The following is a 57,671-nucleotide window of genomic DNA, read 5'->3' as shown; positions in this document are numbered from 1 at the left end:
ATCCGCCGCTGTCCGAGCGACTGATCGGCGGCATCGCCGGGTTCGGCACGCTGTGGCTGGTGGCATTCGGCTATCGACGTTTGCGTGGACGCGACGGGATGGGCGGCGGTGATCCGAAGCTGTTCGGCGCGATCGGGCTCTGGCTCGGGTGGCAGATGTTGCCCGCGATCCTGCTGATCGCGAGCATGATCGGGCTCGGCGTTGTCCTCTCCGCGTATCTCAAGGGACGCAGCATGGCGGCGGACACCGCGCTTCCATTCGGCGCGTTGCTGGCGATCGCGGGTTATCCCGCGTGGCTGTTCATGATAGGCCTGACGTCATGATATCGCTCGCTCTTATGCTCGCGTTGCAAGCCGCGACGCCTGCGCCAGCTGCAAATCCGGGTCCGGGCCCGCTCGGCGCGATCGGCAAGCAGAAGCTTCCCGCCAAGGGGTGCGCCGCGTATCTCTGGAGCATGGACGCCGGCCGCCAACTCGTTGCGATGGCCACCGCCGACCCCGCGCAGATCCGTCTGACGGTCGACGGCAAGACGACCGACTATGCGATGGCGACGCAGTCGGCCGCGATCGGTTTCGGCTTTGGCGGGGTCACCGTGTACCGTGGTGGCGACGTCACCGCGACGCTGGACATGGCGGTCGCCGTCCGCGCCGACATCTCGGCCGGCGCGACCGTGACGTCGGCGACGCTACGGATCGACCGCCCCGGCCGTGATACCGTCGTCATGCCGGTCGGTGGCCTAATCGGCTGTGTCTGAGGTAAATTTGTTGGAAACCAAGCCGTCTTACGTGCGTTACGTGGACGAAGATGGGGGTGAATCGTACACGATTGCCGTCCGTAAAGGGGATCGTGTGACAGCTTCGAACAGCCGGCATCATTGGCTCGCTCTGGCGTTGGTAGCGTCGACAACGGGGTTTGCGGGTATCGGTTCCGCACAACTTGCCAAGCCGGGCACTGCCCCGGCCAAGGGTCCCGACGCGCCCAAGCGGAGCGATCAGCCGCAGTCCACCGAGCCGCGCTCCGACGCGCCGATCGTTCCCGATTCCGAATTCGACAGCGCGCTGCCGCCGCTCAGCGGTGACCTGAATGCGCCGTTGGAAGCGATGGCGCCGCTGCCTGCTCCGTCGACCCAGGCACCTGCGAACCAGACACCTGCAACCCAGGCACCCGCAACGCCCGCAACCGCGACGTCTCCCGCGACCACGCTTGCGGGCGACGTCCTGCCGCCGACCGGTCCCAGCGATCCGCAACTCGCGCAACCGCTGACGCCGCTGTCGAGCTTCGACACGACCCCGCTCCAGACCGCCGCGGATATCAAGGACAAGGACGCGCCGGAAATCCGCTACGAGACCGCGACCAAGGGTCTCGACAAGGCCGGCGACGGGCTCGAAGGCGAATATAAGGCGCTGTCCGCGCTCGCCGAAGGCAAGGGCAAGGCGGCGAACGCCACGCAGGTCGCGGCGCGTGCCCGCGAGGACGAGGCGCTCGCGGTGGGACTGCTGAAGTCGCTCGGCTATTACGACGCTACCGCGATCTCGACGATCGAGACGATCCCCGATGCCGACACGACCAAGCCCGCGCGGCTGAAGGCGACCGTCAGCGCGCAGCCCGGCCGGCTGTATTCGTTGTCGTCGATCACCGTGAAGGCGGATCCGACGACGCCCCCGGATCTGGTCCGCACGCAATTGCCACTCAAGGTCAACGACCCGATCGAAGCGGCGCGCATCCAGGGCGCAGAGGCGAACGTCAGCCTGACGCTGCCGCAGCAGGGGTATCCGTTCGTCAAGGTCGGCGAGCGCGACATCCTGCTCGACGACCAGACCCCGACCGGCGCGTACACCTTGCCCGTCGACACGGGTCCTCGCTCGTCGTTCGGACAGCTGCGGACCGAAGGCGATCCGGTCTTCAATCTGGAGCATCTGAGCCTGTTCCCGCGGTTCAAGTCGGGCGAACTCTACGACAACCGGATGACCGACGACCTGCGCGATGCGCTGGTCGCGACGTCGCAGTTCTCGACCGTATCGGTGGAGCCGGTTCGCACCGGCACGATCGCTCCCGACGGCACCGAACAGGTCGACCTGCTGGTCCGCCAGAGCGCAGGCAAGCCGCGTTCGCTCGGCGGCAATGTCGGTTTCTCGACCGGGCAGGGCTTCCGCGCGGAAGGCACTTGGCAGCACCGCAACCTGTTCCCGTACGAGGGCGCACTGATCGCCTCGGTGATCGCGGGTACGCAGGAGCAGGGCGTATCGGGCACGTTCCGCCGCGCGAACGCCGGCAAGCGCGACAAGACGTTCAGCCTGACCGCGGGCGCTAACCATTCGAATTACGACGCCTATGACGCGTTCACGACCAGCGTCGGCGTTCGCTGGAGCTACGATTCGACGCCGATCTGGCAGAAGCCGCTGACCTATTATTACGGCGGCGAACTCGTCGGCACGAACGAAAGCGTCTACGATTTCGCGCAAGGCCGGGACGTGCGCCGCACCTACGGCATCGTCGCGCTGCCGGGGCAGGTGCGGTTCGATCGCTCGGACAATCTGCTCAACCCGACCAAGGGCTATCGCCTGACGCTGAACCTCAGCCCCGAGACATCGGTGCAGGGTTCGGTGAAGCCGTATATCCGGACGATGATCGAGGGGACGTTCTACTACCCCGTCTCCAGCAGCATCGTGATCGCCGGACGTGCCAAGGCCGGCTCGATCCAGGGCGTCGACCGCGATGATTTGGCACCATCGCGGCGTTACTATGGCGGCGGCGGCGGATCGGTGCGCGGCTATGGCTATCAGCGGCTCGGGCCGTTCGATCCCAACGGCAACCCGGTCGGCGGTCGCTCGCTCAATGAATTCGCGCTCGAGGCCCGCTACCGGTTCGGCGATTTCGGCATCGTGCCGTTCATCGACGCCGGCAACAGCTATGAGAGCAGCACGCCGAACCTGTCGTCCCTGCGCTACGGCGCGGGCATTGGCGGGCGCTTCTACACCAGCTTCGGCCCGATGCGTATCGATGTCGCGACGCCGCTGAACCCACGCGAGGGCGACGGCAAGATCGCCCTCTACATCTCGATCGGGCAGGCATTCTGATGGCCGAAAACGGCACTCCCCCTGTTGAACAGGGCCCTGCTGAGCGGGACCAGTTCGAGCAGTCCGAAACGGTGATCGTCGAGCGTCGCCCGTTGTGGCAGCGCATCCTGAAATGGCTTGCGATCCTGGTCGTCGGGCTGATTGCGCTCGTGCTGATCGTGCTGTTCGGGATCAACACCGATCCGGGCCGCCGCCTCGTCGCGGATCAGATCGGTGGCTACACCACCGCATCCGGGCTCAACATCAAGGTCGGTCGGATCGACGGCTCGATCTACGGCGCGATGACACTCAGCGACGTCCGCGTGTCCGATCCCAAGGGCGTCTTCCTGACCAGCCCAAAGCTCGCCGTCGACTGGCGCCCGTTCGCGTTCGCCAACAACCATGTCGACGTGCGCTCGCTAACGACACCGCTCGTCACGTTGCAGCGCCGCCCGGTGCTGAACGCGACACCGACCGATCCGAACGCGCCGCTGCTCCCCGATCTCGACATCGACGTGAACCGGTTGGCGATCGACCGTTTCGTCATCGCCAAGCCGGTGACTGGCCAGACGCATATCGTGAAGATCGACGGCGCGGTGCACATCGCCGACAAGCGCGCGCAGCTGACGACCAACGCGACCGCGTTGACCGGCCGCGGTATCGCTGGCGGCGACCGCCTCGTGCTCACGCTCGACGCGGTGCCCGAGCAGAACAAGCTCGACGTCAACGTGAAGCTGACTGCACCGGTCGGCGGCGTCGTTTCGACTATGGGCTCGTTCAAGGCGCCGCTGACTGCGAGCGTCGACGGTCGTGGCAGCTGGGCGTCTTGGCAGGGTCGCGCTGTCGCGACGCTCGGCGGCGGGCAGCTAGCGAACCTCGGGCTGACCGCGAAGAACGGCCACATCGAAGTACGCGGCTCGACGCGTCCTGGCCTGTATCTCGAAGGCCCAGTCGAGCGCCTGACCGCGCCACAGCTCGATGTCGCGATCGATACCACGCTGAACGACCGCAAGGCCGACACGCGGATGACGTTAAAGTCGGACGCGCTCGCGGTCGACGCCGGCGGCCTGATCGATCTCGCCAACAGCCGGTTCGGCAATTTCGCAGTGAACGCGAAGCTGCTCACCCCGGGCGCGATCCTGCCGAACCTGCGCGGTCGCGACGTCACGGCGCGCGTCGTGCTCGACGGTGCGTTCGCAACGCCGACAGTCGACTATAAGGTCCGCGCGGCGACGATCGCGTTCGGCGACATGGGGGTGGAGAACATCTACGCCGAAGGTCTCGCGCGCGTGAACTCGGACCGCATCCTCGTGCCCGTGAAGGCACGTGCGCGTCGCGTGACGGGCCTAAATGCAGCGGTCGGCGGGCTCGCCACGAACGTCGCGATCGACGGCGATTTCGCGATCTCTGGCGTCAACGTCCTCTCCGACAACCTCAAGATCCGCTCCGACAAGATCGACGCGACCGCGGTGGTCGTCGCGAACATGTCCACCGGCCGCTACACCGGCGCGCTGAAGGGGCGGGTCAACAACTACCGCGTCGACGGCATCGGTATCGTCAACCTGACGACCGACGCGAAGCTGGTGCCCGGCCCGAATGGTGGCTTCGGCATCACCGGCCGTGTCGTCGCGCAGACCGCGCAGATCTTCAACGAAGGCGCGCGTAGCTTCCTCGGCGGCAACGCGATCGTCCGCTCGGACATCGGCTACAGCCCCGAAGGCATCGTGACCTTCCGCAATCTCCGGATGAACGCGCCACAATTCCGCGTCACGCGTGGCGAAGGCCGCTTCGATCCCGCCACCGGCGCGGTGCTGGTGAATGCGGATGCCTATTCCACTGTCTACGGCCCCTTGTCCGCCCGCGTGACGGGTAGCGCGACGGCACCGGTCGTTGTCCTCCGTGCGCCACGTCCGGGCGTCGGCGTCGGCCTCGTCAACCTGAACGCGCGGATCGTGGGCCGTGGCGGCGCCTATGCCGTCACCGCGAGCGGCGGCACCAACTACGGCCCATTCACCGCCGATGTGCTGGTTACGGCGGGCACGCAGCTGGCGGTCGATGTGCGCCGCGTGGTGTTCGCCGGGATCACTGGTCGTGGCCGGATCGTCCAGACTGCGGCAGGTCCGTTCGCGGGTGCGCTCCAGTTCGCCGGGCAGGGTCTGACGGGCAATGTCCGCCTTGCCAACCAAGGCGGCTACCAGCGCGCCGACGTCGCCGCGCGCGCAAACGGTGCCAAGATCCCGGGGATGGTGGACTTCACCATCGGCCGCGCGATCGTCAACGCCACCGCGGTCATGACGCCGACGCCACAGATCGTCGCCGACGCGCAGATCGCCGACATGCGCTACGGCGCGATCGTCCTCTCGGCGGCGCGCGCGAAGGTGAACTACGTCGGCGGCAACGGCACCGCGCAGGCGTTGCTGACGGGCTCGAACGGTGTCCCGTTCCGCCTCGCCGTCAACGCCAAGCTCAGCCCGAACAACTACCTCGTCGCCGCACAGGGCCAGGCGAACGGGATCGACTTCCGCACCGTCAACCCGGCGCGCATCCAGGCGGTGAAGGGTGAATATCGCCTGTCGCCGACCCGGATCGACTTCGGTGGTGCAGGCGGCGGTTCGGCGCGTCTGGCGGGCAGCTATGGCCGTGGTACGAACGCGCAGGTCCGGCTCGATCGCCTCGACCTCTCGACGTTGTCCGCATTGGTCCCGAACCTCGGCATCGGCGGCAAGGCGACCGGCAGCCTCGACTTCTCGCAGGCAAACTCGGCCGCATTGCCGACCGCCGACGCACGCGTGACCGTCACCAACTTCACCCGCTCGGGTCTTGCTGCCGTCTCCGAGCCGGTCGACATCGTGTTCGCCGGAACACTCGGCGGCGATGGCGCTACCGGTCGTGCATTGGTCCGTCGGGGCACGTCGGTTATCGGCCGCATGGTCGCGAACCTGCGACCGCTGCCGGCTGGCAACGGCTCGTGGAGCACGCGCCTGATGGCCGCGCCGCTGTCGGGTGGCATTCGCTATAACGGCCCGTCCGCGGTGCTGTTCAGCTTTGCCGCTATCCCGAACCAGCAGCTGTCAGGGCCGATCGCGGTAGCCGCCGACTTCTCCGGGCGTTTGCAGGCACCGCAGCTCAACGGCGTCGTCCGCGCCGATAACCTGACCTATGACAACGAAACCTACGGCACGCGCCTGTCGCAGATGCGGATCGCGGGCCGCTTCTCGAACACCGACCTGCAGCTGACTCAGCTTAACGCGAAGGCCGGCGACGGCACCGTACAGGCGCAGGGCAAGATCGGCTTTGCGGCGGACAGCGGCTTCCCGATCGACATCCGTGCGACGCTGAACAATGCGCAGCTCGCCAAGAGCGACGCGATCAGCGCCACCACGACCGGCACGGTCCGCCTCACGCACGATCGCAACGGCGGGCTGATCCAGGGCGATCTCCAGATCCCCGAGGCGCGCTATCAGATCATCCGCCAGGGCCAGGCCGAAGTCCCCGAACTGACCGGGGTACGGCGCAAGGGCGATGTGCGTACGCCGCTGTCGACCGATCGGTCCGAGGTGCCCAACGCCGGCTCGTTCAAGCTCGATCTCCGCGTCCGCGCGCCGAACCAGCTGTTCGTCTCGGGCATGGGCCTCGAATCCGAATGGGAGATGGACATGCGGATCGGCGGCACCTCCTCCGCGCCGATCGTCACCGGCGGTCTGGATATCGTCCGCGGGACCTATTCGTTCTCGGGCAAGCGGTTCGAGGTCACCAAGGGGCAGATCCGCTTCCGTGGCGGCGCGCTGACCGATCCGGACATCAACATCGAAGCAAGCACCACGACCAGCGACATCACCGTGACGATCAACGTGACGGGCACCGGCCAGCGCCCGCAGATCGCGTTCACCTCGACGCCGACCCTGCCGCAGGACGAGGTGCTCAGCCGCCTGCTGTTTGGGTCGAGCCCGGCCAATCTGTCGGCGACCGAGGCGATCCAGCTGGCGTCGGCGCTGAACTCGCTACGCGGATCGGGCGGCGGCGGTCTCAACCCGCTCGGCAAACTGCGCTCGGCGACCGGGTTCGACCGGTTGCGCGTGCTCGGCGCCGACGAGGCGACCGGTCGCGGCACCAGCCTGGCTGCTGGCAAGTACATCACGAAGAACATTTATGTGGAGATCGTGACCGACGCGAAGGGCTTCACCTCGACCCAGCTCGAGATCGCACTGACAAGGGCGCTCAGCCTGTTGTCGGCAGCGGGATCGAGTGGCGGGCAAAGCGCGAGCGTCAAATACACGAAGGACTATTGAGTAAATATCACAACAGGATAGGTTCGGTTATGAAACCTACGGCGTAACGCCGGGGCGAGGGGATGCAGCATGACCGAGCATGTCGACGTGATCGTGGTGGGCGCCGGCATTTCCGGGATCGGCACCGGCTACCACCTCCAGACGCGCTGCCCCGACCGGACATACATGATCCTCGAGGGGCGGCAGTCGATGGGCGGGACGTGGGACCTGTTCCGCTATCCCGGCATCCGTTCCGATTCGGACATGCACACGCTGGGGTTCGTCTTCCACCCCTGGACGGCGGCTAAGTCGATCGCCGACGGCCCCTCGATCCGCGCCTATGTCGAGGAAACGGCGCAAGCGTACGGAATCGACCGAAAGATCCGCTACGGGCACCACGTCAAGTCGGCTGCGTGGTCGACCGAGGACGCGCGCTGGACGGTCGAAGCGACCGGCCCCGACGGTCCGGTAACGCTGACCTGCAACTTCCTCTCGATGTGCGTTGGCTATTACAATTACGCCAAGGCCTATTCCCCCGAGTTCGAGGGCGCGGAAAGTTTTGCCGGACAGATCGTCCACCCGCAATTCTGGCCCGAGGACCTCGACTATAGCGGCAAGCGGGTGGTCGTGATCGGCAGCGGCGCAACCGCGGTGACGCTCGTGCCGACGATGGCGACGACTGCCGCGCACGTGACGATGCTCCAGCGCTCGCCGACCTACATCGTCGCGCGCCCGGGCGAGGATGGCGTAGCGAACTGGCTGCGCGGCAAGCTGCCGGCCAAGGCCGCCTACGGCATCACACGGTGGAAGAACGTGCTGATGGGCATGGTCTTCTATCGTCTGGCGCGGAAGAAGCCGGCCAAGGTGAAGGAGCGGATGATCGGCATGGTCCGCGATCAACTCGGCCCCGACTATGACGTCGCGACGCACTTTACCCCGCGCTACAACCCGTGGGACCAGCGCGTCTGCCTGGTGCCGGACGGCGACCTGTTCACCGCGATCAACGCCGGCACCGCCTCGATCGTCACCGACACGATCGCACGGATCACGCCTGACGGCATCCACCTCGATTCGGGGAAGGACCTGCCCGCGGACGTGATCGTCACCGCCACCGGCCTCGAACTGCAATTGATGAGCGGAGTCGCGTTCAGCCTCGACGGCCAGCCGATCGAACTCGCCGGGCGGCTCCAGTACAAGGGCATGATGTTCGACGGCGTGCCGAACCTGTCCTCGACCTTCGGCTACACCAACGCGTCGTGGACACTGAAGGCCGACCTGACCGCGGTGTATGTCTGCCGCTTGCTCAACACGATGAAGAAGCGCGGCCTGCGCCAGGCGACGCCGCGCAACGACGACCCGACGATGAAGAGCGAGGCGTTCCTCGACTTCACCTCCGGCTACGTCCAGCGCGCCGCCGCCGCCCTGCCAACCCAGGGAGAGCGCAAACCGTGGAAACTAAACCAGAACTACGCACTGGACCTGATGGCGCTGAAGTTTGGCTCGATCGACGACGCGATGGTGTTCTCGAACACGGTGCGGGTTCGGGCAATTCAGACAGAGCTAACCGAAGCGCACTGATCGGCTCCTATGCTAAGCGGTCCTTCGTGAAGTGTAGGTACCAGCGGCATATCAAGCGGGGCAACGAGAGGTGACTCGCGTAGCCAAACCGACCCGTCGTGCGCATGCGGCGCAACGGTATCAGTGGTTGTCGAAGATCGAACTTCAGGCTGATCACGGTTAACGTAGCGCACCAGAATAAAAGCCCTTGGCAGTCTCGGAACCGCCTATGTCGACCATGCTTCAATTGCGAAAACCCGCAACTTATCAAGCACCGATAATGGCATGGGATGTTGCGCGACAATCATCGGCGATCTGCCGAATCGAGCCAAGTTTCGGCCCGACTATCAATAGGCATCTTTATTCAATGCACCAACGATACCCGGGCCGACGAAGTCATTCACCAGGGGCGAATGTTGTCATAAACGAGCGAGATGAGGAAATTCAGCATTTTTATGCTCCCTTGTAAACACCCGCTAGGGTGTGGAGCCGGTATAGTGGATAACAAAACGTTAAACAATTATTTTTAGAGTTCGTTAACCACGAATGATGGTTAGCACTCCCTGGGCTTAAGGGTATCTTTATGCGTCCGCGGATATTCCGGGTCGCATGAAGGAATTTCCGCAGTCGCAATTCGAGCGTATGGCGCGGCCGGGCAGCAGCCAGGCTGGTTCCGAGGTTCGATCAGAACTGACGCGAGACGTACTTTCTTCAGTTCTTCAAGGGGGTTGGCGGTTTGTAGTCCTGGCGGAGATCGCGAACTTCGCGGTCTTGCGACGACATGTCGGTAAACCGCGTGCGGACACGCTGATTGTCGACGTCGCGGCGCGGATTGCCAGTGCGCTTCCTGAGGCGCGAACCGTTATTGCGGGTCGTGACATTGCCGAGATCGCCTTTGAAAGCGATGCGAGGCTCGCGCTCGACCTTGCGTTGACCGCGATCGAAGTCGCATTCGAGTTGCCGTTCGATCTTGACGGCGAATCGTATATGGTTTGCCTCCAACTCGGCGCGGCCGCCGCCGACGGCCATCGCGACGAAGTGCATCTTCTCGAGGAGGCTGAGAAAGCACTTCGTGACGCACGCACCGAGCACGTTGCAGTGGCGCGCGACGTCGCTGGTGATTCCGCGGCGATCGATCGAGCCGAGTTGGGGCGTGACCTTACCCGAGCGATCGAAAATGAGGAACTCTTCCTCCAGTATCAGCCGAAGGTGCATCTCCGTCGGCAGGAAATCACGAGTGTGGAAGCACTTGTCCGATGGACGCATCCAACTCGAGGGTTGGTGCTGCCAAGCGATTTTATTCCCATTGCCGAGGAGTCGCGGGATATCGTTGCGCTGACACTCTGGACGATCCGGCGATCGATTCAGGATCAGAAGATATTGGCCGAGCAAGGCCATGATCTCCGAATTTTCATCAATATCGCAGGTGTGCTTTTGGCGGACGAGCGGTTCGTTCGACGCGCATGTGCGCTGGTTGAGAATAGTGGCGCGCAACTTGGCTTCGAAATCACCGAGACGTCGGTGATACGTGATCCCGAAAGCGCGATCGCCAATTTGAAAGTGTTTGCTGCGATCGGTATCGTTATCGCAATCGATGACTACGGTGCAGGACTTTCTTCACTCGCCTATCTGAAGCAACTGCCCGCACGCGAACTCAAAATCGATAAACTCTTCGTTACGCAACTGACCAGTTCCAACCGCGATCCGCTGATCGTTCGATCGACGATCGATCTTGCGCACGCGCTCGAGATGGAAGTCGTTGCCGAGGGCGTAGAGACGCAAGCCGCTATGGCGCTGTTATCGGTCATGGGTTGCGATATGATCCAAGGTTTTCTCATCAGTCGACCGATCAATATCGATGCGCTGATTCACTTCCTCGACGAGGGCAAGCATTTGGCAATCGCGGCAAATGCGCGCGCTCCGCTTAATCGACTTGCGACCGTGTGGAAGCGCGCCTGAGATCCATGATGTCCCCCCGCGGTTTAGCCTTTGCGCTTTTGATGATTGCCGGAATATCCATTTCGGGGGCGGCCGCCGCGCAGTCGGGGGAATCCAATAGCAAAGCCAACAATTACGAGGTCACCATAGCGGATGCGAAAGCTGCTATGTTGATCGATCCCGATCTGGCAGGTGCCAAGGCGCGTGCTGCCGAAGTGCAAGCAAAGAAAATTCTAGATCCGAAATCGCAGGGAATGGCGGTCGCGACGTCAAAATGGCTTCAGGCCGAGTCCTTTCTAAGGGCTAACAAATCTTCACAGGCAGACGCGCCGATTAATGAGGCGTTGAAACTGGTCGTAAAGCTCGTTCCGTACGGCAAGCTTCACGCGGACATCCTTGTTTCGAGGGGCGGCGTCGATAGTGATCAGGGACGCGCCGGCAATGCTTTGCAGGACTATCAGGGGGCGTACCGGATATATTCCCGCCTGCGCGATGCTCGCGGTCAAGCAATGGCGTTACTTTTGATTTCCATGATCTACAACGACGCGTTAGATCAAGTGGCGGCTCTCAGATACTCAAAACAAGCATTGGAGATATACGCGGCGGATCCCAATCTGTCGATATCGATATACAATAACCGCGGCGTCGTGCTTAGCGAGCTGGGGCAGTATGACGCCGCTGCCGAACAATACATAAAGTCTCTGGATTTCGCGAGGAAGGTCGGAGGTAAATCTCTTCAGGCGCGAATATTCAATAATATCGCCCGGTCGCGTTTGTCTGCTGGAAAATTGGATGCGGCGGATGCAGCGATCGATGCCGGGCTCAAGCTTGCGACAGACAAAGACATAGGAGGACAGCGTGCGAAGCTGATCGCATCCGCTGCGCAGTCGGCTTTGTTACGTGGCCAGCCGAAACGAGCACTGGACCTCATAACCGAAGCGCTGGTCGGAGTTGATGCGAGCAAGACAGGTCTGGTCTACAAGGACTTTCACCAGACGGCGTACGACGTGTTTCGGACGGTAGACGACTACAAAGCCGCACTGGTGCATCTCCAAGCGCTCAAGCGGCTCGACGACAACGCGACCAAGCTCGCGACCAGTACCAAGACTGCGCTGATGGCGGCGCGGTTCGATTTTGCGAACCAGGAACTGAAGATCAGCCAGCTCAAGGCCAGCGAATTGCAACGCAGCATCGCGTTCGAGCGGGCGCGGGCGCAGACGCAGCGCTACGTATTCCTGGGCGCCTCGGCCGCAGTCGCGATCGTCATCGCGTTGCTCGCATTCGGCATCGTCACGCTCCGTCGCAGCCGTGATCAGGTCCGCGCGGCCAATGACGATCTCGCCGTGACCAACGACGCGCTGGGCAAGGCGCTGGCGGCCAAGACCGAGTTCCTGGCCACGACCAGCCACGAGATCCGGACGCCGTTGAACGGCATCCTGGGCATGAGCGAGGTCATGCTTGCCGATGAGCGGATCGAGCCCGCGCTGCGCGAACGGATCGGCGTGGTGCATGATGCCGGCGTCAGGATGCGCGCGCTGGTCGACGATATCCTCGACGTCGCCAAGATGGAGACGGGAAACCTGGCGATCGAATCGGCACCGTTCGACGTCTGCGGGACGATCACGGATGCCGCCCGCATGTGGGAGGATCAGGCTCGGGCAAAGGGATTGTCGTTCGCGATCGAGCTCGGCGGATGTCCGGCGATGATCATGGGCGACGCCGCGCGGGTGCGACAGATCGTCTTCAATCTCCTCTCCAACGCGCTGAAGTTCACCAAGTCCGGCCGCGTGACGTTGCGCATCGAAGTCGACAAGAGCGACCGCCTCCATGTCGCCGTAACCGATTCCGGCATCGGCATCCCCGCCGACAAACTGGAGGATATCTTCGAGTCGTTCCGTCAGGCGGATGCCGGGACGACGCGGCAGTTCGGTGGAACCGGGCTTGGCCTCGCGATCTGCCGCAACTTGGCGCGCGCGATGGGCGGCGACGTCTCGGTGAGCAGCATCGTGGGGCAGGGGGCGACCTTCACCCTCGTCCTGCCGGTGGTTCGCGCGCCGAACGCCGCGCCCGAGCCGGTCATGCCGGCCGAGCAGGTCGCGCCGGACGTCGACGCTGTGACGCTGGTCGTTGACCGCAATCCGATCACGCGCAGCATGTTCAAGACGCTGCTTGCGCCCGATTTCGGGGCGACCGCCTTCGCGGCGTCCGTCGAGGACGCGGTCGCACGTCTGGAGGGCGGTGACGTGGTACGCGTGTTGATCGATGACATGACGATTCGAGCCTGTGCGGATCCGCACGCGGCGCTGTCGCGGATCGCCGCGGCCGCGCTCCAGTCGGGGGCGGAAACGTCGTTGTTGTGGCCAGTTTCGGCTGACGCGGAGCGGCAGGAATTGCTCGCGACCGGCATCACCCAGGTGATCTCCAGACCGGTCAGCGGCGGGGAACTCGTCACACGTTTATTACATGGATCAGTTTCAAATAAAAATGCAAATCCGAACCTTGTATCGCACGCTGCTTGACGCGTAGATGCTGCGATATGATGCCGATTTTACCTCCGCTGCGTGACCCTCCGAGGGGGCGGAAGTGAACGTTCTGTTCATCGAAGACGACCGGATGAATCGGCGTGTTGTCAAGGACATGCTCGATGTCGCGGGCGTGACGATGGTCGAGGCCGAGAGCGCCGAACGTGGCCTGGAGATCCTCGACGAGCAGGATTTCGTGATGGTCCTGGTGGACCTGCGGATGCCCGGCATGGACGGCATCACCGCGATCGAACATATCCGCGCCCGACCCGACGCGAAGGCGAAGGTTCCGATCATCGTAGTGACCGCCGACATCGCCCCGGACCTACGCGAACGGTGCATGGTCGCGGGCGCCGACGACGTGATATTCAAGCCCGTCGCGATGGATGCATTGTTCGACGCGATGGGTGCCATCCTCGCCCGCGATGCCGCCGGCGACGGGATGATCGACTAGCCTCTCAGGTGCGGGGCTTCAGCGCGTCGCCCAGCGACGCGGTCGCGCTGCCACGCCGCGCTGGCTTTGGCTGCGAAGGATCGGGCGACCAGCCGGTCAGGAAGACGATCCGGAACGTCTCGTGCGTGCGGCCGCCCGCATCCGCTGCCTCGGCAAAGGCGGCGAACGTCCGTCCGACCACCGCCGACGTCAGCGGCTGGCGCTGCGCCAGGATATTGCCGGCCGCCATGCCACGAAGGTCGCCGAACAGCCGGCCGAGATCGCGGTAGCCGACATCGAGCGTCTCGACGTCGGCGACCGGCAACGCGAACCCGGCGCGCATGAGCAGGTCACCGGCGGATCGCACGTCGATCTGCGGATGGAGCCGTGCGGCCGGGCGATCGCCCTCCGCGGTCCGAAGCGCAGTGCGCAGCGCCGGCAGGCTCCCCGCGCCGACGAACGCGCCGAGGAACAGGCCATCGGGACGCAGCACGCGGCGGATCAGCGCCAGCGCACCCGGCAGGTCGGCGACCTGATCGAGTACGCCCGCGCTCACCACCAGATCGAACGAGGAATCGGCGAAGGGCAGCCGATCCTCGTCCGCCTGCACGCCGCCCGACCGCGCGGCAAAGGCATATCCCGGATCGCAGCGCGCGACGCGGGAACCCGGTGGGGCGACGAAACGTCCGTCGAAACAGCCGAGATCGAGAACGTCCGCGAAATCCCGCGTCACCGCGTCGAGGCGTTCGGCGATGCCGTCGAGCATCGTCGCACGCAGGAAATCATGCTCGGCATAACCGGGCGCAGCCCTGTCGCGGCGCAGGCGGCGGGCGGCCCGGTCGAAGATTTCGGGGGCCGTATTTTCTGAAACGATATCGGACACGTCTGCGCTTGTGCCGTGGTCGCGCCGCGCCGACAAGCTCTGAGGTAGAACGCGGGTCGCGTGGCGGGAGGTCTGCATGAGGATACGCGACCCTTTCCGTCACATCGTCGGGTTCGCCCTGCCACCGCGCTGCCCCGGTTGCGGCGTGCCCGTCGCGGAGGATCACCGGTTCTGCGCGATCTGCTGGACCGCGCTGCGGTTTCTCGGTCCGCCATGGTGTGCGAGCTGCAACCGACCCTTCGCGTTCGATCGCGGCGAGGGCGCGTGCTGCGCGGCCTGCCTCGCCGCACCGCCGCGTCACGCCGGCGTCCGCGCTGCCGTCGCTTACGGGCCGATCGCGCGCACGCTGGCGCTGCGGTTGAAATATGGCGGCCGGATCGCCTTTGCCGAGACGATGGCACGACAGATGCGGCGATTGCTGCCCCCCGACACCGACCTGCTCGTCGCCGTGCCGCTGCACCGCTGGCGGATCTGGTCGCGCGGTTTCAACCAGGCCGCGTTGATCGCCGACGCCGTCGCGCTGTTGTCGGGCGTGCGCCACGATCGCAACGTCCTGATCCGCACGCGCCGCACCATCCTGCTCCGCGGCCTGGGCGGTCGGCAGCGTGCAAAGGCCGTGGCCGGCGCGTTCGGCGTGACCGCGCCCGATCGCGTGCGGGGCAGGGCGATCGCGCTGGTCGACGACGTCTACACCAGCGGCGCGACCGCCGACGCGTGCACGCGCGCGCTGTTGAAGGCAGGAGCGCGATCGGTGACGATTCTATGCTGGGCCCGCGTCCTCTCGTCGCCGGACGATTGACAAGCGCAGGGCGAAACCACACCTCCGCCTGCATGGCTAAAGTCGAAATCTACACCAAAGCGTTCTGCCCGTACTGCACGCGCGCGCTGAAACTCCTCGCATCGAAGGGTGTCGAACCCGAGCAGTTCGATGTCACCATGGGTGGCCCGAAAAAGGCCGAGATGGTCGAGCGGTCGGGCGGTCGCAACACGATGCCGCAGGTCTTTATCGACGGCAAGCATATCGGTGGGTCCGACGATCTCGCCGCGCTCGACGCCAAGGGTGGTCTCGACCCTCTCCTCGCCTGATGACCAGGATCGGCGTTCTCCAGATGACGAGCGGGATCGATCCCGCCGTCAACGCCGAAACATTGGTCGATGCGATCGGTGAAGCTGGAGCGGCCAGCGCAGCGATGCTGTTCACCCCCGAGATGTCGGGGCTGATCGACCGCGATCGTACGCGGGGTGCGGCGTCGATCGTCACCGAAGACGCCGATCCCGTGCTGGCGGCGGTGCGTGTCGCCGCCGCGAACGCCGGCGTCTGGGTGCACCTCGGCTCGCTCGCGGTCCGCCGCCCGGATGGCAAGTTCGCCAATCGTGGGTTCGTCATCGATCCTGCCGGTGCGATCCGTGCCCGCTACGATAAGCTGCACCTGTTCGACGTCGACCTTCCGACGGGGGAAAGCTGGCGGGAGTCCGCGGCTTATGTCGGCGGCGAGACGGCGGTCGTCGTCGATACGCCCGCCGGCCGGTTGGGTGCGTCGATCTGCTACGACCTCCGCTTCGCCGATCTCTACCGGGCGCTGAGCAATGCCGGCGCGACGATGCTCTCCGTTCCCGCCGCCTTCACCCGACCGACCGGCGCCGCACACTGGCATGTCCTGCTGCGCGCACGCGCGATCGAGGCAGGCGCGTTTGTCATCGCGGCGGCACAGACCGGCGTGCATCAGGACGGGCGCGAGACATACGGCCATTCGCTCGTCGTCGATCCATGGGGCGAGGTGATCCTCGACATGGGCGAGTCAGCTGGACTGGGGTTCGCGGAGATCGATCTGGAACGGGTCGAGCAGGTCCGCGCGCGCATTCCGGCCATCGCGCATCGTCGGGATATTCCTCCCGTTACGACCGTGGCATGATCGTCTTCGACCTCAAATGCGGCGGCGAGCACGTGTTCGAGGCATGGTTCGCCTCGAGCGACGCCTATGAATCGCAACGCGCCGCCGGGCATGTCCGCTGCCCGCTCTGCGACGACGGCGACGTCATCAAGGCACCGATGGCGCCCTCGATCCCGTCCAAGGGCAACGCCAGACCGTCGCCGCCCAGTCCGGCAATGGTGAAGGCCGCGATGACACTGATCGCCAAGCAACAGGCGAAGGCGCTGGAGTCCTCGGAATGGGTCGGCACCGCCTTTGCCGATCGCGCCCGCGCCATGCATCTCGGCGAAGAGAAACATGCCACCATCCACGGCCAGGCAAGCCTCGCCGAAGCCAAGGCCCTTGTCGAGGAAGGCGTACCCGTCGCGCCGCTACCGATGCCCGTGATCCCGCCGAACAAGGCGAACTGACTCGTCATCGACGGGTGCTGGCGGAAGAGGTGGGATTCGAACCCACGGATGAGTTACCCCATCGCTGGTTTTCAAGACCAGTTCCTTAAACCACTCGGACACTCTTCCGTACCGGCGCTCGGACGAGCCGGACGACGGCGTCTAAGCGGAGAGCGGCGGGATCGCAACCGTTGCGATACGCCGCCGCGTCGCCGCACCCGATTGCGCGGGGGGCGGGCGGTCCGCTAGGCTGATCGCATGGACCTAGACGCGATTTCGCACCACTTCTTCGGCACGACCGACATCGACACGCTCAGCCCCGAGGCGCTGGAAGCGGGACGCGAGCGTGTGTCGCTGGCGTTCGGCACCGAGCGTGAGCCCGGCCGGCGGTTCGCGTTATGGGCGGTATTACGCGCGACCGGCGATGCGCCCGATCCGACGCGTGCCTTCAAGGATCCGCGGGAGCAGCGCGCGGCGCAGATGTATGCCTCCGCGATCGGCATGGCCGGCGCGGACGACTAGACGTTCAGGCCGCGCGGCGTTCCAGCAGCGCACGGTCGATCCGGCGGATCAAGTCCGCGATCGGTGGTACGTCATACCCGGTAGCGAGATCGCCATGCCGCGGCGACGCGCACATCCGCTTGCCGACCAGCGCGAAGATATCCTGTTTCTGTGCCATCGATCCGATCCCTTCCGATCGCGTGACTATGCCGGCCAAGCGTTAACCAAAGGTTTTGGGCGAATTTGGATCTGGTTAACCGTCGCCGTGGCCCAGACACGCAACGCTCGCGGCGTTCCGGCGTTCTACTGGCACAGCGGCCGTATCGCATGGTTCGCAGCGCGCGGGGATTGATCCACTGGCCATGACATCACCGGCACGATCGCCCGCACATCCACAAGGCTGGACGACGTTGGAGGCGGTCCGCGCGCTGGCCGCCGACTGGGATCGCACCAACGGAGACGAGGTGTTTCCCGCCGAGCGCGTCGCCGCGCTGCACGAGGTGGGCGCGCTTGCCGGTTTCGTCGACGTCTCGTCACCCGAACGGACCGACGCGCTGGTCGACGTATTGCGCGCCATCGGTGGCGCCGATCTCAGCCTCGGTCGCGTGTTCGAGGGGCATGTGAACGCGGCGCAGCTGGTGTCGGCCTATGGCGACGATGCCCAGCGGCGGACTCTGGAGAGCGATCTCGAGGCCGGTCGCGTCTATGGGGTCTGGAACACCGAGCCGCAGCCCGGTCTGTCGATCCGGCAGGATGGCGACGGTCGCTGGCGGCTTCAAGGCCGCAAGAGTTTCGCGACCGGGGCGGGGCATCTCGACCGCATCCTGGTGACCGCGCGCGACGCGAGCGGCGGCAAGCAACTCGTGCTCGTCAGAATCGCCGGCGAAACCGCACGCGCGGACAATAGCGGGTGGCAGGTGCGTGGCATGCGTGGCACGTGCAGCGGCCTGTTCGATTTCTCCGACATGCCGATCGGTCCCGAGGGCATGATCGGTGCGCCCGACGTGTACGAGACCGAACCGCGGTTCAGTGCCGGTGCATGGCGGTTCACCGCGGTCCAACTCGGCGCGGTCGAGGCGCTGGTCCGGCATCTGCGCGATCACCTCGTCGCGACCGGCAAGGGCGATGACGCAATCCAGCGTGCGCGGTTTGCCGCCTGTCTCACCGAGACGCGCAGCGCTGGCCTCTGGGTACGCCGCGCCGCGCATCTGGCGGAGGCGCAGGCGACCGAGGCGATCCCGTTCGTGCTGATGACCCGCGGCATCGTCGAGGAGGCGGGGCTGAAGACGATGGAGGCGGCGGCGCGCTCGGTCGGTACCGCGTCGTTCTTCGCCGCCAGCCGGATCGACCGGATCACCCGTGATCTTGGGCTGTATTTGCGCCAGCCGGTTCCGGATCAGGCGCGCGACCGGGCGGCGGCAGCGTGGCTGGAGGAGGATTGCTGGGGCGACGATCGGTGGTGGTAGCGCCGGGCCATCGCGCCTGGAGCACGCTCTTCCGTCGCGCCCGACCGATGTCGGCCAAGGCTGCCGCAGCGCAAGGCCCGTGGTTGATCCTCGCGCCGCATCCCGATGACGAGACGCTCGGCTGTGGCGCGCTGATCGCGGCGATCGCTGCCAGCGGGGGACGCGCGCATACCGCATTCGTGACCGATGGCGCCGGATCGCACCCGGACGCACCGGGTTGGAGCCGCACGCGCATCGCCGGGTTACGCCGCACCGAAGCCGCCGCGGCGTTGCGCCTGCTGGACGGAGAGGCCCCGCTGCATCTCGACTGGCCCGATGCAGCCCCCCCAAAACCCGGCGACCCGCTCTTCGAACGCACCGCGGATCGCTTGGCAGCCTGGTGTCGCGCCCGCGATATCCGCCGGATCGCGATAACGTGGGATGGCGAGCCCCACTGCGATCACGAGGCCGCCGCAGCCCTCGCCGATGCCGTCGCGCGGCGCATAGCGGTTCGCCTGTATCACTATCTCGTCTGGGGCTGGACCGTCGCGGACGTAGCCGAGCGTGTCCGCAGTCGCCGCGTCGTGTCGATCGGCACGGCGGCGGGCAAGCCGCAACAACGCCGCGCGATGGCATGCCACCGCAGCCAGCGGGGCGGGCGTATCGTCGGTGCCGCCGAGAACTTCCGCCTCCCCGACAGGATGCTCCGTCTGCTCGATCGGCCCACAACCCTATTGCTGGAGATCCCCCGTGCGTCGTGAACACTCGATCGCCCCCGACTATTTCGAGGCGCTCTACAAGGACAAGGGCGATCCTTGGGACTTCGAGACCAGCGCGTACGAGGCGGCCAAATACGCCGAGACGCTCGCCGCCTTGCCCCAGCCGCGGTTCGCCAATGCGCTGGAAGTCGGGTGCGCGAATGGTGTGCTGACAGCTCAGCTTGGTTCGCGGTGCGACGCGTTGCTGTCGGTCGACGTCTCACCGACCGCACTGGCCTCGGCGCGTGCGCGGTGCGCGGATCAGCCGAACGTAACGATCGAGCAGCGTCGCCTGCCCGGCGACGCGCCGCAGGGGATTTTCGATCTCGTGATGCTGTCGGAGGTCGTCTATTACTGGGATAGCGTCGACATCGTCCGGCTCGCAGGCTATCTGCGCGGCGCAGTGGCGTCAGGCGGGTATGTGATGCTGGTCCACTGGATCGGCGAGACCGATTATCCCAAAAGCGGGGACGAGGCCGTTGCCGAACTGCACGCTGCGCTGGACGATCGCGTCACGGTCGTTCGCAGCGACCGGCACGAGGCGTACCGGCTTGATCTCTGGCGACTCGAAGGTGCGGGTTAGGCGGATCAGCGACTGCGCTTCCCGGATCGCCGCGGGCAAAGTTGCGAAGCTCAACTGGTCGTGCGGACTGGCGACGGCGGGGTTGAGCGCCGCCACCACCGCGTAGGTTTCGTGCAAGGGCGCGTCGATCGGCTGATCGATCCACCGCGCCACGGCATCGGCCATGCCGCCCGGCGCGCGACCCGAGACCCGGCAGGACGTGAACACGCGCACGTTCAGCGGGTGACGCACCTGGCCGCCATGCGCGCGGATGCGGTCGAACAGGGCACGATCCTCTGCCACCGACGGCGTCGGCGCCCCGCCGATCCGCCGATACATCGCGTGCGTGACGGCGATGCTCGCGCCGCCTTCGTAGAAATGGCGAGGCCAGGGATCGTGCGCCTCCGTCTCGGCGCGAGCGCGAAGATAATCGAGCGCGGTGTAATAGCGCCCGAGCTGGTCCAGCCGTCGCCGTGCCGTGGCACCCAGCGACGCGCGATCCGCCTTGAGCGTCAGCGCACGTCCGGCCACGGCATCGTTACCCGCATCGATATGCGCGACGATCCGTACGATCCAGTCGGCCGCGACGTTCGTGTCCGCGTCGGTCGACAGCAGCAAATCGGTATGATGGGTCAGCAGGTTCGCGCCTGCATCGAGCGCAAGGCGCCGGGCCCAGCCGGCATGTCGTGCCCCCGGCAAAAGCGAAACGGCCGACCATGCAAGCGTTGCATGGCTCGGCCGCCAGGTTTTCAAAATCTCGATCGTCCCATCGGTACAATCGTTCGCCATTGCGACGATGACAACCTTGCCTCCGTAGCGCCCCGCCGCACGATCCAGCGCGTCGAGGCATCCGCCCAGATACTGGTCTTCGTTCTTGACGGGAATGGCCACCGCCACCGAACGCTGAGCGTACGGTGGCGATGTCTTGGGCTTTATCGAAGCGATCAAGCCGCCTCGGGGTCTTCGAACGCGGGAGCGTCGAGGTCGACGTTCAGTTCGCGATCCCAGATGCGCAGCTTGCCGAGCGTCTTGAGGAACGTGTCCACATCGCCCTTGCCGCCCAGCGCGATCACGCCGTCGTCCATGTCCTCGTCCTCGATGCCGGCCTTTTCGAGGAACGGCTTCGCATCGGCGTTGAAGCCGATGAACTTGGCATGCCCGAACGCGTCGCTGACGAAGTCCTTGGCGGTCTTGTCCTTGCCGAGCTTCTTCGCCCCATCCGCCGACACGACGATCGCGACGGCATCGTAGAGTACCGACGGCGCGCCATCGATCTTCTGCTTGCCCTCCGCGAGCGTCCCGTCGTCGAGCGATGCGCCAGCGACCTTCGGGGCGATGATCTCGTACGTGGCCTTCGCCGCGACGATCCCATCGACCAGGGCCTGCACGATCGCCGCCGGTGCCCCGTCGGTGACGAGGATGCCGAGCTTGCGACCCTCGAAGCTGCCGCTGGTGTTCTTCAGGATGCTGAGCGCGTCCGAAGCGGGCAGGTCGGTCCGCGGCTCGACCGCAGCCTTGGCCTTTGGCGGCATTGCCTTGAAGCCGAGACCGGTCGCGACCGTCTTCGCGAGCTTCTCGTCGATGTTGAGCAGGTGCCCGACCATCAGTTCGCGGATATCGACCCGCTCGACCTTCGACAGCTCGAATGTCAGCGCATCGCCGATGTGCTTCTGCTCGATCTCGGTCTGGCTGATGAAGAACTGCCGCGCCTGGCTATAGTGATCGGCGAACGTTGCCGAGCGCACCTGCGCCTTGCGTCCCGTCTCCTGCGACGGAAAGTGCTTATAGCCCTTCGATGGGCTCTCGCGCGGCGTGCCGGCCCAGCTGTTCGGCTCATAGTTCGCACGACCCTTGCGGGCATGCATCGCCATGTGACCGTCCTGCTGGTAGTTGTTCACCGGGATCTTCGGCGCATTGATCGGGATATGCGTGAAGTTGGTGCTGCCGAGGCGCTTCAGCTGCGTATCGAGATACGAGAAGTTGCGCCCCTGCAGCAATGGATCGTTGGTGAAGCCGATCCCCGGCACGATGTTCTGCGTGCAGAACGCGACCTGCTCGGTTTCGGCGAAGAAATTATCCACCAGACGATCGAGCTTGAAACTGCCGATTATACGGACCGGGATCTGCTCCTCGGGAATGACCTTGGTCGCATCGAGCACGTCGAACTCGAAATTGTCGGCGAACTCGTCGTCGAACAACTGCACGCCCATGTCCCACTCGGGGAAGTTGCCCTGGTCGATCGCATCCCACAGGTCGCGACGATGGAAGTCGGGATCCGCACCGTTGATCTTGACCGCTTCGTTCCACGCGACCGACTGGAGCCCCAGCTTCGGCTTGAAGTGGAACTTGACGTAGGTGCCCTTGCCCTCGGCATTGACGAGGCGGAACGTATGCACGCCGAAGCCCTCGACGAAGCGGAAGCCGCGCGGGATGGTGCGGTCGGACATGATCCACATGACCATGTGCATCGATTCCGGGGTCAGGCTGATGAAGTCCCAGAAATTGTCATGCGCGGTCTGTGCCTGCGGGAAGCCGCGGTCGGGCTCCTGCTTGGCGGCATGGATGAGGTCGGGGAACTTTATCGCGTCCTGGATAAAGAACACCGGGATGTTATTGCCGACGACGTCCCAATTGCCTTCCTTGGTATAGAACTTCACCGCGAAGCCACGCACGTCGCGCGCCAGATCGGCCGAACCCTTGTTGCCCGCCACCGTCGAAAAACGGAGGAACATCGGCGTCTGCTCGCCGACTTCTGTCAGGATGCCGGCGCTGGTGAATTCTTCCAGGCTCTCGGTCAGCGTGAACGTGCCGTGCGCGCCATAACCGCGAGCATGAACGACGCGCTCCGGGATACGCTCATGGTCGAAATGGAAGATCTTCTCGCGGAAGTGGAAATCCTCGAGCAACGTCGGCCCGCGATCGCCGACTTTCAGCGAATTCTGGTCGTCGGCAATCGGGATGCCCTGCTGCGTCGTCAATACGGCGCCTTCGCCGCTGGCGATCTGGTGCAGTTCGCCGCCTTCGCCGATCTGCGTTTCGAACGTGGCACCTTTCGGTGGCGTTCCGGTATCCTTGGCGATGGTCTTGGTCATGTGCCGTCCTCGTAGCTTCTCAGGACCCACAGCGCGTGGCGGGCCGTAAGAGTTGCACCGAAATCGGACGCTTGATGCAGATCAGCGCGATTGCCGAACGGTTCGTGGAGCCTTGGAGAAACTGACCGTGAGGCGCGTTGAGCGGCGATGCCCCCAGTGAAACTCCCAAGCGAAGGAGCAGCCATGCACATCGACCTGACAGGCCAGGCCGCGATCGTCACCGGCGCGAGTTCAGGGCTCGGCCGCGCGTCCGCCATCGCCTTTGCCAAGGCCGGCGCGAAAGTCGCGGTCAACTACAACAGCAGCGCGGACAAGGCGCGCGAAGTGGTCGAGGCGATCGAGCAGGCGGGCGGCGAGGCCTTTGCGTGCGAGGCCGACACGTCCGACGAGGCGGCGGTCCTCAAGTTGTTCGACGAGACGGTCGAACGGTACGGCGGCGTCGACATCGTCTTCGCCAACGCAGGCATGCAGAAGGACGCGGCCTATGCCGACCTGACTCTGGAGGACTGGAAGCGCGTCATCGACGTCAACCTGACCGGCCAGTTCCTGGTCTCGCGCGAGGCGGTGCGCCGGTTCCGCAAGCAGGGCGACCGCGGCGTCAGCCGAGCGATCGGGAAGATCCTGTTCATGAGTTCGGTGCACGAGGTGATCCCCTGGGCAGGCCACGCCAATTACGCCGCGTCGAAGGGCGGCAGCGGGATGCTGATGCGCACGCTCGCGCAGGAAATCGCCGGCGACCGCATCCGCGTGAACGGCATCGCCCCCGGCGCGATCGCGACCGAGATCAACGAGGACGCGACCGCCGATCAGGACAAGCTGCTCGAACTCATCCCCTACGGCCGGATTGGCCACCCGGAAGATGTCGCCCGCGCGGCGCTGTTCCTCGTGTCGGATGCGGCGGACTATATCGTCGGCTCGACGCTGACGATCGACGGCGGCATGAGCCTGTATCCAGGTTTCCGCGATAATGGATAAGCACGGCATATCGATCGCGGACCACGGCGCGATTGGCAATCTGGAGACGATCGCGCTGGTCGATACGGCCGGCACGATCGACTATCTCTGCTGGCCGTGCCTCGACAGTGCCTCGGTCTTCGCACGACTGCTCGATGGCGACAAAGGCGGGCATTTCTCGGTCGAGCCGGACCTCCCCGGCGCGAACATCGTCCAGATGTACCTGCCCGAGACCAACATCCTGCTGACTCGCTGGATGGCGAACGCGGCGAGCGTCGATCTGGTCGACCTCATGCCCGTCGGCAACGATGCCGATGACGCGCCGTCGCGGCTGGTCCGTCGGATGACCTGCACGCGCGGGTCGGCGACGGTCCGCGTCCGGTGCGCCCCGCGGTTTGACTACGGCGTGATGGGCCGCACGGCCTCCGTCACGACGTCGGAGGCGGACGTATCGCGCGGGCGGTTCGACCACGAAAGCGGCCTCGCGCTCGCGGTTCACGGTGCCGCGAAGCTCGTCGCGGACGGTTGCGACCTGACTGCCAAGATCCACCTCAACGAAGGCGACACCGTCTCGCTGATCCTCAGCAACCCCGACGACGTCTCGCTCGACACCGATGCGCTCGACGCTATCGTCGAGAAGGACATGAACTATTGGCGGACCTGGAGCCGTAAGTCGCGCTACCGCGGCCGCTGGCGCGAGACCGTCGAGCGCTCGGCGATGGCACTGAAACTGCTCACCTCACGCAAGCACGGCTCGATCGCCGCCGCCGCGACGTTCGGCCTGCCCGAAGCGCATGGCGGCGTCCGCAACTGGGATTACCGCGCGACGTGGATCCGTGACTCCTCGTTCACCGTCTACGCCTTGCTGCGACTGGGTTATCAGGGCGAAGCGGTCGGTTTCCTCCATTGGGCGATGGACCGCGCGCAGGCGTGTTCGAAGGGCCATCTCGGCGTCATGTACGCGCTCGACGGCGGCGAGATCGCCGACGAACGCAAGCTCGACCTCGCCGGATTCGAGGGCGCGACGCCGATCGTCGTCGGCAACGAGGCGAAGGACCAGACGCAGCACGATATCTACGGCGCGCTGCTCGACGCGACCTATCTCGGCAGTAAGTATGGTGAGCCAATCGCACATGATTCCTGGGTGGCGATTTCGCGGATCGTCGATCAGGTCTGCGAGACGTGGGACACGCCCGACTCGGGAATATGGGAGGTCCGCGGGCCGAAGAAGCATTATCTCCATTCGCGGCTGATGAGCTGGGTCGCGGTCGACCGCGCGGTGCGGCTCGCGCAGAAGCGCTCGCTGCCCGCGCCGCTGGTCCGCTGGTCGGAGGCGCGGACGGCGATCCACGACGATATCTGGGCGAACTTCTGGAACGAGGATCTCGGCCGCTTCGTCCGCGCGATCGGCGATGCGCCGGAGGATCTGGCGGTCGACGGCGCGTTGCTGATGATGCCGCTGGTCCGCTTCGTCGGCGCGACCGATCCCAAATGGCTCGCGACGTTGGAGGCTATCGGCGAGGACCTGTCCGACGACGGGCAAGTCTATCGCTACCGGATCGACGACGGCCTGCCGGGGCAGGAGGGGACGTTCGTCGCCTGCTCGTTCTGGTATGTCGAATGCCTCGCGCGGGCCGGACGGCTCGACGAGGCGCGGCTGAACTTCGAGAAGCTGCTCGCGCACGGCAACCATCTCGGCCTGTTCGCCGAAGAGATCGCGCAGGACGGCAGCTTCCTCGGTAATTTCCCGCAAGGCTTCAGCCACTTGGCGCTGATCAGCGCGGCCTTCTACCTCGACCGTGCGCTCGACAGCGACGGTCCGCGGGAATGGGCATGACCTTTTTCACTGACCTAAGGACGACAGCATGAACCTCGATATCACAGGCAAGATCGCGCTCATCACCGGCGCGGACAGCGGCATGGGCAAGGAAACCGCCCGGATGCTGCTCCAGGAAGGCGTCCGCGTCGCGATCACCGACCAACCCGGCGGCGACCTCGACGCCAGTGTCGAAGATCTGAAGGCGCACGGCGAAGTGATCGCGGTCGAGGCGGACCTGACCAAGCTCGACGACGTGAAGGCGTTGTTCGCCAAGGTTCGCGAGCAGCTCGGCGAGCCGGACATTCTGGTCAATTGCGCGGGCGTGACCGGAGCGACCGGAGACTTCCTCGATGTTGACGATGCCGGCTGGCAGTCGACGATCGACATCAACCTGATGGGCGCTGTCCGCGTCTGCCGCGAGGCGATCCCGGCGATGCGCGCCGCCAAATGGGGCCGCATCGTGCTGATGAGCTCGGAGGATGCGGTACAGCCCTATGTCGACGAACTCGCCTATTGCGCGTCGAAGGCGGGCATCTCCAGCCTGTCGAAGGGGCTGTCGAAGGCTTACGGTTGCGACAATGTGCTGGTGAACACCGTGTCGCCGGCGTTCATCGCCACGCCGATGACCGACAAGATGATGCAGAAGCGCGCCGACGAGAAGGGCGTGAGCTTCGACGAGGCGATCGAGACGTTTTTCGAGGAAGAGCGGCCGGGCATGACGCTAAAGCGCCGCGGCACGGCGGAAGAGGTCGCCTCGGCGATCGTGTTCCTGTGCTCGGAGCGGGCGAGCTTCATCAACGGCGCGGATATCCGCGTGGACTCCGGATCGGTGATGACCGTCGCGGGGTAAGCCTCGCCCCTAACCGTCAGCCTCACGGAACCGAACGATCCTCCCCCGCTAGGGGAAGGTGGCAGGCGTAGCCTGACGGAGGGGGAGGAAGGTGAAACCTCTGGTCCGTGTCCTCCCCCCCGTCGCTCCGCGCCACCTCCCCCTGGCGGGGGAGGATCGCAAGAGCGCCTCTACCCTTCGAACAAATCCTTAAACTGCCGCGGCTGCGAGCGCAGATACTGGTTCGGCCCCTTCACCTTCCCCCCAAGGTGCGCCGCCGCGTGCCACGGCCAGCGCGGATCATACAAAATCGTCCGGGCCAGCGCGATCATGTCCGCATCGCCGGTCCCGACGATCGCCTCGGCCTGCTCGAACTCGGTGATCAGCCCCACCGCGACGACCGGGATCGACACCGCCTGCTTCACCGCCCGCGCAAGCGGCACCTGGTAACTCGGTCCGACCGGGATCTGCTGCGCCGGCGTCGTGCCCCCGCTCGAGACGTGGATCGCACTGCACCCACGCGCCTCGAGCGCCTTGGCGAACGCCACCGTCTGCTCTGAATCCCAGCCACCCTCGGCCCAGTCGGTCCCCGACACCCGCATCGTCACCGCGCGCTCGGCCGGAAACGCCGCCCGAACCGCATCGAATACCTCGAGCGGAAACCGCATCCGGTTTTCGAGACTGCCGCCATACTCATCCTCGCGCCGGTTCGACAGCGGCGACAGGAATTCGTGCAACAGATAGCCATGCGCCGCGTGCAACTGGATCGCATCGATCCCGAGCCGCGCCGCGCGCACCGTCGCCGCCACGAACGCATCGCGCACCCGCGCCAGTCCTTCGGCATCGAGCGCGACCGGTGCGTTCTCCTCTGGCAGGAACGGCACCGTCGACGGTCCCTCGGTCTGCCACCCGTTCGGCGCGCCCGGTGCGATCTGGAGTCCACCCTTCCAGGGAACCTCGCACGACGCCTTGCGTCCGGCATGCGACAACTGGATCGCGATCGGCATGTCGGACCAGTGCCGCACGCTCTCGATCACCCCCGCCATCGCCGCCTCGGTCGCATCGTCGTACAGCCCGACATCGCCATGCGTGATCCGCCCCTCGGGCAGCACCGCGCTCGCCTCGATCGTCAGCAGCGCCGCGCCCGACAGCGCGAGCTGACCGAGATGGATCTGGTGCCAGTCGTTCATGCAGCCGTTTTCCGCGGAATACTGGCACATCGGCGCGATCACGATCCGGTTCGCGAGCGTGAGGTTGCCGACCTTGAGCGGCTCGAACAGTTTCGGCCCGCTCATGCGAAGATCGATCGGATGGAATAAGGCATGGGCGTGTCCCTTGATACGTAGAGGAGTACGGCGAAAACTCGCTGCTCGATGCGGAACATAGGAACCGGCGGGCGGGTTTCACGCCAAGGAATGCTGCACCGCGATAAAGCCGCGGCAGCGACGACAGATGGGGGTCTTCACGTTGCATCTATTGCCCGACACGCTCGACGCTGGCTCTGCCTATCCGCTCGGCGCGACCTTCGACGGTCTCGGCGTCAATTTCGCGGTCTATTCCGCCAATGCCGAGAAGATCGAACTCTGCGTCTATGACGAGACCGGTCGCCGCGAGTTGAAGCGCTACGCGCTCCCCGAATGGACCGACGAAGTCTGGCACGGCTACCTCCCCGACGCGCAGCCGGGCCTCGTCTACGGCTACCGCGCGCATGGCCGTTATGCGCCGGAAGAGGGCCACCGCTTCAACCCGAACAAGCTGCTGCTCGATCCGTACGCCAAGCAGATGATCGGCGAACTCCGCTGGACCGACGCGATGTACGGTTATCAAGTGAAGTCGCCGCGCGCGGACCTGAGCTTCGACAAGCGCGACAGCGCGCTGACGATGCCCAAGGGCGTCGTGACCGACAGCCATTTCGACTGGTCGCGCGACGTGCGCCCGAACACGCCCTGGTCCGAGACGGTGATCTACGAAGCGCATACCAAGGGCCTCACCAAGCTGTTCGAGGAGGTCCAGCCCTCCGAACGCGGCACCTTCGCGGCGCTCGGCAACCCCAAGGTCATCGATCACCTCAAGCGCCTCGGCGTCACCGCGATCGAGCTGTTGCCGATCCACACCTATATCCAGGACCGCTTCCTCCAGGAGAAGGGCCTGCGCAATTACTGGGGCTACAACACCCTCAATTTCTTCACACCCGAGCGTTCGTTCTTCGCGACCGACAGCCACGACGAACTCCGCCGCTCGATCCGCCGGCTGCATGCGGCCGGGATCGAGGTGATCCTCGACGTCGTCTACAACCACACCTGCGAAGGCTCCGAACAGGGCCCGACGCTGTCCTGGCGCGGTCTCGACAACGCCAGCTACTACCGCCTCGTCAAGGACGACCCGCGCTTCTCGATCAACGACACCGGCACCGGTAACACGCTCAACCTCACCAAGGCGCGTGTGATCCAGATGGTCGCGGACTCATTGCGCTACTGGGCGACCAGCTTCGGCATCGACGGCTTCCGCTTCGATCTCGGGCTGACGCTCGGCCGCACGGATACCGGCTTCGACCCCGGCGCCGGCTTCTTCGACGTCCTCCGCCAGGACCCGGTGCTGGGCAGGCTGAAGCTGATCACCGAGCCCTGGGACATCGGCCCCGGCGGCTATCAGCTCGGCAACTTCCCCCCCGGTTTCGCCGAATGGAACGACAAATACCGCGACACCGTGCGAAAGTTCTGGCGCGGCGACCACGCGCAGCGCGCCGATCTCGCCGCGCGCCTGACCGGCTCGGCCGACCTGTTCGACCGCCGCGCACGCCGCCCCTGGGCGAGCGTCAACCTGCTCGGCGCGCATGACGGCTACACGCTCGCCGACACCGTCGCCTACGAGGAACGCCACAACGAAGCGAACGGTGAAGACAACAACGACGGCCATTCCAACAATTGCTCGCGCAACTGGGGCGTGGAGGGGCCGACGGATGACCCCGCGATCCTGGAGACCCGCCGGCGCGTGATGCGGTCGATGCTGACGACGCTGTTCGCCTCGCTCGGCACGCCGATGCTGGTCGCCGGCGACGAGTTCGGCCGCACGCAGAACGGCAATAACAACGCCTATTGCCAGGACAACGAGATCAGCTGGCTCGACTGGGACAAGGCCAAGTCGCCCGAGGGCGAGGCGCTGATCGACTTCACCGGGCGCCTGATCGCGTTGCGCCGAGAATATGGTATGCTGCGCGCCGGCAATTTCCTCTACGGCGACGACACGCCGGCCGAGGGTCTGAAGGACATCGAATGGTGGGACGAGCGCGGCCAACAACTCACGGCGGAAGATTGGGACAACACCAACGGCCGTGCCCTTGTGATGCGCCGCGCTTGCGAGATGGAATCGGGTGAGATCCAGGTGATCTCGCTCTTCCTCAACGCCTCGGAGGGCCCGCTGACCTTCCACATGCCGCCCCCCGAAGAGGTAGAGCGCACCGTGCTGATCGACAGCAGCAAGCCCGAGCAAGGTCCCCTCCCGATCAAGGACAGCTACGAGCTTCCCCCACAGGGTGCGGCGTTGCTCTCGTGGACGGTCGCAGCGGCATGAGCTGGGGACCGACGCTCGCCAACGACGGAACGACCTTCCGCCTCTGGGCGCCCGACCACGACGACGTGACGCTGGAGATCGCCGATAGCGGCGCGGTTCCAATGACGCGCAACGCCAACGGCTGGTTCAGCACCTCGGCTCGCGTAGCGCCAGGGACGCGATACCGGTTCCGGCTGGCGGGCGATCTGACGGTTCCGGATCCGGCCTCGCGAGCACAATCGGGGGGCGTCCATGGGTGGAGCGTCGTCGTCGATCACGCCGCCTACGACTGGCGCACAGCAGACTGGCGCGGCCGTGCGTGGGAAGAGATGGTCATCCAGGAGGTCCATGTTGGCGCGCTCGGCGGCTTTGCGGGCGTTGTCGATCACCTCCAGACTATCGCGGCGCTGGGTGTGACGGCCATCGAACTCATGCCCGTAAACGCCTATAGTGGCACGAGAAACTGGGGCTATGACGGCGTGCTACCCTATGCTCCCGCCGAAAGCTACGGCACGCCCGACGAACTGAAGTCGCTGGTCGATCGCGCCCACGAGCTTGGCCTGGCCGTGTTCCTCGACGTCGTCTACAATCACTTCGGCCCCGACGGTAACTACCTCGGCGCGTATGCGCAGGGCTTCTTCAACGCCGACGTCGATACCCCCTGGGGCGGCGCGGTCGCGGTCGATCAGGCGCCGGTACATCGGTACTTCGTCGACAACGCGCTGATGTGGCTGAACGAATACCGCTTCGACGGCCTCCGTTTCGACGCTGTCCACGCGATCGCGAACGACGAGTTTCTCGACGCGATGGCCGCCGAACTTCGCGAGAAGACGGCGGGCCGGCACGTCCATCTCGTCCTCGAAAACGAAGGGAACGACGCCGAGCATCTGCGCTCGGACGCGTTCGACGCGCAGTGGAACGACGACTTCCACAACGTCCTCCACGTCCTGCTGACCGGCGAAACCAGCGCCTATTATGCTGATTTTTCAGACCGTCCGGCCGAACGCCTCGCACGCTGCCTCAGCGAAGGCTTCATCTATCAGGGGGAGGGTTCGCCCAACCACAACGGCAAGCCGCGCGGCAAACCCAGCGCGCACCTCTCGCCGACCGCGTTCGTCGCCTTTCTCCAGAACCACGACCAGATCGGCAACCGTGCGATGGGCGAACGCCTGACGCTGCTCGCCGACCGCCAGAAGCTGCGCGCAGCGACCGCGTTGCTCCTGCTCGGCCCGCAGATTCCGCTGTTGTTCATGGGTGACGAACACGGTAGCGAGAGCCCGTTCCTGTTCTTCACCGACTTCCACGACGAGCTGGCGGACGCGGTGCGCGAAGGCCGGCGCAAGGAATTCGCCAAGTTCGCCGCCTTCGCCGACCCCGAAGCACGCAAAGCGATCCCCGATCCGAACGCGCACGAAACCTTCCATCGGTCGCGCGCAGAACCCGGTCCCGATGCGACCAGATGGCAAGACCTATACCGCAACCTGTTGAAAATCCGTCACGACGCGATCATTCCTCGCCTGCGCGGCACGACCGCGATCGGCGCAGAAGCGATCGGGGAGGGGGCCGTCGTCGCCCGCTGGAAGATGGCCGACGGCGCGGTGCTTACGATCGCGCTGAACCTTGGCGATGAGGCTGTGGCGTTCCCGGAGATCGAAGCCGCACCGATCTTCGCCGACGGCGAACTCGGCCAATCCGGCAGCGTCGCGGTCTGGCTGGAACGATGAGCGATCTAAAAGCGCTGGCGACCGCCGCCGGTCTGCAACTCGAATGGCAGGACGCGGCCGGTCGCCGTCAGACGGTTTCGGACGAGGCGTTGCGGGCGATCCTCAATCGTTTGGGCCGCCCATCCGCGAGCGCCACGCAGATCGCAGAAAGCCTCGCCGCTATCGCAGTCAGGACTGCCCGAGCACCCCGCTTCCTGTCCGTCGACGTCGGTGATCCGATCCAGCTTGCGACGCCGCTATCGGGCGAGGCCGAACTCACCCTGGAAAACGGGACGCGGACGTCGGTTGCGATCGACCGGGGCGCGTTGAAGCCAATCGAGCACACCGGCTATCATCGTCTAGAAATCGGCGACGACGTGATCGATCTGCTCGTCGCCCCGCGCCGCTGCTACACGATCGCCGATGCCGTACCGGGACGCAAAATCTGGGCGCCCGCGGTCCAGGTTCCCAGCCTACGCAGCGAGATTGCCAAGGCATTCGGGGACTTCGGGACACTCGCGGAGACCGCGCGAGCATTTGGCGAGCGTGGCGCCGACGCGCTCGCGATCAGTCCGACCCACGCTCTCTTCCCCGCCGACGCCAGTCGGTACAGCCCTTACGCGCCATCCAGTCGCCAATTCCTCAACGGCCTCTATGCCGATGCGTCCGCGTTCGCCGGGACGTCGAACGACCCCGCGTCCGACTTGATAGACTGGCAGAGCGCGATACCTGCAAAGCTCGCACGCCTTCGCAAGACTTTCGACCAAGATACTCAACAACTTGGCAAAACCCTCGACGCATTCAGGCACGTAGGGGGCGATGACCTCGAACGCCACGCCGAGTTCGACGCGCTCCACGCGCATTTCTTCGCGACCTTCGGCGCGCGGGGTTGGCAGCAATGGCCGGCCGCGTATCACGATCCCGCCAGCCCGGCCGTCCGCCGCTTCGTCACCGAACATGCCGATGACGTCACCTTCTACGTCTTCCTCCAATGGCTCGCTCGCCGCGACCTCGACGCCGCGCAAAAGGCCGCGAAGGATGCAGGCATGGCGGTCGGCCTCATCGCCGACCTCGCCGTCGGCATGGACCCGGGTGGCAGCCACGGCTGGAGCCGACGCAGCGATCTGCTCACCGGCCTCTCGATCGGCGCGCCACCCGATCCGCTGGGCCCGGACGGCCAAAGCTGGGGCATCACCGGTTTCGACCCGCACGCGCTCTGCGAGACCGGGTTCGCCCCGTTCATCGCGACGATCCGCGCGGCCTTGGCGCATGCCGGCGGCATCCGCATCGACCACGCGTTCGGCCTTCGCCGCCTATGGATCGTCCCCGAAGGCGCGTCCGCCGCAGAGGGCGCGTACCTCGACATGCCGTTCGACGACATGATGCGGATCATCGCGATGGAATCGCAGCGGGCGAAGGCTATCGTCATCGGCGAAGACCTCGGCACTGTTCCCGACGGGTTCCGCGAGGCGATGGATGCGTGCCACATGCTCGGCATGCGCGTACTCTGGTTCGAGCGCGACGCGGACGGTTTCGTGCCCCCAGCGAAATGGTCGCCCGACGCGGTCGCGATGACCGGCACACATGACCTCGCGACAATCGCGGGTTGGTGGAGCGGCCGCGACATCGACTGGACGTGGGACCTCGGCCGCAAGTCCGACGCTATCGACGAACCCGCAGACCGGGCAGACCGCGCGGACGATCGCGCGGCACTCTGGTCCGCTTTCGACACGGGCGCGAAGCAGCCATCGCTCAATGACACCGACCCGGTCGTCGATGCCGCAATCGCGCATGTCGCTAGCACGCCGTGTGCGCTCGCGATCATACCCATCGAGGATCTGGCGGGGGTGATCGAGCAGCCCAACCTCCCCGGCACGATCGACGAACACCCCAATTGGCGACGCCGCCTGCCGGATATGACCGAGGCACTGCTCCAACGCCCCGCTGCCGCCGCCCGCATCGACACGCTCAACGCCGCGAGACCCGCATGACCCCCCCTACGACGCCGCGCGCAACTTATCGCTTCCAGTTCCACAAGGACTTCACCTTCGCCGATGCCGAGGCGCTGGTGCCGTATCTCGACACACTCGGGATCAGCCACCTCTACGCCTCGCCGATCACCACCGCCCGCAGCGGATCGACGCATGGCTACGACGTCGTCGACCCGACTCGCATCAATCCCGAGCTCGGTGGCGAAGAGGCGTTCCGCAGCCTGGTTGCGGCCCTGCGCAAGCGGGACATGGGCGTCATCATCGATATCGTCCCCAACCACATGGGCGTCGCCGGTGGTGAGAACGCGTGGTGGAATGACGTCCTAACGCACGGCGAATCAAGCGAATTTGCGCGCTACTTCGACATCGACTGGCGCGAGAAGCTGGTCCTCCCGATCCTGGGCGATCCGCTCGCCGAGACGATCGCGAGTGGCGCGATCAAAGTCGAGCAGGTCGACGGTCGGCATGTCCTTGAAGCATATGGCGAACATCGCCTGCCGATCCGCGACGAGGATCAGGCCACCGCAGCAACCGACGACATCGCCGCGCTGGTCGATCGCCAGCATTACCGCCTCGCATCGTGGCGCGTCGCCAACGACGAACTCAACTGGCGGCGGTTTTTCACGATCAACGACCTCGCCGGCCTCCGCGCCGAAGACCCGGTCGTGTTCGACGCCACCCACGCGCTCTACTTCCGCCTATACGCCGAGCGACTGATCGACGGTGTCCGCGTCGATCACGTCGATGGCCTGACCGACCCCGCCGGCTATTGCCGCCACCTCCGCGCGCGCCTCGACTCGATCGAGCGCCCCGCCGATGCGCCACCCGGTCCGGCCTATATCGTTATCGAGAAAATCCTCGCCGACGACGAACCGCTCAGCACCGACTGGGGCGTCGACGGCACCAGTGGGTACGACTTCATGGAGCAGGTGACGGCCTTGCTCCACGCGCCCGCCGGTGCCGAACCGCTCGCCGAACTCTGGGCGGACATCAGTGGCCGCTCCCTCGACTTCGCGCCCGAGGAACTGCGCGCGCGGCAAGAATTGCTTGCGTGGCAATTCCACGCGCAGCACCGTGACTGCGTCGAGGCCTTCGTCGTGCTCGCCCGCTCGACGCTCGAATGCGACGGGCTTACCCGCGGCATGATCCACCGCGCGATCGAGCGACTGCTCTGGGTCTTCCCGGTCTATCGCACCTACGGAACAGGCGACGCCGCCCCGGCAGCGGACGCCGCGATCCGCGAGACGGTTCGCCAGCGCATCGCGCAGTTCGTCCCACCAGGCGAGACCGCAGTGATCGAGCATATGCTCGCATGGCTGGCAGGCGAGGGTGTCGGGGACGCCAAGCTCGCAGCCGAAGCGGTGCGCAAGTTCCAGCAACTCTCCGCACCGATTGCCGCCAAAGCGGTCGAGGACACCGCGTTCTACCGCTACGGTTGCCTGCTCTCGCGCAATGACGTGGGGTTCGACGCTGCACGCATGTCGCTGGCGATCGACGATTTCCAGGCGGCAATGGTCGATCGCGCCCGTTATTGGCCGGCGGCGATGCTCGCGACCGCCACGCACGACCATAAGCGTGGCGAAGACGTCCGTGCACGGCTCGCGGTGTTGAGCGAAGTCCCCCACCTCTGGCGCGCGCGCGTGCAACGATGGCACGAACTCGCCGCGCGGTTTGCCGACGGGGTCGATCCCGCCGACGCCTATATGCTGTTCCAGACGCTGTTCGGCGCATGGCCTGAGGAACTGACCGCATCGGACGCCAAGGGACTGTCGGATTTCGCCGAGCGGATCGTCGCGTGGCAGGAAAAGGCGTTGCGTGAGGCGAAGATGCAGTCTTCGTGGGAGGCGCCGAACGAGGCGTACGAGAGCCGCTGCCACGATCTGGCCCGCGCGCTGCTCGATCCCGCGCGGTCGAAGGCCTTCCTCGACGACATGACCGCGTTCATCGCGCAGATCGCACCCGCGGCGGCGGCGAACGGCCTCGCACAGGTCGCGCTACGCTACACCGTGCCCGGCGTGCCCGACCTCTATCAAGGAACTGAGACCGCCGATCTGAGCTTGGTCGATCCTGACAATCGCCGCCCGGTAGATTACGCGCGACTGCAGGCATCGTTGGACGGCAAAACGCCGGCGAAGATGGCGCTGATCCAGCAGCTTCTCGCGATGCGAAGGGATAACCCGACCTTGTTCTCGGAGGGCCGCCATGAGCGCGTCGCCGTCACTGGCATTCGCGCGGATCGGGTGATTGCGTTTCGGCGGGTCGGCAAAGAGGCAAGCCTGCGCTGCGTCGTTCCGCTCCGCTGTGCCGAGCGCCATCTCGACCGGATCGATGCCCGCGACTGGTGGGGCGACACCGCGCTCTCATCCGGCGAACGGATCGCCGATGTGCTCGGCGAGCGTTCCGTGTCGATCGAGATGTTGCCCGCGAAAAGCTGAGCGATCAGCGGCCTGCGAGATAGCGCGCGAGCGGGTCGATCATGTCCTCAGGGATACGGCGGGCGATGACCGGCATCGTCGCCTGCGATTTTCGCGCGTCGACCACCGTCTCGTCGCCGCGCCAGTTGCGTAGGCGTTGCGCGATGTAGCTGGCGCGCTGGCCGGCAAGGACGGGGTAGGGCTTGCCGGGGGCGTGGCAGCTCGCGCAGGCGGGGAGTTGCACCTTCGGCAGCCCTTCGCGTTCGATCTTAGCGGCCTCGATCGAGCCCGACGGCGCAACGCCACCGATCCCGGGCATCGCCGCAAATTGATCCGCGAGCCGGGTCATTTCCGCGGGTGTCAGCGTCGCGGCGGCGTTCGCCATCACCGCGCTCTGGCGCTTGCCGGTCGCATAGGCTTCCAGCGCGGCACGGAGATAGGCCGGGCTCTGGCCGCCGAGCACGGGCATGTCGGGCTGCCCGCGGCCTCGTCCGTCCGCGCCATGACAGCCGGCGCAAGTCGCGATCCTGGCATCGGAAACACCCGGCACTTCGGTCAGCGAGCGATAGGTCGCGGGCGTCATCTCAGGTAGCAGGCGTACGAAGGCGACCATGCGGCGGACTTCATCGTCGCGGTCCTTGGCGGCCCAGCCGGGCATGCCGGTGTATTTGACGCCGTGCTTGAGGATCCAGAAGATCTGCTTGTCGGTCCATTCGCGCGCGTTGATCGACAGGTTCGGGGCGGGCGGCGTCGCGGCCTGCATTACGGGGAGCGGACGCACGCCGGGCGCGCCGTGGCACGACGCGCAGCTTGCCTTGAACAGGACGGCGGCGCTGACGAGGCCCTCGTTCGCCTTGGGATCGTCGGGGGCGGTGACTGCGGCGTAGGTGCGCACCGAGTTGCGCATCGTCCAGTGGAGGAACCAGTCGGTGATCTTCCAATGGCCCGACGACGCGGCGATGTTGAACACGCCCGACCACGCGAACAACAGCCCCGCCAGCGCGAGCCCGACGATGGCAGCGATTGCGCGCGCCCAGGTAATCCGGATCGTCATGCCGTCGCGCTCCGTGTCTTCAATAGTCCGCCGAGCATCGCCAGCCCGCCGATGAAATAGCTCGCCGCGCCGACCATCAGCATGACGACGCCGCCGAGCTGCTGGTCTTCGAGGGCGTCGAGGCCGTGCGTTGCCGGGTGCATCGCCATCATTGTGTAGAGCGGTCGTGGGGCGAGGCCGATCAATGCGCCGAGCAGGGTCATGTGCATCGAGGTGAGCAACATAGCCGCGACACCCGACGCCCGTCGATCGCTCGCGCCGCCGATGCGCGTGCCGAGCACGGCGCTCCAGAGAAGGACGCCAGCAATGAGGAAGCTAGCCTGCTCGATCAGCAACGCAACCGGCTCCATGTCGACGCGCAATCTAAGCGCGGGGAGGTGCCAGAGCCACACCACGACCAGCTCGACCAGTGACATCGCGAGCGGGGTCACGACCGCAGGCCAACGCTCGGCCGGATCGAAGCGGCTTCCCGCGATCCCGTATGCCAGGAACGGCGCCGCGACCGCGACCGCGATCATGTGCCCCGCCATGTGCCCGACCATCCCCAGCGGCGCGGCAGCGAACGCCCAGCCGATCGGGACCAGCACAACGCCCAGGACAAGGCTCGCGCGCCTCATCGGCAATCGCCGAAGATGATGACCGGCAGCGCAGTGAAGATGACCGCGACGAAGCTCAGCCCCGCCAGCAACCGCGTCGACAGCGCGAGGAAGCGCAGCCGGTCGATCGCGGTGCCCTGTTCGTGCGGGGCCGGATCGCCCGGCGTCTCGGACTGGACGCGCGCGATATAGCCCGCCGCGACGATCGCGAGCAGCGCCACGATCGTCGCGATCAGCGTCGCGAGCGGAAAGCCGGTCAAGGCAGTCCCCGGGGTCGGCGATTTCGCGCAGGTCACCGCCACCCACAAATAGCAGAACAGGAAATGCACTGCCCAGATCGTCGGCGGGACGATCAAGGTCCAGAGCGTCACCTTGAGGTCGCGCGCCCAATGCTTTTGGTCGGACTCGGACTTTCGAATGGACTTTGGCTCGGTCATGCGAGCCCCGGGAACAGGCCGATCGTGCAGAACGTCACGATGCCGGTCAGTGCGAGGAAATGGTGGTATACGGTGATGTTGCGCAGGTCTGCGTCATAGACCGGCGTCATCTTTCCCGCGAGGCTGCGCGCGAGCGTATAGGCCTGCATGATGACCCCGATCGCGGCGTGCACCGCGGTCCATATCGCCAGCGTCCAGACGATCGCGGGATAGACGTGCAATTCGGGGGCGAGCCCCGAATACCATGGCCCGGCGAGCCCGGCGAACAGGCTCGACAGCGTCGCGGCGATCCCGACCACCAGCAGCGCGCGGCCCGCGCCGACGTTGCCGCGGCGGTGCACTTCGCGCGCGCCGACGGTCGCGGCCCAGCCGGCGAGCGTCAGCGCCAAGGCGACCATCGGCCAGAACACGCCCGGCCCGTTCAGCCCGACACCGCTCGGCGGGAAGTCGTTGTGGATCGTCCAGAAGAAGAAATAGCCGAACACCAGCCCTGAAAACGCGGTCGCGTCGGCCATCATCGTAATGAACATCGCCCACCAGCCCGGCGCCGACGGGCCGGAGGTGTAGAGCGGCACCTCGATGCCGTGGCCGATATGCTTGGTCGGCTTTTCAGGGATCTCGGCGGTACCGGTCCACAGCCACCACAGGACGCACGCGAGCGTCGCGACGCCGCTCAACGCCGACAGAAGATAGAGATGGTAGGTCGTCAAGATGAAAACGCCGGCCAGAGCGACCGCGGTCATCATCGGTTTCACGCTCGGCGTACCGAGGCGGATCACCTGCAACGGCCGCGCATCGAGAACGGTGGTGATGATCGACTCGCGTCGCATCTCCTCCGCGTCGGGCAGGAAGAAACGGCCCTCGTCGACCTTCTGAACGAAGTTCTTCTGGTCCCAGATCGGATAGCGGCTCTCGATCAGCGGGACCGAGCGGATGCCCCAATCCTCATCGTCGGGCAGCGCGAGCCATTCGAGCGTGCCGGCATTCCAAGGATTGCGCGGGGCCTTCGGGCGGCGCGGCGACAAGGCGAGATCGATGCAGACGATCAGCACGCCGGCTGCGAACATGTAAGAGCCGGCAGTCGACGCTAGGTTGAGACCGCCTATGCCGAGTTCCTCCGGATACGTGAACACGCGGCGCGGCATGCCGAGCAGGCCGGACAGGTGCATCGGGAAGAAGGTGAGGTTCATGCCGACGAACATGATCCAGAACGCGGTGCGTCCCATACGGTCGCTGAGCTTCTTCCCCGTCACAAGCGGCCAGTAATAATAGAGCCCGGCGAACAGCGGCAGCAGCGTGCCGCCGATCAGCACGTAATGGAGATGCGCGACAATGAAATAGGTGTCGTGCGCCTGCCAGTCGAACGGGGCGACCGCCACCATCACGCCGGTCAGGCCGCCGATCACGAAGACGGCGAGGCTGCCGGTCGCGTAGAGCAGCGGCGTCGATTTCTTGACGTTGCCCGCCCAGAGCGTCGCGATGAACACAAAGATCTGCACGCCCGTCGGGATCGCCACCGCTTCGGATGCAGCCGCGAAGAAGGCGAGGCTGATCTTCGGCAGGCCCGTCGTGAACATGTGGTGGACCCACAGCCCGAAGCTTAGGAATGCGGTGCCGACCGCCGCCAGCACGATCCACGGATAGCCGAGCAGATGCCGTTGCGCGAACGTCGGGATCAGCATCGCGAACAGCGCGATCGACGGCAGGAAGACGATGTAGACCTCCGGATGCCCGAAGATCCAGAACAGGTGCTGCCAGAGCAGCGGATCGCCGCCTTTTTCCGCGTTGAAGAACGGCCAGTTGAGGAGCCGCTCCATCTCGAACAGCACGTCGCCCGCGATCAGCGGCGGGAACGCGAACAGGATCATCACCGCGACGACCAGGATGTACCAGGCGTAGAGCGGCATCAGGTTGAGGCGCATGCCGGGCGGGCGGCATTTCAGCACGCCGACGATCAGCTCGACCGCGGCGGCGACCGACGACACCTCGATGAAGCTGAGGCCGAGCATCCAGATGTCTGCGCCGAGCCCACTCAGATCGGTGCGCGTCGTCAGCGGCGGATACATGAACCAGCCGCCATCGGGCGCCGCGTCGAAGAAGATCGAGCCCGACACGAACACCCCGCCGATCAGGAAGCTCCAGTATCCGAACCCCGACAGCCGCGGAAACGGCAGGTCGCGCGCGCCCAGCAGCTGCGGCAGGAGGATGATCGAGACCGCCTCGAACATCGGCACCGCGAACAGGAACATCATCATCGAGCCGTGCAGCGTGAACAGCTGGTTGAAGGTGTTCGCCGTGACGAGGTCGTTGTTCGGCACCGCCAGCTGCGTGCGCATGATCAGCGCGAGCACGCCCGCGAACAGCATGAACCCGAACGCGGTCAGCGTGTACCACACGCCGATCCGGTTGTTGTTGACGTCGGTCCAGCGGAAGAACCAGCCCGAGGGCGGCTTCCACACTTCGCGCAGGCGATCTTCCTGGGCCTTGCGGACCGCGGGATCGTTCTGGTCGGGGGCGACGTACTGGGCGCTCTCGGTGGTCATTTGAGCCCCTGAAGATAGCTGGCGATCTGGTCGGCCTCGGCGGCCGACATCTGCGGGAAGGCGGGCATCCGTACGCCGGGTTTGGTCTTGCCCGGATCGCGCACGAAGCCGGCGATGTTGGCGTGGGTCATCGGCAACACGCCCGCGGCGAGCGTCGGGCGCGACCCGAAGTGCGTGAGGTCCGGACTGATCTTCGCAACCGGTCCGACGCCGCGGACGCTGTGGCAGCCGCTACAGCCATAGCTCGCGAACAGCCGCGCGCCGGGGGATGCGGTGATAGTCGCGGGCCGCGCCTGCTCGGCGAGCCAGCGCTCGAACGCGGCCGGCTCCATCGCGATCACGTCGAACGCCATCAGCGCATGGCCGAGCCCGCAGAACTCCGCGCAGACGCCGCGGTACGTGCCGGCCTTGGTCGCACGAACGACGAGGCGGTTGGTGCGCCCGGGAATCATGTCCATCTTGCCGGCCAGCCCGGGCACCCAGAAGCTGTGGATGACGTCGGGGCTTCGGAGCGACAGTTCGACGGTACGGCCGACGGGGAGGCGGAGTTCGTTGGCCGCCTCGACCACCGATCCACCGGGCGGGGCATAGCGGACGCGCCACCAGAATTGCTCGCCCTCGACGCCGATGCGGAGATCATTGTTGGCGACTTCGCGCGGGCGCATCGCAGGGAGCGCGTAGAGCAGCAGCGCAAGCAGAATGATCGATGGCCCGATGCCGCCGAGCCACAGTACCAGCTTCATCCCACCCTTGTGCGTCAGGCGGCCCTCGGGCGCGCGCATCGCATGCCTCATGAGCAGCGCGAGGCCGCCCGCGAGAATGATGGCGCCGATAACCAGAACGATGGTGATCGAGAGAACCTTGTCCGCTTCCTCACCGAACGGCGCGAGCGTCGACTGGTGCTGGTTGCACGCCGCTAACAGCGGCAGACACGCGCCCACGGAAAGAGAAATAGCCTTCCGCATCATCACCTTGCCACCCTTTAGAAGGATTTCTCCTAGCGGCGGGGGCGGGGCGGCGTAAACCCGAAAATGACATTTGTTTCATGTTGGGAGTGAAGCGCTGTCCCTTCTGCGGGGGGCTTTGTCTTCTGCGATGGTCCAGCGCGTCTCCCTGCGCGTCACTCCAGCTTTCGCTGGGGTGACGGGCAGGCGGCGTGTAGCGGCTTTACAGCCCGAAGCGCAGGGTCGCTCGGAAATCACGACCGGCAAGCGGTGCGAAGTCCTTCAGGAAGCTCGTCGCACGCCGTGCGTTCACGTCGAACAGATTGTTCGCGCTCAGCAGCAACGTCGTCTTCGAATCCTTCCCGAACGGGCTCAACCCGATCGACGCGTTGACCATCGTGTAGTCGTTGGTCTTCGTCTCGAACGCGGCGATCCGGTTCTGGTCGAACACATGCTCCACCTCGACGCGGCCGTTCAGCCGGTCGCCCTGCGCCTCGATCCCGCCGAGCACGCGCATCGGCGGGATGCGTGGGACCGGGCCCTGATCGACGATGTTGGCGTGGACGTAATCGCCCAGCACGTCGGCGTTGACCGCATAGCCGCCGATCTGCGCGACCTTCACCGACGCGTCCGCCTCGAACCCGTAATAGCGGGCGTTGGCCTGCTGATACTGGAAGCAGGGCAGGTCGACGGTCCGGCCCGAAGGATCGGCCGCCGCCTGGCAGACCGACGGTGCGACCTGGTTCTCCGAGATGTAGTTCGAGAACCAGTTGTAATAGGCCGACGCGTCGAAGCTGAAGCCGTCGCCATGCGCGTGCAGCGTGCCTTCGAGCCCCCAGGACTTCTCCAGCTTGAAGTCCGGATTGCCGAGTTCATACGCCTGCGTGCCGGCATGCGCGCCGTTCGCGAACAATTCCTCGGCCGACGGCGCGCGCTCGGTCCGCGAGCCGTTCAGGCCGACGCGGATGCTGTCGGTCAGCGCGTAGGATGCCCCGAGCGAACCCGACACCGAATGATAGCTCTGGCTGCCACGGAAGAAGCGCAGGTCGTCCTCGGGCGTCCGTGCGGCGAGATCGGTGATCTCGTAGCGCACGCCGCCCTCGGCGCGGAACTTGCCCGACTCATATTGCTGGAGCGTGAAGAGGCCGGTCTGGTTGGTCTCGTTCTTCGGCAGGAAGGCTTCGTCGCCAGCCACGTTGAAGATGCGGTTGTAGAACTGCACGCCCGATGCGCCCTGCCAGCCGCCGCGGTTCGCCTGGACGACTTCGAGGCGTCCTTCGAGGCCCTTGTTGTAGAAGGCGGTGCCGACCGAATTGTCTTCCTCCAGCTCGAAGTGGCGATAGCTCGCCTGGCCGACGCGGACGCGGATCTTGCTCAGCACGTCGCCGCCGGTGTCGATCTCGCCGCGCAGGTCGACCCGGTTCTGGACGACGTCGAGACGCGGTGCCTCCTGCTCTTGCCCGGCTTGCGTGGCGTAGCGGATCGGCACGCCGTACAGGCTGTCGTAATGGCTATACGACACGCCGAGGCTGCCATTGTCGGTGATGATCGATGCACCGGCGCCCGCCGTCCACGTCTCCGATTGCGTGTTGGGGAGCTTGCCCTTCAACTGCGCCGATGCGGCATAGTCGATCGGATCGGCTTCGTTCGGGTCGACGGGTGTGGCGGCGGCCGTGGCTAGCGCCTGTGCGCGGGCGTCACGCGACAGGATATAGCCGCCGGTGCGCAGGTCGCCCGACTTCAGGTACGAGCCGTCCGCGTGCAGCACGAGGTGCTGGCCGACCGCGACGTCGCCGGCCATGCCGCCCGAGCGTTCGTTCGCCGCCGAGCCATAATTGGCGATGCCGTTCAACCGGTAGCCGTTCTCGGGCACCGACCGCGGGATACGCGTGTCGATGACGTTGACGACGCCGCCGACCGCCGACGTGCCATATAGAAGCGCGCTGGGTCCGCGGAGGATCTCGATACGCTCGGAGAGCAGCGGATCGATGATGACCGCGTGGTCGACCGAAGTGTTCGAGACGTCGATCGAGCCGATCCCGTCGGTCAGCACGCGGATCCGGTCGCCCTGGAAGCCGCGAAGGATCGGACGCGAGGCACTTGGCCCGAACGACGACGCCGACACGCCGGGCTGGCGCGCAAGCGTCTCGCCGATCGACGGGCGCAACTGGCGGGTGAGTTCCTGGCCGGTAAGGACGGTCGTGCCCTGCAGCACGTCACGCTCGCTCGTCTGAAGCGGTGCGGTGACGATGATGTCGCGCTGGTTGGTCGAGCTTGCAGGCGCGGGTGCAGGAGTAGGGGTCGCGGGATCCGTCGCGGCGGTCTGAGCGTGAGCCTGAGAGGCGAGGAGGGCAGCCAGGGCGGTGGCGCCGAACAGCATCGTCTTCATGAAATTCCCTTATCGTCAGGGTGTCGTCCCTGTACGAGTCGCCGGGTAAATTTGATGATACATCATATCAAGTGACAATAATGCCATCTCCGCACTTGGGAGTCAGGCTGTTACCGCAAGGCAACACAGATCATCGCGCCGTCTGGCACGAAGCCCATGCCGTCAGGGGCGGGCGGACGACACGCACCGATCGACGACCGGGTTCAAGATCGTCGCAACGCGCAAACTTATCCCACGGTAATCAACGCCTTGATCCGCCCGGCCAGCGCTTCCATCGCGAACGGCTTTGTCATCACGTGCATACCCGGATCGAGGAAGCCGTTGCCGACCACTGCATTCTCCGCATAGCCGGTGATGAAGAGGATCTTCAGGTCGGGCCGCCCGACGCGTGCGGCATCGGCCATCTGGCGTCCGTTCATCCCGCCCGGCAGCCCGACATCGGTTACCAGAAGGTCGATCCGCGCGGACGACTGCAACAGTTTGAGCCCGGAGGCACCATCCGCCGCCTCGATCGCCGCATAGCCGAGTTCCTCCAGCACCTCGATTACGAGCATCCGCACGGTCGGTTCGTCGTCGACCACCAGCACGGTTTCGCCGTCGAGCGCGCGCGGGGCGTCGGCGAGTTCGGCATCGACGCCGGCGCCTTCCGCCTCGCCGAAATGCCGCGGCAGATAGAGGCAGACGTTGGTGCCGTCGCCGACCTCGGAATAAATCCGCACCTGGCCGCCCGACTGTCGCGCGAACCCGTAGATCATCGACAATCCAAGTCCGGTTCCGAGCCCGAGCGGCTTGGTGGTGAAGAACGGATCGAACGCCTTGGCGATCACCTCGGGCGGCATCCCGGTGCCGGTATCCGATACGCTGAGCGAGACATACTGGCCGGGTTCGAGCTCGCGTTCGCGCGCGGTTCGTGCATCGATCCAGCGATTGGCGGTCTCGATCGTCAGCCGCCCGCCCTCGGGCATCGCGTCGCGCGCGTTGATGCACAGGTTGAGCAGCGCGTTCTCCAGCTGGTTCGGATCGACCAGCGTGGTCCACAGCCCGACCGCCTCGACGACCTCCACCTCGATGGCGGGACCGACCGTCCGCCGCACCAGATCCTCCAGCCCCGAAACGAGCCGGTTGACGTCGGTCGGCTTGGGATCGAGCGTCTGCCGGCGGGAGAAGGCCAGCAGGCGGTGGGTCAGCGCCGCCGCGCGCTTGGCGGCGCCCTGCGCGGCGATCGAATAGCGCTCGACATCGTTCAGCCTCCCTTGTGCGATGCGGATGCCGAGCAGTTCCAAGCTGCCGGTAATGCCGGTCAGGAGATTGTTGAAATCATGCGCGATTCCGCCTGTCAACTGGCCGACCGCCTCCATCTTCTGGCTCTGGCGCAGCGCTTCCTCGGTCGCCATCAGGTCGCGCGTGCGGGCTGCGACCTGCTCCTCGAGCGTCTCGTTCCAGCGGACCAGCTCGGCCGCTTGGCGGCGGCTGTGGTCGATATCGGTGTTGGTGCCGACCCAGCGCAGGATCGTACCGTCGGCGGCGCGGACCGGATCGGCGCGGACCAGGAACCAGCGGTAGATGCCGTCCTTGCCCCGCGCGCGAAACTCGGCGCTGTAGCGCTCACCGGTCGTGAGGGATCGCTTCCAAGCCTTTGTTGCGGCAGGAGAGTCCTCCGGGTGCACCTGGTTCGCCCAGCTGCGCGTGCCGTCGAGCGCACCGGGTTCGAGACCGTTGAAGGCATAAACCTGCTGGTTGAACCAATAGAGATAGCCGTCCGGTCGCGCCGCCCAGATCTGGTTCGGCACCGCCTCGGCGAACACGCGGAACTGTTCTTCGCTGGCGCGGCGGGCATTCTCGGCACGCAGGCGCTCCGTCGCGGCGCGGACGCGTTCGGCGACCTCGCGCATCAGCAGCAGGTCGTCCTCGTTCCACACGCGCGGCGTCGCGTGATTGGCGTAGAGCAAGGCGACGAAATCGTCCTGCTCGACCAATGGCATGTTGACGAACGCCGCCGCGCTGATCGCCTTCAGCACGTCGCCTGTTTCACGGGTGCGCGGGTCGAGATCGACGTCGGCGATGGCGACGGTGCGACCGAACTTCAGGTCCTCGATATAGGATCCGTGGTCGCGAAACCGGAGCGTTCCGGCGATGGTCGCGATCCCCGGCGCGTTCCAGTCGCGCTCGACGGTGATCGTCTCCCGCACCGTGTCGATGACGCCGTAGCCGACCCGGCTGACCTGCAACGCGGTGCCGAGGATGGCCGACGCGGCATAGGCGATCTCGTCGGGTTCGGTCAGGTCGCGGATCGCATCGCCCAGTTCGAGCAAGGCGTGCTGCCGCAGGTCAGCCTGCTTGCGTTCGGTGATGTCGAAGCTGACACCCGAAAAGCGCAGTGGCGAGCCGTCTGCCGCCAGCCGACACCGGCCCTGCGCGGCAATCCACCGGATCGCGCCGTCGGACTGGACCACGCGGTATTCCGCGGAGAAGTCGCCGCCCGCCTCCATCGCATCGGCCACGCGGCAGCGGGTCGCCGGCAGATCGTCGGGATGGACGCAGGCGAAATACCGTTCGAGTGGCGCGCCCTTGCGGGCCATCTCTACCGGCACGCCGTACAGCCGGGCGAACCGTTCGTCGGCCTTGATCCTGTCGTTGGGGACGTCCCAGTCCCAGGTGCCGATCCCGTTGCCCGCGGTCAGCGCCTGGGTGAGGCGGTCTTCGCTCTCCTGGGTCTGCAACGCGGCGCGGCGGCGGTCCGATACGTCGTTGAACAGGATCGCGACGAGATGCGCGTCGGGCGCACCGATCCGGAACGCATGCACCTCGAACCAGCGATCCATCGGGTCGGAGCCATGATCGAACCGCACCGGCTCGCCGGTCAGTGCGACCCGGCCGTACGTCTCGAACCAGAAGTGCTCGAGATCGGGAACGAGGTTGCGTGCGGTACGGCCGACCGCGTCAAGCAGCCCGGTCTGTTGCTCGAACTGCGGGTTGACCTCGACGAAACGGTAATCGACCGGCGTTCGATGCTGGTCGAAGAGAACCTCGATGATGCAGAATCCCGCGTCGATCGCCTCGAACAGGGCCTTGTACCGCTCCTGCGCCGGAATTGGGATCTGGTCGGGCGCCGGGGGCGGGGGCGTGGACTGCATCAGGCTCGAGTTTCAAATAGAGGGGTGGTCACATCTTTGGCCTACGAGCGAACGCACCAGACCGCCAAGACGATCCGCGATCCGATTGCGGCTGCGAATCCACGGCCAAACCGAACCCCGAGCACCCTGATCCTCCCCCGCAAGGGGGAGGTGGCGCCGTAGGCGACGGAGGGGGAGGGCACGGAACAGCGGTTACACCCTTCCTCCCTCTCCGTCTGGCAAGCGCCAGCCACCTCCCCCTAGCGGGTGAGGATCGAAGATACCGAAACTACAGCTAGCCCAGCGCCGCCGGCAGCACCTGCGCCAGCCGCTCGGCCCACACCGCACAATCCTCGTCCGACCCCAACAAATCCTGCCGAACCTCGATCTCCGCATACAGCCGCCGCCGCGGATACGCATGACGCGGGATGGTGTAGTCGATCAGGTCCATCCGGTACGGTTCGTTGTCGCCCACCACCAGGTCTGCCTCGTCGCGCAGCACATCGAGCAGTGCATGGGCGAACGCGGTGTCTCCCCCGTCGTGCAGGATCCCGATATGCCAGGGTCGTGCCTGATCGCGCAACGCGCCCTTCATCGCCGGCGTAAAGCTGTGCAGCGCGACCAGCACCGTCGTCATTCCTGCCGCATCGCGCCGCGCGATCTCCGCCGCGATCGCCGCCTGATACGGTGTGTGGATCTCGGCGAACCGCGCCGCACGATCGGCCTCCCTGAGCCTCGCATTGCCCGGCACCACGGTCCCGTCGCTCACCTCGGCGATCACATCAGGCTGGCTCGGGCTCCGGTTGCAGTCGATCACCAGCCGCGAATAGCTCTGCCGCACGAACACCGCGTCGAGCCTCTCCGCAAGCAGCGCCCCCAGTTCGCCGATGCCGATGTCCCAGCCGATGTGCCGCGACAACTCCGCATCGCTCAGGCCCAGCGACCCCAGCGCCTTCGGTACGGCATTTCCCGCATGATCGCCGATCAACAGGAACGATGACGCACCTTTGGGGTTGATTACCACGACCGGTGCGGCATCTTCGGTCCCAAGCAGCGTTTGGCTGGCAGTGCTGTTCATGCGACGTGGATCCTCGATGCCATCTCTAACGCTCTCTCATGTAACCAAATACTCGTATCGCCAACCGGTTGCGTTCGGCGAGCACCGGATCATGGTCCGGCCGCGCGAAAGCTACGACCAGCATCTGATCGACACGCAGCTGACGATCACTCCGGAGCCCTCCGATGTCCGCTGGCTGCACGACGTGTTCGGCAACGCGGTCGCGATCGCCACCTTCGACAAGCGCGCCAAGGACCTGGTGATCGACAGCCGCGTCCGGCTCGATCACACCCCCGCCGAACTGCAGAACGTCGATATCGAACGCTACGCGCGCTTCTATCCGTTCACCTATTCGTCGGAGGAGATGCCCGACCTGCTCCGCTCGATCGAGCGCCAGCATCATGATCCGCTCCGCGAAATCGACAGCTGGGCGCGGCGGTTCGTCGCGCCGGGCGGGCAGACCGATACGCTTGCCATGCTCTCCGAGATGACCGCTGCGATCAAGCGCGAGTTCACCTATGTGCAGCGCCCCGAAAAAGGTACGCAGTCGCCGATCGAGACGCTCGCCAAGCGCAAGGGCACCTGCCGAGACTATGCGATGCTGATGATCGAGGCGGTCCGCGCGCTCGGTTTCGCGGCACGGTTCGTATCGGGCTATGTCTACAATCCGACACGTCGAGAACATCGCACCGGCGGCGGCAACACGCATGCCTGGGTCCGCGTCTATATTCCCGGTTCGGGCTGGGTCGAGTTCGATCCGACCAACGGCATCGTCGGCAACCGCGGCCTCGTCCGCGTCGCCGTCGCGCGCGACATCTACCAGGCGGTGCCCGTCTCCGGCACCTGGAGCGGCTTTCCCGGCAGCTTCCTCGACATGAGCGTGTCGGTCGACATCACCGTCGACGAAGACTCGAACGAGGCCTCCGACCACCACCAATCATCACACACAGCGTGACTAATGGCGCGACAAGGGGGACATCGATGCTGATCCGGGCTGGCTATGACATTCGTTTCGAAACCGACGTCGAAACCCCGATGCTGGCGATGCTCAGCGTGCACCCGTCGCGCAACAAGGATCTGGTGACGCCGCACCGGCTTGCCGCCGATCCCGACGTGCCGACCTATGATTATCTCGATGCGTTCGGCAATGTCTGCACGCGGTTCACGGTGCCGAGCGGGGGCCTCACCTTGTCGTGTGACTTCACGATCGAGGACAGCGGCCTGCCGGACCCGGTCTCCCCCGACGCGATCCAGCACGCGGTACAGGACCTCCCCGACGACATCCTGATCTACCTGCTCGGCAGCCGCTATTGCGAGACCGACCGCCTGTCCGAGACCGCATGGTCGCTGTTCGGCCACGTACCCGCCGGCTGGCAGCGCGTCCAGGCGATCGTCGACTTCACGCACAACCATGTCGAGTTCGGCTATCATTTCGCGCGGTCGACCAAGACCGCGTGGGACGTCTACCAGGAACGCCAGGGGGTCTGTCGCGATTTCGCACACCTCGCGGTCACCTTGTGCCGCTGCATGAACATCCCCGCACGCTATTGCACCGGCTATCTCGGCGACATCGGCATCCCGCCGGTCGACGCGCCGATGGACTTTTCCGCATGGTTCGACGTGTATCTCGGCGGCACGTGGCATACGCTCGACGCACGCCACAATCGTCCACGGATCGGCCGTATCCTGATGGCCCGCGGTCGGGATGCGACCGATACCGCGCTGACCACCAGCTTCGGCCCGGCACGGTTGGTCGGCTTCGACGTCCACACCGATGAGATCGAAGCGCCAGGCCGGGCCGAGCAGGCGGGCTAAACCGGCTATGGCGTCAAGTTAGGCCTTGTCGCATGTAGCGCGTTCGGCCTAACGGCACCGATCCCCTAACTTATGCTGCGATGCACAACATGACCTCGACCCCCGACCAGTCCGCCCCTTCCCAGTCTGCCCCGTCCAACGCAAACGCGCTGCTGTTGCAGGCGATCGCGCTGCGCCAGTGCATCACCGCGACCTATAACCGGATGGTCTGCACGCTGGCGCCGCATATCCTGTACACCAAGCATGACGACGTGTTCGTCGACGCGATCACGTTGGAGCGCGACGGTCAGCCGCCCAAGGAGATAAAGCTCGGCACGTTCAAGCTCGCCGGTCTGAAGGATATCGAGGTGATCGATCGCCCGTTCGTCCCCGACGCGATCTTCAACCCCGGCGACATCAAGTACGACCGCGTCACGCTGTTCGTCGTCGACCGCACCTGAGCCAATCCTCCCCCGCTAGGGGGAGGTGGCAGGCGTGAGCCTGACGGAGGGGGAGGACACAGAGCAGGCGTTTCGCTTCCTCCCCCTCCGTCTGGCAACAGCCATCCACCTCCCCCGGGCGGGGGAGGATCAACAAACGACCGTTCTCAAACCGCCGGCGGCAACCAGGCCGTCTCGATCTCGCCATACCGATCGGTAAACCCGGTCGTCGCGACCAGTGCGGCCTCGTCGACGATCCGCACCCGACGCCCGTTCCGCTCGATCACGCCCGCTTTCTCCAGCGCCCGGATCGTCCGGTTGACGTGCACCTTGGTCAGCCCCAGCGCATCGCCGATATCGGTCTGCGTCAGCGGCAGGTCGAACGAGTCGACGATCCCGCCCGCCGTCACCCGCAGCCGCGCCATGATGTCGAGCAGCAACGTCGACAGCCGCTCGCTCGCGCCCATCCGCCCGATCGTCGTCAGCCGGTCACTCATCGCGACGTTCTCGGCGGCAGCGATGGCATAGAGCAGCCCGGCGATCCGCGGTTGCGCGCGGAACAGCAGTCCGAGCTCGGTCTTCGGCAGTTCGATCACCCAGCAGTCCGAGATCGCGGTCAGCGTCGCCGCCGCCTGCGACCAGGCCATGCTCGACGTGCCGATCAGGTCGCCTGCATAATGAAACCGCAGGATCTGCCGGCCGCCGGTGATCAGCTTGGTCGAGGAATGCAGCCACCCCTGGCGCACGACGTACAGCGCGTGGCTCTCGCCGCCTTCCGCCATCAGGATCTCTCCGGCCTTCAACCGCCGCTCGCCCCGCTCCGCCCGTGTGATCGCTTCGCGCTCCGCATCGGTGAGGTCGAGATGTCGACCAAGCCGTGCGATCAAACCGCTCAATTGCATTGCATCGCCCTGTGTGTCCTAGCCCTCTGTATCCCTCCTGTCGGCGTTGCACCAACCGCGCCCCCTGTGAAAGGGGGAATGCAAGCGACGCAACGTGACGAAACTGGACGATCGTGCGACGGCCCCGCCGACTATTTGCGACCCGAACAGAGAACCGCCTGCCAAGTATTTCCGATCATTCGGCCTTTTTCAAAGCAGTCTCGACGATCGGTGCGACCCGGTCCGCAATCTTGTTCACGCCGGTTTGATTGGGATGGATGTGATCCGCCTGCATCAACTGTGCATTGCCGATCACGCCATCCAGAATGAACGGATACAGAGTCGCATCATAACGCTTGGCCAAATCGGGCCATATCGCATTGAACTGCGACGAAAAGTCCGGTCCTAGGTTGGGCGGCGCCATCATGCCCGTCAGCACGACTGGAATCCCGCGCCGCTTCGCCTCGTCAAGCATCGCGGTCATGTTCATGCGCGTTTCGGCCGGCGAGATCTGCCGTAACACGTCGTTGCCGCCGAGCCCGATCAGTACGAGGTCCGGCTTGCGCGCCATGTTGTCGAGCGCGAACGCGAACCGCTGCCGCCCCGCCGCGCTAGTGTCGCCCGAGACGCCGGCGTTGACGATTTTCGCGTTGATGCCATCGCGCCGCAGTCGGGCCTGTACCGCTTCCGGCAAGCTCTGGCCGCGGTCGAGCCCATAGCCCGCGTACAGACTGTCGCCGAACGCCAGGATAAGCCGCTCGGGTCCACTCGGGGCGGGCGCTTCCACGACCGGTGCGACCGCGTTCGTGATTGGAGCCGGGGCAGGGGCTTCCGCCGCCCGGTCGCACGCGCTCAACAGCGCGGCTTGGAGAAGCGCCAGTCCGCCCCCATAAAGAGGCCAGCGTCGCATCTGTTTCTCCAAGATATTGGTCTCCATGTCCGAACCTGCTTCCGCCGATATGGTGATTTCGGCGCGTGATGTCACGCTGACACTCGGCGCCGCCACCGCTGCCACGACGATCCTCAAGGGCATCGATCTCGATATCGCCCGCGGCACCAGCGTCGCGCTGCTCGGGCCGTCAGGGTCGGGCAAGTCGTCGTTGATGGCGATCCTGTCCGGGCTTGAACAGGCGAGCGGCGGGCGGGTGGAGGTCGCCGGGCTCGATTTCGGCTTGCTCGACGAGGACGCGTTGTCGCGGGCGCGGCGGGGCCGGATCGGGATCGTCCTCCAGGCCTTCCACCTGTTGCCGACGATGACCGCGCTGGAGAATGTCGCGGTGCCGATGGAGCTGGCGGGCATGCCCGATGCGTTCGCGCGCGCCGAGGCCGAACTGGGCGCAGTCGGCCTTTCGCACCGGATCGGCCATTATCCGACGCAATTGTCAGGCGGCGAGCAACAGCGCGTGGCGATCGCCCGTGCGCTCGGGCCGAGGCCGGATATAGTCTTCGCCGACGAACCGACCGGCAACCTGGATGCGACGACCGGCACTGCGATCATGGACCTGCTGTTCGACCGCCGCGCCGCTACCGGTGCGACGCTGATCGTCATCACCCACGATCCCGCCTTGGCGGCACGCTGCGACAGGATCGTCGAGCTTGGTGATGGCCGGATCGTCGCGGACCGGTTGCGGTGAACGACTGGCGGCTGGCGTGGCGGCTTGCGCGGCGCGAACTCGACCTGCGGTTTCGCGGATTGCGCCTGTTGCTGGCGTGCCTGTTCCTCGGCGTTGGTGCGCTCGCCGCGATCGGTAGCCTGACGCGCGCGATCGACACCGAACTGGCGTCTCGCGGTAGCGCGATCCTCGGCGGCGACGTCGAGTTCGCCGCGTCTCAGCGCGCCGCGACCCCCGCCGAACGTGCTGCGATGTCGCGGCTAGGGACTGTCTCCGAAACCGTGCGCATGCAGGCGATGGCGGTGCGTGGCACCAACAGCGTCCCGATCGAACTCAAGGGCGTCGATCGCGCTTATCCGCTGTACGGTACGCTGGCCCTGCGCGGCGATACGGCGAAGGCGCTCGATGCGAACACCGTCCTGATCGTCCCGGCGCTGGCCGATCGCCTCGGGATCGCGCCCGGCGCGCAATTGAAGCTTGGCACCGCGAGCTTCACGGTCGGCGGTATCGTCACGAGCGAGCCGGACCGGCTGGGCGAGGGGTTTACGCTCGGCCCCGTGGCGATCGTCTCGCTGGCGGGGATCGCGCGAACCGGCCTGGTCCAGCCCGGCAGCCTGTACGAAAGCAAATACCGCGTCCGCCTGCCGACCGGCGCATCGCCGACCAGTGCCGTCGACCGTTTCAAGGCGGCGTTCGCGACCGCCGGATGGGAAACCAAGACGCGCGATCGCGCCGCACCCGGTGCCGAACGCTTCGTCGACCGCATGGGGCAGTTCCTGCTGCTGGTCGGGCTGTCGGCGCTGGTCATTGCCGGGATCGGCGTCGGCAACGGCGTATCCTCCTATCTCGCCGCTCGCCGCGGGAGCATTGCCGCGTTGAAGGTACTCGGCGCGACGTCGGGGATCATCGCGCGGATCTACGTGCTGCAAGTGGCGGTCGTCGCGGCGATCGGCATCGCCGCCGGCCTTGTCGCAGGCGTCCTCACCGTGCCGTTGATCGTGTGGCTGGCGGGTGAGGTGCTGCCCGTCGCGCCGCGTTTTACGCTCCAGGTCGCGCCGTTGGCACTTGCCGCGGCCTACGGCATGTTGATTGCGCTTGCCTTTACCGCGCCGCCGTTGATCGAGGCCGGCCGCATTCCCGCCGCCGGACTGTTGCGCGGCGTGCCGGGCGAACGGCGCGTGCCGCTTCGCAAGACCCTGCCATGGGTGGTCGGCGCCGGCGCCGCGATCGTCGCGCTCGCGTTGCTCACCGCCGAACAACCCGCGTTGAGCGCCGGGTTCCTGGCGGCGGTGGCCGGCGTGCTGGGACTCCTGGCCGTGTTCGGATGGGGCGTTCGACGGAGTGCGGCGCTGTTGCCCCGGTCGCGGCGCCCGCTGCTCCGCTTGGCGATCGCAGGTCTTCATCGGCCCGGCGCGAGGACCGGCACGCTGGTCGTCGCGCTCGGGCTGGGACTGACCCTGTTCGTCCTGCTGGCGGCGATCCGCACGAGCATCGACGCCAATATCGAGCGCACCGTGCCGCAGCGCGCGCCGGCCTTGTTCGCGCTCGACGTCCCGCCCGATCGCGAAGCCGATTTTCGTCGCACCATCGAGGGTATCGCGATCCACCCGGTGATCCGCACCGTGCCGGCGATGCGCGGCACGATCACCGGCTACGGGACCACGCGCGTCGCCGACCTGAAGACTTTGCCTGAAGGAGCCTGGGCCCTGCGCGGCGAACGCGGTCTCACATATTCAGCGACCTTGCCCGAGGGCAGCGAACTGACCGCCGGCCGCTGGTGGCCGCGCAATTACCGCGGCCCACCGTTGGTCTCGGTCGACGAGCGTCTGGCGAAAGTGCTCGATCTCAAGATCGGCGATCCGCTCACCTATACCCTGCTCGGCGTCGAGCGGACCGCGCGGATCGCGTCGTTCCGGCGGATCAGCTGGGATACGCTTGGCTTCAACTTCGTCATGGTGTTCTCGCCCAACGCCATCGAGGATGCGCCGCACAACCTGGCGGCAACGATCGATCTCGCGCCGGGCGAGGAATCGATGGTGATGCGCGCGTTGCTGCCCCGCTTCCCGTCGGTGTCGGTGATCGAGGTGCGCGGCGTGCTGGGGCAGGTCCGCGCGATCGTCTCGCAGATGGCAACCGCGATCACGGCGGCGGCGTCGGTCGCGATCCTCGCCGGTATTGCCGTGCTGATCGGTGCGATCGCCGCCGCACGCGAGGCGCGCACCTATGACGGCGTGATCCTGCGCACGCTCGGCGCGACGCGACGCCAGGTGCTCGCGGTCCAGGCGCTCGAATACGCGTTCCTGAGCATCGTGCTGTCGCTCCTCGCGCTCGCGCTTGGACTCGCCGGCGCGTGGTATGTCGTCACGCAGCTGTTCAGCTTTCAGTGGCTGCCGGATTATGCGGCGGTCGCGGCGACGCTGATCGGCGGGGCGGGGCTGACGATGGCGATCGGGTTGATCGGTGCGTGGCCGATCCTCGGTGCGCGACCGGCACAGGCCTTGCGGCAACTCTGACGGCACGTTTGCGCGCGCACCGCGTTAGGTCGGAGGATACCGGGACTAAGGGGCAAGACGCTGAGCAAAGGTGAGTTACGAGCCGAGCATGAGGCCACCAGCCCGTGGTCGATGTCGGCCCGCGAATGGTGGAAAGTCCTGAAGCGGACCTGGACCGAGGCGGGCGAAGACAATATCGGCCTCATCGCGGCGGGCACCGCGTTCTACGGGTTCGCCGCGATCGTGCCGCTGCTCGCTTCGATCGTGCTGATCTACGGTCTCGTCGCCGATACCGAAACCGTCGTCGCCAACATCCGTGCGCTGTTCCACGTCCTGCCCGACGATGCCGCGCGCGTAATCGGCGATCAGCTCACCACCGTGGTCGGCACGTCCGAAGGCAAAAAGGGCTTCGGTCTCGTTATCGCGCTCGGTATCGCTCTATATGGCGGCACGAAGGGTGCCTCGTCGATCGTAACCGCGCTCAACATCGCCTATGAACAACGCGAGACCCGCGGGTTTATAACGCTTAACCTACTCGCCTTCGCGATCACCGGCGGCGCGGTGGTGCTGGCCTTGGTCGCGGCGCTGTCGACTGCGGCGTTCGCGTTGCTCGACGGCTTGATCCCGAACGCCCCCCACGTCCTGCTCGTCGCGATCCGGCTCGTCAGCTATGCGGTGCTCGCAGCCCTGGGCGTGACCGCGGCGGCGTGCCTGTACCGGTTCGGCCCAAACCGCCACAGGGCGAAATGGACGTGGCTTACCCCGGGATCACTCGCGGCGACGCTGATTTGGCTGGCCGCCACGATCGGCTTTGGTGTCTATGTGTCGCGCTTCGGCAATTACGGCGCTACCTACGGATCGCTCAGCGCGGTCATCGTGTTGCTGACCTGGCTCTGGTTGTCGGCCTATGTTTTCCTGCTCGGCGCCGAACTAAATTCCGAACTCGAGCACCAGACCAAGCACGATACGACGACCGGCGCAGCGCAACCGTTGGGAGATCGCGGCGCCACCGTCGCGGATACCGTTGCCATCCAACGCCCAACGGTTGCACCGCCACCTCCACCACCATCCGGGAGGGCAGGGCAGCTTGCACTCGCGCATATAGCTGGCGCCGATGGAAGCCTCCCCGCGTCGCTGTTGGCACTTGGCGGATTACGTGCCGTACGCCGTGGGGCAACGGTCACGGGCATCGGTCTGCTCGTGACCAGTGCGGCGCTGGCATCGCGCAAGCGGCCATCGGCAAAGCCGTGATGCCGTCGGGCCGACGCACGAAGTTGTTTTTCGACGGTGGCTGTCGCCCCAACCCGGGCGCGATCGAGTGCGCCGTCGTCCTGAAGGGCGTGACATATTACCAGCCCGACTACGGCCACGGCACGAACAGCGATGCGGAGTGGCTCGCAGCCATTCAAGCCCTCGAAGTTGCCCGGCAGAACGGCGAACGCGACATCGTCCTGCTGGGCGACTCGACCCTCGTTGTGACCCAGGCCAACGGCACGGCGCGCTGCCGCACCGCGGCACTCGAAGCCCATCGCGCGAGGTTCGCAGAACTTGCCCACGGGTTCGACTCCATTCGCATCCGCCATATCGGCCGAGCGCAAAACCTGGCGGGCATTGCACTTGCGCGCCGCCACCCCCGCTAGGAGGGCCGGGAGGCGTCTGTGCTCCAAAGCCCGAAAAACTGACCTCAAACTGTAAAAAAGCATTTGACGGTGTTGTGAGGTGGC

44 protein-coding genes, 1 tRNA gene and 1 pseudogene (1 of these 46 running past the window's edge) are annotated in these 57,671 nt (G+C 65.8%); 30 read left to right on the top strand and 16 right to left on the bottom strand.

Translation table 11 applies throughout. From position 1 onward, the window contains the following. From H8S47_RS05125 to H8S47_RS05090, 8 genes are all read left to right on the top strand, one after another. On the top strand, positions 1–323 hold the final stretch of the coding sequence (locus H8S47_RS05125) for a prepilin peptidase (RefSeq protein ID WP_187502840.1). It extends 433 nt beyond the left edge of the window; only the last 323 of its 756 coding nucleotides appear in the window; the start codon falls outside the window, past its left edge; the stop codon is at positions 321–323. Next, positions 320–754, top strand: coding sequence for a hypothetical protein (locus tag H8S47_RS05120; protein ID WP_187502839.1), 435 nt, complete (start codon positions 320–322; stop codon positions 752–754). Before H8S47_RS05125 ends, H8S47_RS05120 begins: the two co-directional genes overlap by 4 nt. A gap of 94 nt (positions 755–848) precedes the next feature. After that, positions 849–3,077, top strand: coding sequence for a BamA/TamA family outer membrane protein (locus H8S47_RS05115; protein ID WP_328805429.1), 2,229 nt, complete (start codon positions 849–851; stop codon positions 3,075–3,077). Continuing rightward, complete coding sequence (locus H8S47_RS05110) at positions 3,077–7,345, top strand: translocation/assembly module TamB domain-containing protein (protein WP_187502838.1); 4,269 nt, start codon at positions 3,077–3,079, stop codon at positions 7,343–7,345. The genes H8S47_RS05115 and H8S47_RS05110 overlap by 1 nt, the downstream gene beginning before the upstream one ends. 69 nt (positions 7,346–7,414) lie before the next feature. Further along, the gene (locus H8S47_RS05105; RefSeq protein WP_187502837.1) at positions 7,415–8,902 is read left to right on the top strand and encodes a flavin-containing monooxygenase; all 1,488 of its coding nucleotides are present in this window, start codon (positions 7,415–7,417) and stop codon (positions 8,900–8,902) included. A 588-nt stretch (positions 8,903–9,490) separates the two neighbouring features. Then, complete coding sequence (locus H8S47_RS05100) at positions 9,491–10,840, top strand: EAL domain-containing protein (protein WP_235982613.1); 1,350 nt, start codon at positions 9,491–9,493, stop codon at positions 10,838–10,840. A gap of 5 nt (positions 10,841–10,845) precedes the next feature. Continuing rightward, positions 10,846–13,338, top strand: a complete 2,493-nt coding sequence (locus H8S47_RS05095) for an ATP-binding protein (RefSeq protein WP_187502836.1) — start codon at positions 10,846–10,848, stop codon at positions 13,336–13,338. Positions 13,339–13,402: 64 nt separating this feature from the next. After that, on the top strand, positions 13,403–13,795 hold the full coding sequence (locus H8S47_RS05090; protein ID WP_187502835.1) for a response regulator: 393 nt from the start codon (positions 13,403–13,405) through the stop codon (positions 13,793–13,795). Positions 13,796–13,799: 4 nt separating this feature from the next. Here the strand turns inward: H8S47_RS05090 and H8S47_RS05085 are convergent, their stop codons facing one another. Beyond that, positions 13,800–14,693: a class I SAM-dependent methyltransferase gene (locus tag H8S47_RS05085; protein WP_235982617.1), complete on the bottom strand. Its 894-nt coding sequence runs from the start codon at positions 14,691–14,693 to the stop codon at positions 13,800–13,802. 40 nt (positions 14,694–14,733) lie between these two features. On the opposite strand from H8S47_RS05085, the gene H8S47_RS05080 reads away from it, so the two are divergent. Genes H8S47_RS05080 through H8S47_RS05065 form a run of 4 tightly spaced genes read left to right on the top strand, consistent with a single transcriptional unit; the run spans position 14,734 to position 16,998 of the window. Continuing rightward, a complete protein-coding gene (locus tag H8S47_RS05080) occupies positions 14,734–15,456 on the top strand; it encodes a ComF family protein (RefSeq protein WP_187502833.1) in 723 nt (240 codons plus the stop codon). 32 nt (positions 15,457–15,488) lie between these two features. Continuing rightward, positions 15,489–15,743, top strand: a complete 255-nt coding sequence (grxC, locus tag H8S47_RS05075) for a glutaredoxin 3 (RefSeq protein ID WP_187502832.1) — start codon at positions 15,489–15,491, stop codon at positions 15,741–15,743. Further along, positions 15,743–16,570 (top strand): carbon-nitrogen hydrolase family protein, encoded by an 828-nt coding sequence (locus tag H8S47_RS05070; protein ID WP_187502831.1) that lies wholly within the window; start codon positions 15,743–15,745, stop codon positions 16,568–16,570. The genes grxC and H8S47_RS05070 overlap by 1 nt, the downstream gene beginning before the upstream one ends. Beyond that, complete coding sequence (locus H8S47_RS05065) at positions 16,567–16,998, top strand: DUF1178 family protein (protein ID WP_187502830.1); 432 nt, start codon at positions 16,567–16,569, stop codon at positions 16,996–16,998. The genes H8S47_RS05070 and H8S47_RS05065 overlap by 4 nt, the downstream gene beginning before the upstream one ends. Positions 16,999–17,016: 18 nt before the next feature. Here H8S47_RS05065 and H8S47_RS05060 read toward each other — a convergent pair. Further along, positions 17,017–17,106 (bottom strand) — tRNA-Ser (locus H8S47_RS05060). Positions 17,107–17,235: 129 nt separating this feature from the next. Here H8S47_RS05060 and H8S47_RS05055 point away from each other — a divergent pair. Further along, the gene (locus H8S47_RS05055) at positions 17,236–17,499 is read left to right on the top strand and encodes a hypothetical protein (protein ID WP_187502829.1); all 264 of its coding nucleotides are present in this window, start codon (positions 17,236–17,238) and stop codon (positions 17,497–17,499) included. Positions 17,500–17,503: 4 nt separating this feature from the next. On the opposite strand, the gene H8S47_RS05050 is transcribed toward H8S47_RS05055, so the two are convergent. Further along, entirely contained in the window at positions 17,504–17,656 is a 153-nt protein-coding gene (locus tag H8S47_RS05050) for a hypothetical protein (RefSeq protein ID WP_187502828.1), read from the bottom strand. Positions 17,657–17,840: 184 nt separating this feature from the next. On the opposite strand from H8S47_RS05050, the gene H8S47_RS05045 reads away from it, so the two are divergent. From H8S47_RS05045 to H8S47_RS19120, 3 genes are read left to right on the top strand one after another with little or no spacing between them, the layout of a single operon-like run. Continuing rightward, positions 17,841–18,944 (top strand): acyl-CoA dehydrogenase family protein, encoded by a 1,104-nt coding sequence (locus H8S47_RS05045; RefSeq protein WP_187502827.1) that lies wholly within the window; start codon positions 17,841–17,843, stop codon positions 18,942–18,944. A gap of 47 nt (positions 18,945–18,991) precedes the next feature. Next, positions 18,992–19,684, top strand: a complete 693-nt coding sequence (locus H8S47_RS05040) for a PIG-L deacetylase family protein (protein WP_187502826.1) — start codon at positions 18,992–18,994, stop codon at positions 19,682–19,684. Then, on the top strand, positions 19,674–20,264 hold the full coding sequence (locus tag H8S47_RS19120) for a class I SAM-dependent DNA methyltransferase (RefSeq protein ID WP_187502825.1): 591 nt from the start codon (positions 19,674–19,676) through the stop codon (positions 20,262–20,264). The genes H8S47_RS05040 and H8S47_RS19120 overlap by 11 nt, the downstream gene beginning before the upstream one ends. A 510-nt stretch (positions 20,265–20,774) precedes the next feature. Here the strand turns inward: H8S47_RS19120 and H8S47_RS19190 are convergent. Next, a pseudogene (locus tag H8S47_RS19190) lies at positions 20,775–21,134 on the bottom strand (glycosyltransferase); the annotation flags it as partial. A gap of 53 nt (positions 21,135–21,187) precedes the next feature. Beyond that, positions 21,188–23,335 carry a catalase gene (locus H8S47_RS05030; protein WP_187502824.1) on the bottom strand — a complete coding sequence of 716 codons (2,148 nt, stop codon included), beginning with the start codon at positions 23,333–23,335 and terminating at the stop codon, positions 21,188–21,190. Positions 23,336–23,518: 183 nt separating this feature from the next. Between H8S47_RS05030 and H8S47_RS05025 the strand changes: the two genes are divergently transcribed. Genes H8S47_RS05025 through H8S47_RS05015 form a run of 3 tightly spaced genes read left to right on the top strand, consistent with a single transcriptional unit; the run spans position 23,519 to position 26,958 of the window. Beyond that, positions 23,519–24,310: a glucose 1-dehydrogenase gene (locus H8S47_RS05025; protein ID WP_187502823.1), complete on the top strand. Its 792-nt coding sequence runs from the start codon at positions 23,519–23,521 to the stop codon at positions 24,308–24,310. Beyond that, the gene (locus H8S47_RS05020) at positions 24,303–26,126 is read left to right on the top strand and encodes a glycoside hydrolase family 15 protein (RefSeq protein WP_187502822.1); all 1,824 of its coding nucleotides are present in this window, start codon (positions 24,303–24,305) and stop codon (positions 26,124–26,126) included. The genes H8S47_RS05025 and H8S47_RS05020 overlap by 8 nt, the downstream gene beginning before the upstream one ends. A 28-nt stretch (positions 26,127–26,154) precedes the next feature. After that, on the top strand, positions 26,155–26,958 hold the full coding sequence (locus H8S47_RS05015) for an SDR family NAD(P)-dependent oxidoreductase (RefSeq protein WP_187502821.1): 804 nt from the start codon (positions 26,155–26,157) through the stop codon (positions 26,956–26,958). A gap of 170 nt (positions 26,959–27,128) precedes the next feature. Here the strand turns inward: H8S47_RS05015 and H8S47_RS05010 are convergent, their stop codons facing one another. Next, positions 27,129–28,232, bottom strand: coding sequence for an NADH:flavin oxidoreductase/NADH oxidase (locus H8S47_RS05010; RefSeq protein ID WP_187502820.1), 1,104 nt, complete (start codon positions 28,230–28,232; stop codon positions 27,129–27,131). Positions 28,233–28,389: 157 nt separating this feature from the next. Between H8S47_RS05010 and glgX the strand changes: the two genes are divergently transcribed. From glgX to treY, 4 genes are read left to right on the top strand one after another with little or no spacing between them, the layout of a single operon-like run. Further along, complete coding sequence (gene glgX, locus H8S47_RS05005; RefSeq protein WP_187502819.1) at positions 28,390–30,507, top strand: glycogen debranching protein GlgX; 2,118 nt, start codon at positions 28,390–28,392, stop codon at positions 30,505–30,507. Further along, positions 30,504–32,210 carry a malto-oligosyltrehalose trehalohydrolase gene (gene treZ, locus H8S47_RS05000; protein ID WP_187502818.1) on the top strand — a complete coding sequence of 569 codons (1,707 nt, stop codon included), beginning with the start codon at positions 30,504–30,506 and terminating at the stop codon, positions 32,208–32,210. Before glgX ends, treZ begins: the two co-directional genes overlap by 4 nt. After that, positions 32,207–34,180, top strand: coding sequence for a 4-alpha-glucanotransferase (gene malQ / locus H8S47_RS04995; RefSeq protein ID WP_187502817.1), 1,974 nt, complete (start codon positions 32,207–32,209; stop codon positions 34,178–34,180). Before treZ ends, malQ begins: the two co-directional genes overlap by 4 nt. Beyond that, entirely contained in the window at positions 34,177–36,615 is a 2,439-nt protein-coding gene (gene treY / locus H8S47_RS04990) for a malto-oligosyltrehalose synthase (RefSeq protein ID WP_187502816.1), read from the top strand. The genes malQ and treY overlap by 4 nt, the downstream gene beginning before the upstream one ends. 4 nt (positions 36,616–36,619) lie before the next feature. Here treY and H8S47_RS04985 read toward each other — a convergent pair whose 3' ends face one another. The 8 genes from H8S47_RS04985 to H8S47_RS04950 all read right to left on the bottom strand — a co-directional run bounded on the left by H8S47_RS04985 (position 36,620) and on the right by H8S47_RS04950 (position 48,748). Beyond that, the gene (locus H8S47_RS04985; RefSeq protein WP_187502815.1) at positions 36,620–37,648 is read right to left on the bottom strand and encodes a c-type cytochrome; all 1,029 of its coding nucleotides are present in this window, start codon (positions 37,646–37,648) and stop codon (positions 36,620–36,622) included. Further along, positions 37,645–38,265, bottom strand: coding sequence for a cytochrome c oxidase assembly protein (locus H8S47_RS04980; protein ID WP_187502814.1), 621 nt, complete (start codon positions 38,263–38,265; stop codon positions 37,645–37,647). Before H8S47_RS04980 ends, H8S47_RS04985 begins: the two co-directional genes overlap by 4 nt. Beyond that, positions 38,262–38,681 carry a hypothetical protein gene (locus tag H8S47_RS04975; protein WP_187502813.1) on the bottom strand — a complete coding sequence of 140 codons (420 nt, stop codon included), beginning with the start codon at positions 38,679–38,681 and terminating at the stop codon, positions 38,262–38,264. Before H8S47_RS04975 ends, H8S47_RS04980 begins: the two co-directional genes overlap by 4 nt. After that, positions 38,678–41,224, bottom strand: coding sequence for a cytochrome c oxidase subunit I (gene ctaD, locus H8S47_RS04970; RefSeq protein WP_187502812.1), 2,547 nt, complete (start codon positions 41,222–41,224; stop codon positions 38,678–38,680). Before ctaD ends, H8S47_RS04975 begins: the two co-directional genes overlap by 4 nt. Next, positions 41,221–42,189, bottom strand: coding sequence for a cytochrome c oxidase subunit II (coxB, locus tag H8S47_RS04965; protein ID WP_187502908.1), 969 nt, complete (start codon positions 42,187–42,189; stop codon positions 41,221–41,223). Before coxB ends, ctaD begins: the two co-directional genes overlap by 4 nt. Before the next feature lie 202 nt (positions 42,190–42,391). Next, positions 42,392–44,557, bottom strand: a complete 2,166-nt coding sequence (locus tag H8S47_RS04960) for a TonB-dependent receptor (RefSeq protein WP_187502811.1) — start codon at positions 44,555–44,557, stop codon at positions 42,392–42,394. Between the two features lie 227 nt (positions 44,558–44,784). Next, on the bottom strand, positions 44,785–47,691 hold the full coding sequence (locus tag H8S47_RS04955; protein ID WP_187502810.1) for a PAS domain-containing protein: 2,907 nt from the start codon (positions 47,689–47,691) through the stop codon (positions 44,785–44,787). A 274-nt stretch (positions 47,692–47,965) separates the two neighbouring features. After that, positions 47,966–48,748, bottom strand: a complete 783-nt coding sequence (locus tag H8S47_RS04950) for an N-formylglutamate amidohydrolase (protein ID WP_187502809.1) — start codon at positions 48,746–48,748, stop codon at positions 47,966–47,968. 16 nt (positions 48,749–48,764) lie between these two features. Here H8S47_RS04950 and H8S47_RS04945 point away from each other — a divergent pair, with 16 nt between their 5' ends. From H8S47_RS04945 to H8S47_RS04935, 3 genes are all read left to right on the top strand, one after another. Beyond that, positions 48,765–49,682: a transglutaminase family protein gene (locus H8S47_RS04945; RefSeq protein ID WP_187502808.1), complete on the top strand. Its 918-nt coding sequence runs from the start codon at positions 48,765–48,767 to the stop codon at positions 49,680–49,682. A 26-nt stretch (positions 49,683–49,708) separates the two neighbouring features. After that, the gene (locus H8S47_RS04940; protein ID WP_187502807.1) at positions 49,709–50,542 is read left to right on the top strand and encodes a transglutaminase-like domain-containing protein; all 834 of its coding nucleotides are present in this window, start codon (positions 49,709–49,711) and stop codon (positions 50,540–50,542) included. A gap of 89 nt (positions 50,543–50,631) precedes the next feature. Next, the gene (locus tag H8S47_RS04935) at positions 50,632–50,982 is read left to right on the top strand and encodes a WYL domain-containing protein (protein ID WP_398456556.1); all 351 of its coding nucleotides are present in this window, start codon (positions 50,632–50,634) and stop codon (positions 50,980–50,982) included. Positions 50,983–51,128: 146 nt separating this feature from the next. Here H8S47_RS04935 and H8S47_RS04930 read toward each other — a convergent pair whose 3' ends face one another. Next, complete coding sequence (locus H8S47_RS04930; RefSeq protein WP_187502806.1) at positions 51,129–51,857, bottom strand: Crp/Fnr family transcriptional regulator; 729 nt, start codon at positions 51,855–51,857, stop codon at positions 51,129–51,131. 181 nt (positions 51,858–52,038) lie between these two features. After that, a complete protein-coding gene (locus H8S47_RS04925; RefSeq protein ID WP_187502805.1) occupies positions 52,039–52,752 on the bottom strand; it encodes an arylesterase in 714 nt (237 codons plus the stop codon). Positions 52,753–52,777: 25 nt separating this feature from the next. On the opposite strand from H8S47_RS04925, the gene H8S47_RS04920 reads away from it, so the two are divergent. The 4 genes from H8S47_RS04920 to H8S47_RS04905 all read left to right on the top strand — a co-directional run bounded on the left by H8S47_RS04920 (position 52,778) and on the right by H8S47_RS04905 (position 57,587). Next, on the top strand, positions 52,778–53,476 hold the full coding sequence (locus H8S47_RS04920; protein ID WP_235982611.1) for an ABC transporter ATP-binding protein: 699 nt from the start codon (positions 52,778–52,780) through the stop codon (positions 53,474–53,476). Further along, entirely contained in the window at positions 53,473–55,968 is a 2,496-nt protein-coding gene (locus tag H8S47_RS04915) for an ABC transporter permease (RefSeq protein WP_187502804.1), read from the top strand. Before H8S47_RS04920 ends, H8S47_RS04915 begins: the two co-directional genes overlap by 4 nt. A gap of 111 nt (positions 55,969–56,079) precedes the next feature. Beyond that, on the top strand, positions 56,080–57,198 hold the full coding sequence (locus H8S47_RS04910) for a YihY/virulence factor BrkB family protein (RefSeq protein WP_187502803.1): 1,119 nt from the start codon (positions 56,080–56,082) through the stop codon (positions 57,196–57,198). A 23-nt stretch (positions 57,199–57,221) separates the two neighbouring features. Next, complete coding sequence (locus H8S47_RS04905; protein ID WP_328805428.1) at positions 57,222–57,587, top strand: reverse transcriptase-like protein; 366 nt, start codon at positions 57,222–57,224, stop codon at positions 57,585–57,587. Positions 57,588–57,671 lie beyond the last annotated feature (84 nt).

It is taken from the genome of Sphingomonas albertensis, from assembly GCF_014358075.1.
Taxonomy (GTDB): domain Bacteria; phylum Pseudomonadota; class Alphaproteobacteria; order Sphingomonadales; family Sphingomonadaceae; genus Sphingomonas; species Sphingomonas albertensis.
This window is presented reverse-complemented; position numbering and strand designations above follow the sequence as displayed.

Coding starts and splice junctions, on each gene's coding strand:
- H8S47_RS05120 (WP_187502839.1), top strand. CDS start 320: ATGATATCGCTCGCTCTTATGCTCGCGTTGCAAGCCGCGACGCCTGCG.
- H8S47_RS05110 (WP_187502838.1), top strand. CDS start 3,077: ATGGCCGAAAACGGCACTCCCCCTGTTGAACAGGGCCCTGCTGAGCGG.
- H8S47_RS05105 (WP_187502837.1), top strand. CDS start 7,415: ATGACCGAGCATGTCGACGTGATCGTGGTGGGCGCCGGCATTTCCGGG.
- H8S47_RS05100 (WP_235982613.1), top strand. CDS start 9,491: ATGAAGGAATTTCCGCAGTCGCAATTCGAGCGTATGGCGCGGCCGGGC.
- H8S47_RS05095 (WP_187502836.1), top strand. CDS start 10,846: ATGATGTCCCCCCGCGGTTTAGCCTTTGCGCTTTTGATGATTGCCGGA.
- H8S47_RS05080 (WP_187502833.1), top strand. CDS start 14,734: ATGAGGATACGCGACCCTTTCCGTCACATCGTCGGGTTCGCCCTGCCA.
- grxC (WP_187502832.1), top strand. CDS start 15,489: ATGGCTAAAGTCGAAATCTACACCAAAGCGTTCTGCCCGTACTGCACG.
- H8S47_RS05070 (WP_187502831.1), top strand. CDS start 15,743: ATGACCAGGATCGGCGTTCTCCAGATGACGAGCGGGATCGATCCCGCC.
- H8S47_RS05065 (WP_187502830.1), top strand. CDS start 16,567: ATGATCGTCTTCGACCTCAAATGCGGCGGCGAGCACGTGTTCGAGGCA.
- H8S47_RS05055 (WP_187502829.1), top strand. CDS start 17,236: ATGGACCTAGACGCGATTTCGCACCACTTCTTCGGCACGACCGACATC.
- H8S47_RS05050 (WP_187502828.1), bottom strand. CDS start 17,656: ATGGCACAGAAACAGGATATCTTCGCGCTGGTCGGCAAGCGGATGTGC.
- H8S47_RS05045 (WP_187502827.1), top strand. CDS start 17,841: ATGACATCACCGGCACGATCGCCCGCACATCCACAAGGCTGGACGACG.
- H8S47_RS05040 (WP_187502826.1), top strand. CDS start 18,992: ATGTCGGCCAAGGCTGCCGCAGCGCAAGGCCCGTGGTTGATCCTCGCG.
- H8S47_RS05030 (WP_187502824.1), bottom strand. CDS start 23,335: ATGACCAAGACCATCGCCAAGGATACCGGAACGCCACCGAAAGGTGCC.
- H8S47_RS05025 (WP_187502823.1), top strand. CDS start 23,519: ATGCACATCGACCTGACAGGCCAGGCCGCGATCGTCACCGGCGCGAGT.
- H8S47_RS05020 (WP_187502822.1), top strand. CDS start 24,303: ATGGATAAGCACGGCATATCGATCGCGGACCACGGCGCGATTGGCAAT.
- H8S47_RS05015 (WP_187502821.1), top strand. CDS start 26,155: ATGAACCTCGATATCACAGGCAAGATCGCGCTCATCACCGGCGCGGAC.
- H8S47_RS05010 (WP_187502820.1), bottom strand. CDS start 28,232: ATGAGCGGGCCGAAACTGTTCGAGCCGCTCAAGGTCGGCAACCTCACG.
- glgX (WP_187502819.1), top strand. CDS start 28,390: ATGGGGGTCTTCACGTTGCATCTATTGCCCGACACGCTCGACGCTGGC.
- treZ (WP_187502818.1), top strand. CDS start 30,504: ATGAGCTGGGGACCGACGCTCGCCAACGACGGAACGACCTTCCGCCTC.
- malQ (WP_187502817.1), top strand. CDS start 32,207: ATGAGCGATCTAAAAGCGCTGGCGACCGCCGCCGGTCTGCAACTCGAA.
- treY (WP_187502816.1), top strand. CDS start 34,177: ATGACCCCCCCTACGACGCCGCGCGCAACTTATCGCTTCCAGTTCCAC.
- H8S47_RS04985 (WP_187502815.1), bottom strand. CDS start 37,648: ATGACGATCCGGATTACCTGGGCGCGCGCAATCGCTGCCATCGTCGGG.
- H8S47_RS04980 (WP_187502814.1), bottom strand. CDS start 38,265: ATGAGGCGCGCGAGCCTTGTCCTGGGCGTTGTGCTGGTCCCGATCGGC.
- H8S47_RS04975 (WP_187502813.1), bottom strand. CDS start 38,681: ATGACCGAGCCAAAGTCCATTCGAAAGTCCGAGTCCGACCAAAAGCAT.
- ctaD (WP_187502812.1), bottom strand. CDS start 41,224: ATGACCACCGAGAGCGCCCAGTACGTCGCCCCCGACCAGAACGATCCC.
- coxB (WP_187502908.1), bottom strand. CDS start 42,189: ATGCGGAAGGCTATTTCTCTTTCCGTGGGCGCGTGTCTGCCGCTGTTA.
- H8S47_RS04960 (WP_187502811.1), bottom strand. CDS start 44,557: ATGAAGACGATGCTGTTCGGCGCCACCGCCCTGGCTGCCCTCCTCGCC.
- H8S47_RS04955 (WP_187502810.1), bottom strand. CDS start 47,691: ATGCAGTCCACGCCCCCGCCCCCGGCGCCCGACCAGATCCCAATTCCG.
- H8S47_RS04950 (WP_187502809.1), bottom strand. CDS start 48,748: ATGAACAGCACTGCCAGCCAAACGCTGCTTGGGACCGAAGATGCCGCA.
- H8S47_RS04945 (WP_187502808.1), top strand. CDS start 48,765: ATGCCATCTCTAACGCTCTCTCATGTAACCAAATACTCGTATCGCCAA.
- H8S47_RS04940 (WP_187502807.1), top strand. CDS start 49,709: ATGCTGATCCGGGCTGGCTATGACATTCGTTTCGAAACCGACGTCGAA.
- H8S47_RS04935 (WP_398456556.1), top strand. CDS start 50,632: ATGACCTCGACCCCCGACCAGTCCGCCCCTTCCCAGTCTGCCCCGTCC.
- H8S47_RS04925 (WP_187502805.1), bottom strand. CDS start 52,752: ATGCGACGCTGGCCTCTTTATGGGGGCGGACTGGCGCTTCTCCAAGCC.
- H8S47_RS04920 (WP_235982611.1), top strand. CDS start 52,778: ATGTCCGAACCTGCTTCCGCCGATATGGTGATTTCGGCGCGTGATGTC.
- H8S47_RS04910 (WP_187502803.1), top strand. CDS start 56,080: ATGTCGGCCCGCGAATGGTGGAAAGTCCTGAAGCGGACCTGGACCGAG.